We start from the raw sequence: 56778 nt of genomic DNA, 5'->3' as shown, positions 1-56778 counted from the left end.
CACTGGATGGAATTCATTTACTACTTCGGGGATGTGTTCACACCGATGTCGTTCTTGCTGCTTTTGGGCGGCACGATCGGAGGGCTGATCCTGGGCGCGACACCAGGCTTGTCACCAACGATGGCGGTTGCCCTTTTGATTCCGTTCACCTTCCAGCTTGAGGCCGCACAGGGGCTGATCTTGCTGGGAGCCGCCTATACCTCGACCGTTGCTGGTGGCGCGGTGAGTGCAATTTTACTGAAAATCCCAGGCGCTCCAGCCAATATTGCCACCACTCTGGACGGCCACACCATGGCCAAGCAGGGACAAGGGGCGCGGGCGCTGCAACTGTCGTTTCTGGCCTCGGCGGTTGGCGGCATCTTCGGTGTGCTCCTATTGATCTTTCTGACACCGGTTTTGGCCAAATGGGCGCTGGCGTTTGGCCCCTCACACCTGTTCTGGCTGGCCATTTTAGGGGTGACTGTGATCGGCACGCTAGATTCTGCATCCGTGGTCAAAGGTTTGCTATCGGGTTGTATCGGATTGTGGCTGGCGACAGTCGGTTTCGACGACATTATGGGCGCGCAACGCTTTATCTTTCACCCTGCACTGGGCGGCGGCATCAACATTATCGCGGCACTGATCGGTCTGTTCGCGATCCCTCAGGTGCTGACGATGTTTGCAAAGGGACGCCACGACACGGGTGCTGAAGTCATCGAAGTACAGCGCCATTCGATCATGGCCGCATTGCGAGAATTGTTCAGCCGTACCCGAGCACTAAGCATCGGCACACTGACAGGTTCCATCATTGGCCTGATCCCAGGCGTTGGCGGGCAAATTGCCGGGCTGGTTGCCTATGATCAGAGTAAGAAGTTTTCAGCCGAGAAGGACAAGTTCGGCACGGGTCATTCCGAGGGCGTAATTGCCGCGGAGTCCGCCAACAATGCGATGGTGGGCCCATCTCTGGTACCGTTGTTGACCTTGTCGATCCCGGGTAGCCCAACCGCAGCCGTTTTGCTGGGCGGGCTGCTGATTCACGGAATTTTCCCGGGCTCGGATCTGTTCGACAACCACCCGGACGTGGCGTGGACGTTCATAAACTCCATGCTGATCGGCCAGGTCCTGATGTGCGTCTTCGGCCTATACATTGCCGGTCTGGCCGCGCGTGTCGCGCAGGTGCCGCAATCGGTCATGGCGGCCATTGTTCTGGCCCTTTCGGTCTTCGGCGCCTACTCGGTTCAGAGTTCGATGGGGGATGTTTACGTCATGGCGTGCCTTGGCATCGGGATGTTCTTTCTGGAACGATTTGGATTCTCGGCTGCTCCGTTGGTTCTGGGATTGATCCTTGGTCCGATTGCCGAAGCCAACTTCATTCAGGGCGGAATGATCGCGGACGCGACCGTCGGCAAAGCCTCTTACTTCTTGACGGGCGGATTGAATCTTCTGCTGATCGCCGTTGTACTGGCCTCAATTGCCTACTCGGTTTGGATGGAACTTCGCCACCGGCGCTATACCACCAAAGAGGAGGCACAGGCATGAACCGCACACAACACATAATCGGGTCGGGTTTGGTTTTTGCTGTAGGACTTTGGGTAACCTGGGTCAGCTTTACTCAGCAACCGGTCGAGGCATTTCTATTTCCGCGTCTTATCGCTTCGGTCTTTGTGGTTTTGGCAGGGTGGACCTTCGGCAAAGCGCTGATGGGATTGTCCAAGGTAGGCAACGGCGTGACCCGCATGATGTTCATCAACATGCTGCCGGGCCTGTTCGTCACCCTTATCTATGTCTTCTGGGCGTCCAAATCGCTGGGGTTCTACACAGCAACGGCAATCGCGTTTTTCATTCTGCTGTCGATTTACGATCCAGACCCACATTCCGAAGCCAAAACCTGGGTCAAGCGCGGTGTCATCACAGCGATCTTTGTGGCGGTGATGTACGGGCTCTTTGCCATGCTTCTGCAAGTCTACACACCAAGAGAATTTCTGTTCTGACCGCAAGGGATGCGGATGAACCAAAATAGGGAGGAAACGCAAATGAAACGGTTGATTACAGGGGCGGCACTGGCCCTCACGAGCCTGGCGGGCGCGGCGGTTGCCGAGGAGTATCCCGAACGCCCAATCATGATGATGGTCAGTTACGGCGCTGGTGGCGCAACCGACTTTCAGGCGCGGATTGTCACCATGACATCCGGGAATGAAGACGCGCTGGGAATGCCAATCGCCATCATAAACAAACCGGGCGCCGGAGGGCGTGTGGGTTGGAACTGGTTCGCAACCCAGGCCGACGCCGATGGCTACACGCTTGCTGCCTACAATGTTCCACATTTCATCGCCCAATCTATTAAGGGTGGGGTCGAGTATTCGGTCGACAGCTTTGAGCCCATCGCCAACTGGGGCGCCGACCCGGCTGTCTTCGTGGTTGGTGCGGACAGCCCGTTCAACTCGATGGAAGGTGTTGTCGCATATGCCAAGGAAAACCCCGGCAAGCTGACCGTGTCCGGGGCTGGGCTTTTTGTTGGTCACCACATTGCGGCTCTTCAAATCGACAAGGCTGCAGGAACAACGATGGCCTATATCCCGACCAAAGGTGGTGGCGCGGCGGCCATGAAAGCGGTAATTGCTGGCGAAGTCATGGGTGGTATAAACAACCTGTCGGATGCGTTCCGCGCAAAAGAGGCGGGCAACGTCAAAATCCTGGGTGTCGCAGATCTTGAGCGAAACGCGTTCCTGCCCGACGTGCCGACCATGATGGAACAGGGGCTCGATGTCGACAACTCGTCGGTCAATTTCCGGGGCGTGATGGTACCCAAGGGAACGCCGCCCGAGGTGATCGAGAAACTTGCGGAAACGGTTCCCGAGATGTTCGCCAACGATCGTGTGGTGAAAAAGATGGAAGCCGGCGGATCGCCCATGCACATCATGACACGCGATGAAGTGATCAAGATGTGGGAGAAACGTCAGCAAACACTGAACGAATTGTTGGCTGGGCTCTGAACCAGTCAACTCCCTACGGGGCGGAGTGGGTCCGCCCCGATCAAACAATCGAGGACCGAGATGAACGCTCAGGAAGGGGTTTCCCCCGAGATCGACGAAGTTGATCGCATAGTAGCGCATGCGCGCAAGGCCCAAGCGACCTTTGAAGAAAGCGGCAGTCAGGCGCTGTACGACAAGGCGGCGCTGGCGGCGGGATGGGCAATCATGGAGCCAACACGCAATCGGGCACTGGCGGAAATCGCTGTTGCGACCACCGGTCTGGGTAATGTTCCGGACAAGATTACAAAGAACCACCGCAAGACTCTGGGCTTGTTGCGCGATATCGCTGACGTGAAAACCCACGGCATCATTAGCGACAATCCAGCAACCGGCATGACCGAGATTGCACGTCCAATCGGTGTAATCGGTGCTGTGGTTCCATCGACCAACCCCGCTGCGACGCCGGCGAACAATATCATCAATGCGCTCAAAGGAGGCAACTCCATCGTGGTGGCACCATCCCCCAAAGGAGTCGCTTCCTGCGAGATGCTGATCGCTTTTATCCATTCAGAGTTTGACAAGCTCGGCCTCGATTGCGATCTGGTCCAGATGATCCCTGCGCCCGGATCCAAGGCCAAGACACAAAGGTTGATGGAAGCCGTAGATCGCGTGATCTGTACCGGCAGCCAGAACAACGTCCAACGCGCGCAATCCTGTGGAACGCCAGCAGTGGCGGTTGGTGCGGGCAATGTGACGGTGATTGTGGACGAAACCGCAGATTTGGCCGCAGCTGCTTCCAAGATCACGGCATCGAAATGCTTCGACAACGCGACGTCCTGCTCGTCTGAAAATGCGCTGGTTGTTGTAGATGCGGTCTATGACGCCTTTGTCGCCGCGATCGCCGTTGAAGGCGGTGCCTTGGTGCCATCTTCCGAGGCTGGAAACATCATCGCACGGCTGTGGCCCGATGGGCATCTCAACCGATCTGTAATCGCGCAGGACGCTGGCAAGATGCTTGAAGCACTGGATATGGCGGATAAGGTCCCCGAGGGGACCAAGTTCCTAGCCGTGGAAACTGACGGAATTGGCCCGGATCATCCTTTGTCGGGGGAAAAGCTCAGCCGGGTTCTGGCGCTTTATCGAGCGGCAAATTTTGAAGAAGCCAAGGTAATCGCGGCTCGTATTCTGGAACACCAGGGCGCGGGGCATTCTGTCGGAATCCATACCAGCGACGACGCGCGCGCGGTTGGGTTGGGTCGTGACCTGCCCACCTGCCGGGTCATTGTAAACCAGGCGCATACCTTTGCCACTGGTGGCAGCTTCACCAACTGCATGCCCTTTTCGCTGTCAATGGGCTGCGGCAGTTGGGGAGGCAATTCCATCGACACCAATCTGCATTGGCGGCATTTCGTACAAACGACAAAGATCATCCGTGAAACGCCGCCGCGCGAGCCCGAATTGGAAGCGATATTTGGCGGCTATTGGTCGGAGGCGGGGCAATGATCGAACCACCCAAGGGAACCGTCCGGGACTGGCTTGACCGTCGGGCAAGCCGCGGGGGAACCGGGTTCGTTTTCCCGGACGGGGCGCGGGACCTGAATTGGGGTGAATTGCGTGACTCAGCTCGCCGCATCGCAAGCATGTTGACCGAACGGGGTGTGGCGAAGGGAGAAAGCGTCGCCATCCTCTACCCCAATTGCCGGGAAGCGCTTGAGGTCCTTTTTGGCGTTCTCTATGGCGGGTTTCGGGCCACGATGATCAATCTTGTCGCGGGTGACAGCGCCGTTGCCTACGCGCTGGAACACAGCGGCGCATGCTATGGATTTGTACATTCCGATCAAACGGACCTGTTCAGGCGAACGGCCAATCCTGCGAAAATCAAACAGTTGAAGGTGGCAGATGCCGTTGAGTCCGGCAGCAACCTGCATAGCCTCTCGCCTCATAGCCACGCGTTGTTGATGTATACATCCGGAACAACCGGTCGCCCCAAGGGGGTGGTCCACACACATTCCAGCCTGTTGGCAGGGGGTTGGACGACCAAAATTGCCCATGAATTGTCCGAGGCTGATCGCGGGTTTTGCGTCTTGCCGATCTATCATATTAACGGGCTCTGCGTGACGGTGATGGGAACACTGGTCTCAGGCGGATCGTTGGCCGTGTGCGAACGATTTTCTTCCAGCAAGTTCTGGGACAATCTTGGAAAGGCCGAGGCAACGTGGTTCTCGGTCGTTCCGACCATTATCTCGCACCTGCTGCACTCTGAGACTAGTCCGGATGCGCAAACCCGGCAACGCGTGCGTTTCGGGCGCTCTGCGTCGTCAGCCTTGGCGCCGGACGTGCAGCGTGGCTTTGAGGATCGTTTCGAAATCCCAATCGTGGAAACCATGGGCTTGACGGAAACTGCCGCTCAGATTCTGTCAAACCCGCTGCCCCCCGGCGTTCGGAAGATTGGTTCACCCGGCATTGCATATGGAAATGAGGTTGCAATTCTGGACGCGGAACTTCGGCCTGTACCTACCGGAACAGAAGGTGAGTTGGTCATACGCGGTCCGAATGTGATGCTGGAGTACCTCAATGACCCGGATGCTACTGCGGGCACATTTACTTCGGATGGCTGGTTGCTGACCGGAGATCTCGCCCGCATGGATCAGGACGGGTATGTTTATGTGACCGGTCGATTGAAAGAACTGATCATTAAGGGAGGGGAGAATATAGCCCCTCGTGAGATTGACGAGGCGCTTTATTCACACCCCGACGTTGTTGAAGCTGCGGCCTTTGCCCGCCCTTGCAAAAGCTACGGTGAAACCGTCGAGGCAGCGGTCAAAATTCGAGAAGGTTCTGAATTGACGCCGCAAGCTTTGTCAAAGATCTGTGAGTCCCAGCTAGGCCGTTTCAAGTCTCCTGACAAAGTTCATATTCTGATTGATCTTCCAAAGGGCCCTTCGGGAAAGATCCAGAGAAACAGGATCCTACAAATCGTTAGCGAGGAGGCGAGCGACTTGAAAATGTAGATGGCAATGCCGGTCCGACTCTACCTGAAAAATAAATGCCAAAACAACAGCGGGAATAGCCACAAAAGCAATTCACGTCGCCAGCTTCAGCAGTGCCGAAAGCCTTTCAATCGTCATGATAAGCGTGTTTACATCAACGGTTCCAGGCACCCGTTGTGGCAGATGCCTGAACGCCTCTCCTCTTTCGGAGCGATCTTACTCAACCGCCACCGTCACCGAGATTACCTTGCAGGTAAAACGCAAAGCTGCTTCGGCGCCGTTCGCTTTGGCCACCGGTGTGGAAAGGTCGAAGCCAACGTCTGCTGTTTCGTCCGCCGAAAAGATGATGGCCTGCATCTGGTCGGTCCTGCCCTGTGCCACCTGCATCTCGTCAACAAAGAGGGTGCCGTCCCACCTTTGTCAGGGCTTCCACCGTCATAATCTAAATCGAGGACGATTTCATGAGTACCTTCGGTCACAGATTCGGACGCCGAAACGGTAAGTATCTCGATCCCCAACCAGTTGTAGGCATAGGCTGGAACGCCATTTTCAACATAAAACGACCAGCCGCCAAAGCGGCCCGCTTGTGCGATAATAGCCGGGTGGTCTCCGTTAGAAGGTTCTTCGATATGTTCTGCAATGCGTTAGGAGAGGTTCTGGATATTCGGGGTCATGCCGGTCATGCCACTGCAATCGCCGAAGCTGCGTGTCGACGGAAAGGCCCATGCGATCACCCGAACTACTCGGCGCGCTCGACTCTGTGCAACAGAGCCTGACAAAGCTCAGTGATCTGACCCGTGGTATTCTGAACCGTGTGATACATGTAATGGACCACAGGCTTGCTGAAATGACGTCACTGATTCGCGTATTTTTTGGTTTGTCCGAGGCCAGAATGCTGTCGCCATTCGGGCACGAAGGATTGTTCGGATTTCGCGTGGCTTCACGAAAATGTCACGAAGACCGAGCTGATCCTCAGAAAATTGCCAGCGATAGGTCGTCGGAGATATTTCTGCTTGTGGTTGCCTAAAATTTCATCAAGGCTTTATCCCAGAGCCAAAAGATGTCACGGTTCAACGCAGTGAAAGACAACTTTCGCAACTTCTTTACCGACAGAAACCAAGAAAGCTGCGACGCAGTGTTCCTTGCGAATTGGCAAAACCAAAATCGAAATGGACGAAGTCCCAGCGGGCGTCGGTCTAATCCGGCTGCTGCGTGCGACCCCGATCAAGTGGGGCCGCGCGGCGACGAACATATGGGAGAGAAATCATGAACAGATACATTCGGAACTCAGTGGCGGGGCTTTTGTCGTCGACCATGATCACAGGTGCCGCGTTTGCCGCTGGCACGCATCCTGAAACCGGCGAAGCGCTGGCGGACGATCAAACCTTTACCTACCGCATTCTGGACGAGCACAGCTCGGTCGATCCGCAGGTTGTCGAAGACGTTTCCGGTGCTGAAATTGTACGCGACCTGTTTGAAGGGCTGATGAACCAGGATGAGGATGGCAATCTGGTTCCGGGCGTTGCCACAGGTTACACCGTCGATGACAGCAAGAAAGTCTATACCTTCACACTGCGCGGCGATGCTAAATGGTCGAATGGCGACCCGGTAACCGCCGGAGATTTCGTTTTCGCATGGAAACGCGCGGTTGATCCGGCGCTGTCCTCTCCTTACGCGTGGTTCATGGAGCTGATGTCGATCGAAAACGCATCAGCGATCATCGCAGGCGAAAAGCCGGTTGATGATCTGGGTGTCAAAGCCATCGATGACACGACCCTGGAAGTCACGCTGAGCGCGCCGCTGCCGTATTTCCCGCAGATGACAACGCATTCGACGACCTTCCCGGCACCTCAGAAGGTGATCGCGGAATTTGGCGATGAATGGACCAAGCCCGGAAACATCGTGTCGAATGGCGCGTATGTTTTGACCGAGCACCTGCCGCAGGAACGTTCGGTACGTGAGCGCAACGAGATGTACTGGGACAATGACAACACCATCATCGACAAGGTTGTGGCACTGGTCATCAATGACGAAAACGTAGCCCTGACCCGCTATCTGGCCGGTGAACTGGACCGGACCGAAGTTCCCGCCGGTCAATTCCCGCGTCTGCAGGAAGAGCATCCGGGCGAGGCTATCAGCTTCCCGCGCCTGTGCAACTACTACTACACGTTTAACGTGTCGGACAGCGGCCCTGAAGAATTCAAGGATCCCAAAGTTCGTCAGGCCCTGTCGCTAGCCGTTGACCGGGACATCATTACCAAGAATATCAAGGCCGGTGGCGAGCCGCCCGCGTATACATTCGTGCCAGAAGCAACCGCAGGTTTTACTGTCCCGGTCGTTGAAATGGCATCGATGAGCCAGGCTGAGCGCGATGAACTGGCCAAGGAACTGCTGGCCGAGGCCGGCTTCGGCGCGGATAACCCTCTGACCTTCTCGATGGTCTACAACACTTCGGAAGCCCACAAGAAAGTTGCCGTCGCGCTGAGCCAGATGTGGAAGCAAAAACTGGGCGCCAATGTTGAACTGGCCAACATGGAATGGAAAGTCTTCCTGGAAGAGCGGGGCAACCAGAACTTTGATCTGGCCCGCGGCGCGTGGTGTGGTGACTATAACGAAGCCTCGACCTTCCTTGACCTGTTGCAGTCGGATTCGGGCTACAACGACGGCAAGTATAACAATGCCCGTGTGGACGAGTTGCTGGCCGAAGCCAAAACTTCGGACGATCCGGCTCCGCTGTACACCGAGGTCGAGCGTATTATCGCTCAGGAAACCCCCGTTATCCCGATCTATCACTATGCTGGTGTCTACATGATGGATAGCGATGTCGGAAACTGGCCAGTCAAAAACGTAGAGCAAAACTGGTACTCCAAGAACCTCTACAAAATCGCCGAGTAATCATCTTCTGACCATGACCTGCCCCGAAGTTTTCTTCGGGGCAGCGCCATCTATTGGGGGCATTGAATGCTTGCCTATGTCATTCGGCGGGTCCTGACCGCCATACCGACGATCCTGCTGCTGATCGTCGCCTGTTTCTTCTTGATGCACTATGCGCCCGGTGGGCCCTTTACCTCGGAACGGACGTTGCCGCCGCAGGTTTTGGCCAATATCGAGGCGCGGTATGGTCTGGACCAGCCGTTGTGGAAGCAACTCTGGGACTATCTGTACAATATCGTTGTGCATTTCGATTTTGGACCGTCCTTCAAGTTCAAGGACCGCGATGTGAACGACATCATCGCGCAGGGCTTTCCGATCTCGCTGACCTATGGGTCGCTGTCCTTTCTGGTCGCTACGGTGGTGGGCATCGGACTGGGGATTGCCGCCGCAATCCGGCACAACAGCTGGATCGACTACTTTGCGGTTGGGCTGGGGATTGCAGCGCAGGCGCTGCCCAACTTCATCATGGGTCCGATCCTGATCCTGACCTTCACCCTGTGGCTGGGATGGTTGCCCGGCGGTGGGTGGAATGGTGGTCAATGGCCCTATCTGATCATGCCGGTTATCGCCCTTGCGACATCTTACATGGGATCGATTGCACGGATCACCCGGTCTTCAATGCTGGAGGTTCTGAATTCGAACTTCATCAGAACCGCCCGTGCCAAGGGCCTGCCGACAAGAACCGTGATCTGGCGCCATGCGATGAAGCCGACCTTGCTGCCGGTCGTATCTTATCTGGGGCCGGTGTTTGTGTATGTGCTGACCGGATCCGTCTTTGTTGACATCTACTTCTCGACCGGTGGTCTGGGGCAGGCTTATGTCGGCTCGGCCTTGTCACGCGACTATGCTGTGCTGCTTGGGGTTACGATCCTCTATGGCGTTCTGACCGTTCTGGTAAACCTGCTGACCGATCTGGCCTATGCCTGGTTCGATCCGAAGATCCGCTATTGAGGGGCTGGATATGCTAGGAAAATCACAAAAAGCTGCGCATCTGGCCGAAGAAATCACCGATTATACAGCCGTTCAGGGGCGTTCGCTCTGGCAGGACGCGCGCATGCGCTTTGTACGAAACAAAGCAGCAATGGCCAGTGTGTTCATTTTGCTGCTTATCGTGTTGTTCACAATCCTTGGCCCGTATTTTGCGGTCTGGAGCAATGAAGAGATCGACTGGAATGTCATGGGCGATGTCCGGGGCATGGGAATGCCGTCGATGGAAACGGGTCACTATTTCGGTGTCGATGATCTGGGGCGCGATCTGTACAGCCGCGTCATTCAGGCTACCACGACGTCCCTGCTTGTGGGGTTGATCGGGGCGGCGACCGCTCTGATCGTTGGTACGTGTTATGGCATTACTGCCGGTTACTTTGGGGGTCGGACGGATGGCGCCATGATGCGTTTTGTCGACATCCTTCTGGCTATCCCGACAACTCTGATCATCATTCTTCTGCTGGTTGTTGCCGGGCGGTCCTTCTTCACGCTTTTCATCGCATTGGGTGCGGTTGGTTGGCTGACCATGTCACGTATCGTGCGCGGGCAGACGCTTGCCCTGAAGAACCGTGAATTCATCGAGGCCGCCCGAGCGGCGGGCGTCAGTGAATTTACGATCATGTATCGCCATATCCTGCCCAATCTGTTGGGTGTCGTGATCGTCTATGCCTCGCTTCTGGTGCCCGAGATGATCCTGACCGAAAGCTTCATCTCATTCCTGGGTCTGGGGATTTCCGAACCCTACACGTCACTGGGAAGACTGATAGCAGAAGGGGCGGGAACCATGGGCTATGGAACGCTGTGGCAATTGATGTTCCCGCTGACATTCTATGTCGCCATCATCATCACGATGTTCTTCATCGGCGATGGTCTGCGTGACGCTTTGGACCCGAAGGACCGCTGATATGAGTCTGTTTTCCGTAAAGAACCTGAGCGTCCGGTTTGACACCCCCGATGGTGTCGTTGAGGCGGTCAAGGATATCAGTTTTGATATTAATCCGGGCGAATGCCTTGGTATCGTCGGTGAAAGTGGATCTGGCAAAAGCCAGACCTTCATGGCGGCAATGGGTTTGCTGCCCCCTGCCGGACATGCCAGCGGGTCAGCCAAGCTGAACGGTCAGGAGATTTTGAACCTGCCGGTGAACAAGCTGAACCAGATCCGCGGCGACGATGTGGGCATGATCTTTCAGGATCCTCTGACTGCATTAACGCCACATCTGAAGATTGGGCAACAGATGCGTGAAGTGCTGCAGGTCCACGAGGGCCTGAAGGGGTCAGCCGCGCGCGCGCGCTGTCTGGAGTGGTTGGACAGGGTGCGAATTCCCGAAGCGGGCCGCCGTCTGGACCAGTTCCCGCACGAATTATCCGGTGGAATGCGACAGCGTGTGATGATTGCGATGTCGATGCTGTGCAGTCCCAAACTGCTTATTGCGGACGAGCCGACGACGGCGCTGGATGTTACTGTTCAGGCAGACATCCTTGATCTGATGGTTCATCTGCAAAAGGATGAAGGCACCGCAATTGCACTGATCACGCATGACATGGGCGTCGTTGCGCGCATGTGCGACCGGGTTCAGGTCATGCGGATGGGCGAATTCGTCGAAGACGGTGAAACGCGCGGGCTGTTCCGAAATCCGCAACATGAATACACGCGGGCCCTGCTGGAGGCGATGCCCCGGATTGATGCCGGCGACGCGCCGCGCGCTTTGGAAAAGGCCGAAGAACCCCTTCTCAAGGTCGATGACGTCAAAGTTCATTTCCCCATTCATGTCTCTGGCGGGTTGTTCGGGCGCAAGGTTCCGCTGAAGGCTGTCGATGGTGTCAGCTTTGATATTCGCAAGGGCGAAACTCTGGGTGTCGTGGGCGAATCCGGTTGCGGAAAATCGACACTGGCGCGCGCGGTTTTGCAACTGATCGAACCCAGCGCGGGGGGCGTCAGCTGGTTGGGCCATCCGATCGTCGGCTTGAAGCGATCCGAGCTGAACAAGTACCGCAAGGACCTGCAGATCGTGTTCCAAGACCCGTTGGCCAGTCTTGATCCACGCATGACGATTTCAGCGTCGATTGCTGAGCCGCTGAAAACCTACCGCCCCGATCTGACCGACCGGGAACGCAAGCAGATGGTCGCCGCGATGATGGAACGGGTTGGTCTGCAGGCCAACATGATCAACCGTTACCCGCATGAGCTGTCCGGAGGGCAGAACCAGCGCGTCGGCATTGCGCGGGCGATGATCAACAAGCCCAGGCTGATTATCTGCGACGAGGCGGTTTCAGCGCTCGACGTTTCCATTCAGGCCCAGATTGTCGAGCTGCTAAAGGAACTTCAGCAGGAATTTGGCCTGTCGATGATTTTCATCAGCCATGACTTGTCCGTGGTGCGCGCGGTATCGAACCGGATCATGGTCCTGTATCTCGGGCGAATTGTGGAAATGGGTGATGGTGAGGTGATCTGTTCGGAACCGATCCATCCCTATACCAAATCACTGATCTCGGCCGTGCCGATACCAGACCCGGATGTAGAGCGGACGCGGCAGCGCCTCAAACTGCCGGGTGAACTGCCATCGCCGCTGGACCCCAAAGCCGCGTTGCGTTTTTTGCCCAGCCGACTGGTTAACGGTCACAGTGATTATGTTCCAAAGCTGCAGGAAGTCGCACCAGACCATTTTGTAGCGGAACACGACACACTGGATTCCATCATGGCCAATGGCTGAGAGAAGGGTCTGCTGCAGGTTTTCGGTGCTTGAAGCATGCGCCGAAAACCTGCGCAGGGACTGTACGAAGAAACCGTAGCGTGTGGTGGGGCTTAACGCTCGGGAATGAAAGACAATCCTGACACAAGCTGTCGCAGGCCAAGAGCTGCTCCGGCAAAGATCGCCGCAAAGGTTATAGGCGCGCTATAGGCCAGCAGAGAAAAAGCGGAGATGCCTTGCCCGACGCTGCATCCAACCGCAATTATTGCTCCGGGTCCCATTATTGCCGCTCCCAGCATCTGCCGCTTAAGCTCACGTGGATCTTCGCAGGCTTCCCAGCGGAAATGACCTTTTGACCATGATCCGAGGAAAGCCCCAATCAGAACCCCTGAAACCGAACCGACCGCAAACGAGAGCGTGTTGCCTGAGGCGGTCATGAGATAGAACACGGTATCACCCAAAGGCGCGGCAAACGTGTGAGTTTGCAAGGTCTCACCGTCAAACCCGTGTGTGGCTACCCAATTGGTGCCAAGCCAGCCTGAAACGACTGCCAATCCGACCGCCGCACCCCAAAAAACCTGCGCAGGTGATTTACGAAAACGGTCATTTGTCAGGGCAAATACTACTATGGCAGAGCCGACAAGCGTTCCTGTAACCCATGCCGGTGTCGACGTCAGCCGTTCGGCAAGGAAGCTGACGCTTTGAGGATTACCGAGATCCATGGCTTCGGGGAAAAGCCAGATCCTGACGTAGGCCAGAGGGCCGGACATGACCACATATGCGGAAAGGCCCACGATCAGGACAATGACGAATGACCGAAGGTCGCCGCCGCCAAGGCGTGCAAGCGCGCCATAGCCGCAGTTTCCGCTGATGGCCATGCCATATCCGAACATCAATCCGCCAATGACCGATCCGATCGGATTCCATGTCTGCGCAATATAGGTCGTGCTGAGCGGATCAATCCACCCTAACGCCATGCCCAAATGGCTGCCGACAATCGCAACACCTATCGCAACGGCCCACATACGCAGGCGCCGGTCGTCATTTGCATAAAGATAATCTTCAATCGCACCCAAGGTGCAGAACCGCCCAATGCGCGCGGCAAGACCAAGTACAATGCCGCCAACCAGACCGATCAGCGCAACTGTATTGGCGTCTCCCAGAAGTTCGAACATGGCCAGTCTCCTCCCAAAGCTGGCGGTGTTTCTCGCGGGCTTCTATTTGTCCCGACAGAAAAGATTGTAGACGACTTCCAGAATCTGAGTCGACCGGTCGTCCGCCAATCTGTAGTAGATCGTTTTGCCTTCGCGTCGTGTCTTGACCAGCCCTTCAAAGCGCAAGCGGGACAATTGCTGGGAAACGGCAGCCTGTCTGGCCGACAACATTTCCTCCATCTGCGTGACGGATTTTTCCCCTGATGACAAATAGCACAGAATCATCAGCCGCCCCTCATGGCTGATCGCCTTGAGGAAATTGGACGCCGTCTGGGCGTTATCCATCATCCTATCCAAGTCCTCGTTGCACATGTCCTTGGTGAACACGGGCAGTTTCGACGGTTTGTCCAACACGATCATCTCGCTTTCGTGGCTTCACGTATTCAAAACAGTATATGTAAATCCCGAGGATTTAACCAGAGCTCTCGATCTTAACTCCGGCGTCACGTAGTAAAACACCCAATAGCCCCCAGAAAAAGTCTTCGCCAGGATAACCCTCGATCCGGCCGATTTCGTGACCGTCCTCCAGCAATACAAAGGTCGGCGTATAAAAAAGCGGCCGGTCCAGAGTAATCCCTTCGGGCGTGGTTGCGTGGATGTCCGTTCGTTGCAGTGGGGCAGCTTTTCCTTCGGTTGTCAGCGGGTAGATCTCGGAAATTTCGGCGTCCCAGCGGGCGCACCACATACACCCGTCTTCTTCGGCCATCAGCAACACCATTTCGGCCCGCAACGTAGCAGGCCAGATCAGCAATGTGATGACGAGCAATGTATGTATTACGTGACGCATCAAAAGCTCCGATTGACCTGGGTGGTACACCTTTATTATTTTGAATGTGTGAATAGTAACCTGTCTGGACGGATTTGACCATGCTCGACATCACGTTTGCAGGGGCTCTGATCGCGGGGCTTTTGTCGTTCCTGTCCCCCTGCATTCTGCCCATTGTCCCGTTCTACCTCAGCTATCTTGCAGGCGTCGGGATGGAGCAGATTTCGGCCGGTTCGACGATCACCCCGGATGTTCGCCGTCGGGCGACCCTGTCAGCGATTGCTTTTGCTGCAGGGATCATCACGGTCTTCATGGCGCTTGGGGCCACGGCGTCGATCTTTGGTCAGCTGGTTCGCGCGTATTTCGACATTCTGCGATGGATCGCTGCGCTCATCATCATCGCGATGGGCCTGCATTTTCTGGGTCTTTTCCGCATCGGGTTCCTGTATCGACAGTTTCGTGCAGATATCGGCGAGACGACAAATGTAAGCGTGATCGGGGCATATGTTCTGGGGCTGGCTTTTGCCTTTGGCTGGACGCCTTGCGTCGGGCCGGTTCTGGCGGCGATCCTGTTCACGGCGGCCGGAACCGAGACCGCCTGGCGTGGCGCCGTGCTTTTGTTCGTCTATGGGGTTGGCATGACAGCGCCGTTTGTTCTGGCAGCCTTTCTGGTTCGGCCCTTCATGCAATGGATGGCACGTTTCCGGAAACATCTGGGAATGATTGAAAAGGCGATGGGTGTCTTACTGATTCTTTTTGGCATCCTGATCGCGACCAATTCCATAAATCTAATCGCACAATGGATGCTGGATCACATGCCTTGGCTGGCGGCCATTGGCTAATTCGGGAGAACACCATGAAACGGATAGTATTGTTCTTGATTGCAGGGCTGTTTGCTGGGGCGGTTTCCGCGGCTGAACTGGGGGATGACGGTCTGCATAAAACGCCGTGGATGCGGGACACGTTCAAAGACCTTCGTGAAGACCTTGAAGAGGCGACGGGGGAAGGCAAGCGGCTGGTTCTGTTCATCGAACAACAGGGCTGCATCTACTGCAAAAAGATGCATGAAGAGGTTTTCCCCCAACCCGACCTGTCTGCGTATATCGAGGAAAACTTCTTTGTCGTTCAGCTGGACCTACACGGAAGTACGATGGCCATCGATTTTGACGGAGAAGAAGCCGAGCAAAGATCACTGATGCGCAAATGGGGGATTCTGTTCACCCCTACTTTGGTTTTCCTGCCGGAGGACGTATCAGAGGATGCCACAGCAATCGAGGCGGCCGTTGCGGTCATGCCCGGGGCGTTCTCCAAGGGAACGACCCTCGATCTTTTTACCTGGGTCAATGAAGAACGGTACGAGCTTGATAATGGGGAAGATTTTCAACGGTATCATGCGCGCCGCATTCAAGAACGAAACAATGTTTCGCAAGATTGACGCGGTGCAGTATAAATAAAAAAATTCATTAAGATGAATTTAATGTTGCGATGAACCCTGCCCGTCGACTACGGTACACAGAGGCTTTGGGTCGCAAAGCGCCATCGGCGCGGTAGCAAATGGGAGGGATCATGAAGCTGAGACACTTGACTTTGGCTTGTATCATAACAGGCAGTGCCGCCATCGCGGCAGAAACAGGACCAAAAGAGGTACAGTTCGACGATTATGGCGCGGTGGAGGCTTCATTGACCGGCGTCGCTGGCGATGCGGCAAACGGTGCGGTCATCGTGGGCGAGAAATCCAAGGGCAACTGTGTGGCCTGTCATCAGGTCACGGCTTTGGCGGATATTCCGTTCCATGGCGAAGTCGGTCCGCTGCTGGATGGGGCCGGGGACCGGTGGTCCGAGGCGGAGCTTCGAGGACTGGTCGCAAATGCCAAGATGACGTTTGACGGAACGGTCATGCCGGCTTTCTACAAGGATGACGGCTATATCCGCCCGGGCGACGCCTATACGGGCAAAGCCCCGTCAGGGCCTTTGACGTCAATCCTGACTGCACAGGAAATCGAGGACGTCGTCGCGTTCCTCGCAACCCTAAAAGAACAATAATCACGCTTTCAGGCGTGAATTCGTGAGGATCCAAAGGAGATTGAAAATGGAATTTTCTCGTCGCGAGACTCTGGCTCTTGGTCTGGGCGCTGCGGTCCTGACCCTGATGCCGTTCCGCGCAAATGCGGCTGCAGAAGACGCGATAGCCGCGTTTACGGGCGGTGCAGACATGGCTGACGGCGGTGTGACACTGACGGCGCCGGAAATTGCCGAGAACGGAAATACCGTTCCGATCGAAGTCAGCGCGCCGGGTGCGGCTGCAATCCTGATCGTAGCGGCCGGAAACCCCGAGCCCGGCGTTGCCACGTTCAACTTTGGCCCGCTGGCTGCTGCACAGGCGGCTTCGACCCGCATTCGTCTTGCAGGAACGCAAGATGTCATTGCTGTGGCCAAAATGGCTGATGGTAGCTTTGCCAAGGCTTCGGCAACCGTAAAAGTGACAATTGGCGGCTGCGGCGGCTGATCGCCACGCGCCCTGAAGAACAGGAGAACAACCAATGGCATCCGGTGTAAAACCCCGCGTCAAGGTTCCAAAAACAGCCGCTGCTGGCGAAGCAATCACGATCAAAACACTGATCAGCCACAATATGGAAAGTGGCCAGCGTAAGGATAAGGAAGGCAACGTCATTCCGCGCTCGATCATCAATCGGTTCACCTGCGAGTTTAACGGAGAGCTGGTGATAGACGTGACGATGGAGCCGGCGATTTCGACAAACCCGTACTTTCAGTTCGATGCAACCGTGCCTGAAGCCGGGGAATTCGTTTTCACGTGGTATGACGATGACGGGTCCGTTTACGACACAAAAAAACCGATCGAGATCGCCTGACGGCTCGACCGTAACGGCAGATCAGCGCCGGTGCTTAAAACCTGCGCTGATCACCCAAGGGAGGAACGCAATGAATAAAAAAGCACTCACGGCGATCGCGGCAGTTCTGGCTTTCCCGGTTTCAGTGGCAGCTGGACCTGACGAAGACAAGCTGGTGATCAACGAAGAGCTGGAAATGGTTTCGGTGACCGAGGCCCCGGCCCATGTCGAGAACTTCGATACGATCTACTCGGGGTGGCATTTCAGAACCGATGAAACGCAGGCGTTGCAGATCGACGATTTCGACAACCCGGCTATGATTTTTGTCGACCAGGCGGCTGATCTTTATGAGGCTGTCGATGGCGCGGCTGGCAAAAGTTGCTCTTCGTGCCACGATGATGTGGAAAGCTTCAAAGGGCTGCAGGCGTCCATGCCGAAGGTCGATGCGGATACCGGCAAGCTGGTTGTGATGGAAGATCTGATCAACAAGTGCCGTACGGAACGCATGGAAGCAGATGCGTGGAAATGGTCTGGTGCCGATATGCAGGGCATGGTCGCGCTGATTGCCTTTCAGTCACGAGGGCTGCCCATGAATGTCGCCATTGATGGCGATGCTGCCCCATATTGGGAGCAGGGCAAGGAAATGTACTACACCCGATATGGTCAGCTGGAGCTGAGCTGCGCCAACTGTCATGAAGACAACTGGGGCAACATGATCCGAGCCGACCATCTGAGCCAGGGGATGGTTAACGGTTTCCCGACTTATCGTCTGAAACAGGCCAAGCTGATCTCGCGCCACAACCGTTTCCGCGGCTGTATTCGTGATACACGCGCTGAAACCTTTGCCGAAGGTTCCGACGAATTCCGGGCACTGGAGCTTTATGTAGCATCGCGCGGCAACGGGCTTTCGGTCGAAACGCCGGCCGTGCGTCAGTAACAACGAACCCGCGCCGGGATTTCCGGGCGCGGGATTTTCATTTCTGCCACATTCACACATTTATATGTGAAATAGGAAAGCCAACAGATGATATCGCGACGTGATTTTCTACAGGTCTCCATGGCGGCCTCAGCGCTGTACGGGGCATCCGGTTTCGGGAACTGGGCAAGGCTGGCGGCCCAGCAAAGCCTGACCCAGGACCAGTTGCTGGAATTTGAGACCTTTGGAAATATCAGCCTGATTCATATCACGGATATCCACGCGCAGCTCAAACCGATTTACTTCCGCGAGCCCGAGGTCAACCTGGGCATCGGAGACGCGCGCGGGCAAATGCCGCATGTGACGGGGGCCGCATTTCGCAAGGCTTACGGGATCGAAGATGGCAGCCCGTCCGCCTATGCACTGACCTACAATGACTTTGCTTCATTGGCGAAGACCTATGGCCGCGTCGGAGGGCTTGACCGGGTTTCGACCGTTATCAACGCCATCCGTGCCGACCGGCCAGATGCGCTGTTGCTGGATGGGGGCGATACCTGGCATGGCTCGTATACCTGCTATCAGACGGCGGGTCAGGACATGGTCAACGTGATGAATGCACTCAAGCCCGATGCGATGACATTCCATTGGGAGTTCACGTTGGGCAGCGAGCGGGTCAACGAGATCGTTGAAGGTTTGCCTTTTGATGCGCTGGGTCAGAATATTTTTGACGCGGAATGGGATGAACCTGCGGAGCTTTTCAAGCCCTACAAGTTCTTCGAACGCGGCGGGGCCAAGGTTGCCGTTATCGGGCAGGCTTTCCCGTATATGCCAATTGCCAACCCCAGTTGGATGTTCCCGGAATACTCGTTCGGGATCCGGGATGAGAACATGCAGGCCATGGTGGACGAGGTGCGCGACGCAGGTGCCGATGTTGTCGTCGTCCTCAGCCATAACGGCTTTGACGTGGACAAAAAGATGGCGAGCCGCGTTCAGGGGATTGATGTAATCCTGAGCGGTCACACCCATGACGCTTTGCCTGAACCGGTTCTAGTCGAAAAGACGCATATCATCGCGTCTGGCTCGAACGGCAAATTCGTCAGCCGCGTTGACCTGGATGTGCGGGATGGCCAGATGATGGGGCTGAAGCACAAGCTGATCCCGATCTTTTCAGACGTCATCGCGCCTGATCCGGCAATCACGGCCCTGATCAACGAACAGCGCACACCATATGATGCGGCACTAGGCGAAGTGATCGGCAAGACGGACTCGCTGCTGTATCGGCGCGGAAACTTCAATGGCACGTGGGACGATCTGATCTGCGATGCACTGATCAGCGAGCGCGAGGCGGATATTGCCATGTCGCCGGGTGTGCGCTGGGGTCCTTCGATCCTGCCCGGTCAGGAGATCACGCGTGAGGATATCTGGAATGTCACTTCGATGTCCTATCCGAATGCGTATCGTACGGAAATGACGGGTGAATTCATTCACGTGATCCTCGAGGATGTTGGCGACAACCTGTTCAACCCCGATCCCTATTACCAGCAGGGTGGCGACATGGTGCGTGTCGGCGGCCTTGGATACCGTATCGATGTCACCAAACCGCAAGGGCAGCGGATCAGCGACATGACCCTGCTCAAGACAGGTGAGGCGATTGATCCGGCGAAATCCTATGTTGTGGCCGGTTGGGCCAGCGTCAACGAGGGCACCGAAGGCCCGCCCATCTGGGATGTCGTAGAAAACCACATTCGCAGTCAGGGCACCGTAACCGTCGAGCCGAATACCTCGGTCGAGGTGATCGGAGCCTGACAGCGCGAACCGAATGTCAAACATTGAATACAAGATTTGCTGATCGAAAGACGGAGGCAAACAAAATGAGCGAGAACCCAAGGGCAAAAGCCCCATCGCGTCGCCAGTTTCTAAGCGGTGCCGCCGCGGTTGGCGTAGGTGCGGTCGGCGCCTCAGCGGCGCGCGCCGCAGGCCCTGACCCGCTGATCACTCAGGTTCAGGAATGGGCACAGGCAACGGGCGAAGGCGTGGATGCAACCCCCTACGGCATGCCAATCCAATTCGAGAGTGATGTCGTGCGGCGCAACGTCGAGTGGTTGACCGCAGACACGATCAGTTCGATCAATTTCACGCCGATCCACGCGCTGGACGGCACGATCACCCCGCAGGGATGCGCGTTCGAGCGGCACCATTCGGGTGCCATCGAGCTGAGCAAGGCGGACTACCGTCTGATGATCAACGGTCTGGTCGAAACTCCGCTGATCTTCACATATGAAGATCTGGAACGTTTCCCGCGCGAAAACCGCATCTATTTTTGCGAATGCGCTGCCAATACCGGTATGGAATGGGCCGGTGCGCAGCTCAACGGCGCGCAGTTCACGCACGGAATGATCCACAACATGGAATATTCCGGTGTTCCGCTGCGCACCCTGCTGGAAGAGGCGGGGGTAAAGACTGAAGGCAAATGGGTTTACGTCGAAGGCGCGGATGCATCCTCGAATGGTCGCTCGATCCCACTGGAAAAGGCGATGGACGACGTACTTGTTGCGTTCAAAGCCAATGGCGAGGCTTTGCGCAAAGAACACGGATATCCCGTTCGTCTTGTCGTTCCCGGCTGGGAAGGCAACATGTGGGTCAAGTGGCTGCGCCGGGTCGAGGTCACCGAGATGGCTATCGAAAGCCGCGAAGAGACATCCAAGTATACGGATACTCTCGAAGACGGAACATCACGCAAGTGGACATGGGTCATGGACGCCAAATCGGTCGTCACATCGCCCAGCCCGCAAGCGCCGATCACGCATGGGCCGGGGCCGTTGGTGATCACCGGGTTGGCCTGGTCCGGGCGGGGCTCGATTACCGGCGTCGACGTGTCGGTGGATGGTGGCAAGAACTGGGTTCCGGCACGTCTGGCGGCCCCCGGGACAGACAAGGCGCTGACCCGGTTTTATCTGGACTATAACTGGGACGGTTCAGAGATGCTGTTACAGGCCCGCGCGAAGGATTCGACCGGTTACGTCCAACCCAGCAAAGCTCAACTGCGGGACGTGCGGGGCGAGAACTCGATCTACCACAACAATTGTATCCAGACCTGGTGGATCAAGGAAAACGGAGAGGCGGAAAATGTCGAAGTATCGTAAGCTATTGGTCGCCTCGGCCCTTGGGTTGAGCGTGGCGGTTCCAGCCCATGCAGACAAGCTAGGACTTGGGCGCCCTGCGTTGCCCGAAGAAATCGCGGCGTGGGACCACGACATTGCACCTGACGGAACCGGATTGCCCGAAGGTTCTGGCGACGTGTTCACCGGCGAAGAGGTCTTTGCCGAACGGTGCGCGATCTGTCATGGCGATTTTGCTGAAGGTGTGGACAACTGGCCGAAACTGGCGGGCGGCGAGGGCACGCTTGCAGATAAAGACCCGCTGAAAACAGTGGGCTCTTACTGGCCGCACCTTTCGACGGTATGGGATTATGTGAACCGTTCGATGCCGTTTGGAGATGCACAATCGCTGGAGCCTGACGACGTTTACGCGATTGTCGCCTATATCCTGTATTCCAATGACATCGTTGATGATGAGTTCACGCTGTCGCACGAAAATTTCCTTGAAGTGGAAATGCCGAATGCCGGGGGTTTCATCGTGGATGACCGCGAAACAGCCGAGGCGCATTTCTGGACGGATGAGCCATGCATGACGGATTGCAAAGAAGGCGTGGAAATCACCAAGCGCGCCGCCGTTCTGGATGTAACGCCTGACGAAGCCGGGGCTGACAGTCCGGACCAGGCGGCTGTTTCCGAAGAAGCATCCGTCGAAGTCGATGAACCTGCTGAGGACATAGCGGCACTTGATCCTGAGATGATCGAAAATGGCGAAAAAGTTTTCAAGAAGTGCAAGTCCTGCCATCAGGTCGGGGACGGGGCCAAGCATCGCACCGGTCCGGCACTGAACGGTGTCGCCGGTGCCAATGCGGCTGGTGCCGAAGGCTTTAAGTACTCTCAGGCGATGAAAGCTGCTGCCGAGGATGGGTTGGTTTGGACAGATGAAGAAATGGCCGCGTTTCTGGCTAAGCCTAAAGCCTATATGAAGGGGACACGTATGTCCTTTGCCGGCCTCAAGAAACAGGATGATATCGACGCGGTCATCGTTTACCTGAAATCTTTCGGCAGCTGATCATGCGGTGGCGGGGGGCAACAGGTGTCATATTTGCTGCGAGTATTCTGGCAACAGCTGCTGCCGCGACTGAGGACCTTGGCGATGCAGCAGCTGGCAAACTTGTGTTTGCCCAATGCGAAGGATGTCATCAGGTCGGCGCGGGCGCTGAAAACAGGATCGGTCCGCACCTGAATGGTATTTTTGGCCGCCGGGCTGCCGGGCTTGAGGAGTTCACCTATTCCAAAAGCCTGATCCGTGCGGGGACTTCGGGGCTGGAATGGCACGCCGACACATTGTCGGCTTACATTGAAAACCCCCGCGCATTCGCATCCGGCACCAGAATGAGCTTTCGCGGGCTCGAGAACCCGGAAGACCGGGCCAATGTAATTGCCTATTTGCGTGTGTTTTCCGACAACCCGCAAGACATCCCCGAAGCCGACCCAACGGCAAAGGGAACGGACCATTCCGTCAACCCCGAAATCCTCGCGATTCAGGGCGATCCCGAATATGGCGAATACCTGAGCAGCGAATGCACGACGTGCCACCAGATAGAGGGTGGCGATGATGGGATTCCTTCGATCGTTTACTGGCCCGACCAGGATTTTGTTGTCGCCATGCACGCCTACAAGGATAAGCAGCGGCCTCATCCCGTCATGCAAATGATCGCGGGCCGCCTGAGCAGTGATGAGATCGCGGCATTGGCCGCTTACTTCAACAATCCACAGTGACAATGCCTAAGGGGAGGAAACGCGATGACACTCGACAGACGGACATTTCTGGGAACCGCAGGGGTACTTGCTGCCGGGCTGTCGGCCCCGATGGTGCTGGCGCAGGGCAAGCCCCGTGTCGTGGTGATCGGGGGCGGGGCAGGCGGCGCAACCGCGGCGCGCTATATCGCCAAAGACAGCAAGGGTGAGATTGATGTCATTCTGATCGAGCCGTCCAAAACATATTACACCTGTTTTTTCTCGAACCTGTATCTGGGCGGGTTTCAAGAGCTTTCGGACATTGCGCACAGCTATGGCACGCTTGCCGCAAAATACGGTATCAACGTGGTTCACGATTGGGCCGTGGGTGTCGACCGCGACGCCAAAACTGTCTCATTGGCGGGTGGCGGATCTATTCCTTATGACAAATTGATCCTGAGCCCGGGTATCGACTTTGTCGATGGCGCGGTCGAGGGGTGGGATGTAACTGCACAGAACAAGATGCCGCATGCGTATAAGGCGGGCTCTCAAACCGAGCTGTTGAAGGCGCAGGTTATGGCGATGCCCGAGGGTGGAACCTTTGCGATGGTCGCACCTCCGAACCCGTACCGTTGCCCGCCCGGACCTTATGAGCGGGTTTCGATGGTTGCGCATGTGCTGAAGGCGAACAATCCGACAGCGAAAATCATCATTGCTGATCCGAAGGCCAAATTCTCCAAGATGTCTTTGTTCCAGGAAGGTTGGGCCGACCATTACGAAGGCATGATCGACTGGATCGGAGAGGATTTTGGCGGCGGCAATGTATCGGTCAATCCGGATGCCATGACGGTGACCATCGACGGTGAAGAAACCAAGGTCGACGTCTGCAACGTGATCCCGGCCATGAAAGCCGGGCGCATTGCGGAAATGGCCGGTGTAACCGATGGCACCTGGGCACCGGTGAACGCGGTGGACATGTCATCGAAAGCTGACCCTGACATCTATGTTCTTGGTGATGCCAGCCAGCAAGGCGACATGCCGAAATCCGGTTTTTCGGCCAACAGCCAGGCGAAAGTCTGTGCCAATGCGGTTCGTGGCGCATTGACCGGATCAAAGATCTTCCCGGCCAAGTTTTCGAACACGTGCTGGTCTCTCATTGATACGGATGACGGGGTCAAGGTCGGTGCGACTTATGAGGCGACGTCTGAAAAAATTGCCAAGGTGGACGGCTTTATTAGCCAGACCGGCGAGGATTCCGACCTGAGAAAAGCAACCTACCAAGAGTCGCTGGGTTGGTATGCTGGTATCACATCGGACATGTTCGGCTAAGAAACGCCAAGGCTTTGACCGGTGTCAAAGTCTTGGCGGTGAAATCTGAAGAAATGTGGTTCAGGAGGAGGAACATCATCATGAAACACTTTATCGCATCAGCCGCACTTTCAGTTGTATTGGCAAACCCGGTTATTGCTGAGGAGGTCATTGCCGTTCCCTTTGACGGGAGCTTTGATGATGCAACCTTTGCCGTTGAATCAGCAATTGTTGGGCAGGGGCTGGTTATCGATTATGTGAGCCATGTTGGTGACATGCTGAATCGGACGGGGGCGGATGTCGGAAGCGACAAGCAAATCTTCACAGCCGCTGAAATATTTATCTTCTGTTCCGCAAAGCTCTCGCGCGAGATGATGGAGGCCGACCCGATGAATATCGGCTATTGCCCCTACGGGATCTTTGTGGCCGAGGACGAAGGCGGTGTCAAAGTGGGCTACCGAAGCTATCCTGACGGACCGATGGAGAAAGTCGAAGCCCTGTTGGCCGGTATTGTAGAAGAAGCCGTTGGAAACTGACATGGACTACCAACAGTATTTTCGTGACCAGCTGAGGCAATTGCAGGACGAAGGAAATTACCGGGTCTTCGCCGAGCTTGAGCGTCATTGCGGAGCATTTCCAACTGCACACAACCACGCAGAAAACGGACCTGAGAAAGTTATGGTCTGGTGCTCGAACGATTATCTGGGAATGGGTCAGCATCCAAAGGTCCTGGCGGCCATGCACCGGGCGATTGATGGCTGTGGCGCAGGGGCTGGCGGGACCCGGAATATTTCGGGGACCACCCATGAACATGTTCTGCTCGAGCAGGAGCTTGCAGATCTGCATGGCAAGGAAGCAGCGCTGCTTTTTACGTCCGGGTATGTTTCAAATTGGGCTGCATTGGGAACTCTGGCCTCGCGAATTCCCGGTATCACGGTTCTGTCCGACGAATTGAACCACGCATCGATGATCGAGGGTATCCGCCACAGTCGTTGCGCAAAGCGGGTCTGGAAGCATAACGATTTGAAGGACCTTGAACGACATCTCATGGACCTGCCGTCCAACGCGCCAAAACTGATCGCGTTTGAAAGTGTTTATTCGATGGATGGCGATATAGCACCAATCGCCGAAATCTGCGATCTGGCGGATCGGTACGGCGCGATGACCTATCTGGACGAGGTTCATGCAGTAGGGCTGTATGGGCCGCGTGGTGGTGGCATCGCCGAACGCGAAGGGGTGATGGATCGCCTGACGGTCATCGAAGGCACGTTGGGCAAAGCGTTCGGCGTGGTTGGTGGATACATCGCGGCGTCAAAGGAACTTGTCGACTTTGTCCGTTCTTTTGCCAGCGGATTTATCTTTACCACCGCATTGCCCCCGGCCGTCGCCGCTGGTGCCGCAGCATCCGTACGGCACCTCAAACAAAGCAATGAGGAGAGGTTTCTGCATCAGCAACGCGTATTCGAGGTTCGAGGCCGGCTGGACGCTTTGGGCATTCCGCACACGCCCAACCCAAGCCACATAATCCCGGTCATGGTCGGCGATCCGGTTAAGTGCCGCTTTATCTCGGATGTCTTGATGCGCGACTACGGGATTTATATCCAGCCGATAAACTATCCCACTGTCCCAAAAGGCACCGAACGTCTTCGGATTACGCCTTCACCTGTACATTCGTCAGAAGATGTAACCCTGTTGGTCGAGGCATTGGGTGCGTTGTGGACACAGTGCCAGCTTGCGCGCAAACCGATGGCCGCACAGTGAGAACTTGACGGAAGGCAAAGACGGACACGTAAAGAGGTGAGAGTTTTTGTCTATGGAACGCCTCATCGATCTGCTGGGAGATTCGGGCACATTGGCTGTCGCCGGTTTGCTTGTTGGCATCCTGTTCGGAGTTACCGCTCAGAAATCTCATTTCTGCTTGCGGGCATCCACTGTTGAAGTCGCCGAGGGCGAACTTGGGCCCCGTCTGGCCGTCTGGCTGATCGCATTCACGTCGGCGTTGATGCTGGTACAGGGGTTCGTCTCGATTGAATGGCTGGATTTGTCCGGGGCGCGTTCAATTGCGTCAACAGGCAGCCTGAGTGGGGCGGTGATCGGCGGTCTGATGTTTGGCGCCGGAATGATTTTGGCGCGCGGATGCGCGTCGCGCCTGTTGGTGCTGGCCTCATGCGGCAATCTGCGGGCAATGGTGACAGGGTTGGTTCTGACGTTGGTCGCGCAAGCGGCTTACACGGGTGTGCTCAGCCCCGCGCGCGAGGCGCTGTCCGGTATTTGGACGATCACAGGTGGCAATGCGCGCGACCTTTCGGCACTACTTGGGTTTTCACCCATAGCGTACACAGTCTTTGCCGCAGGGACCTTTGTTCTGGCCGTCGTGTTTGCAGTGCGCCAGCAGGTGACAGTGACAAAGATTGTCACGGCCGCCGGAGTTGGTGTCGCCGTGGCGCTTGGCTGGTTGATGACATTTGCGATTGCACAAGCCTCCTTCGAAGTCGTGCCGGTGTCTTCGGTCACGTTCACCGGCCCGGCAACGGATACATTGATGGCGCTGGTGGCCGAGCGGAACATTGCGCTGTCCTTTGGCATTGGTCTGGTTCCGGGCGTTGCAATTGGCGCCGCTGTTTCTGCAGTTCTTTCCGGCGAATGGAAAATCGAACAGTTCGGCCCGGATACTCCGATGGAGCGTTACCTTGTCGGGGCTGTCTTGATGGGATTTGGTGCGATGTTGGCAGGTGGCTGCGCCGTTGGTGCCGGATTGTCCGGGGGATCGGCCTTGTCGCTGACTGCGTGGCTTGCCGTCTTCTCGATGTGGGTTGGGGCCGTCGCCACCCATCGGATGATGATGCGAATGCCCGTTCTTCGGCGGTCCTGACTTATTCGAATTCCATCTGTTCGTAGACCCGACCCGCGTTTTTCGTGGCCAATTCTTCGAACGTGTCCAAATGGGCATAAGGGCTTTGGTCGACGTAATAGGCCTCGGCCAGATCCCCGCCTGCATCCATATGTTCCTGGATCATTGCGCGCAGGTAGACAAGATAGTCGCGTGTATACCGGCGCACCTGATCCATGTTCGTAGGATGACCGTGCCCGGGGATCACATATGTGGCTTCCAGTGCCTCGAACTCATTGTCCCAGGTCTCAAGCCAATCTGCGGTGTAGGTGTCCTGAAAGATCGGCAGCATACGTTCGTGAAATGCCATGTCACCGGCGATGACAAGGCTTTGATTGGGCAACCAGATCGAAATGTCGCCGGGGCTGTGCGCAGGTCCAAGATGTTTGGCCTCCATGCGAAAATCGCCGAGTTCGACAACGTATTCATCGTCAAACGTTTCTGTCGGACCGGCCAAAAACGTTCCTTTTGCCTTGTCCTTGTTATATGCCTGCATCCCTTCAAGGATTTGTGGCCCATATTCTTCGAATTCAGCCGCAGCATCTGAATGAGCGACGATGGGCACCCCAAGTTCCGACCAGTAGGCATTCCCCAGCATAGCGTGCCCCTGACCGTTTTCGTTGAAGACAAGCTTCACGGGCTGATCCGTGAGCGCTTGAATCTCCTTATGAAGCGCTTCGGCAAGCACATAGGCCGCGCCACCGTTGATGACGACAACACCCTCTCCGGTCACGATGAAGCTGAGGTTATTGTTGTGGCCCGAATTCTCATAAGTCGGGGGTGCGGTTGCACCGATGGCGGAAAAGACGCCGGGAATAAATTCGACAGGTTTCGAGTAAAGAACGCTCTGCGGGTACTGGTCTGCGATATCCTCGCTGGCCCACGTTTGCGTGGCCAGGGTACAGGCAATCAACAAAGCGCGCATCATGCAGGCTCTCCAATAAATCGATAGGTTGAACCGGCCTTTTCAACACGGCCAATTCCGCCATTTGGCAAATGGAACCCAATAATCTTCATTTGGGCATGAGAAATCTGATCCAGCAGCGATTTCCGGGCACTTGCCGCGGCGTCGGGGTCCTGATCCGTACCGCTGCGCCAGTCCGGACGCTCGAACGCGACGTGCGGATTGCCGAGCGCATCGCCGACGACCATCACCGCGTCACTGCCTCTGCGAATTTCGAACGCCATATGTCCGGGCGTGTGCCCGAAACTAGCGCGTGCTGCGATACCGGGAAGGATTTCCTGCCCATCATCAAAGAACGCAACCATGTCTTCGATGGCTTCCATGCGCCGCTTTGCGCCCACCGCGAATGCCGTGCGGTCGGCTCCTATCGTGTCAACGGTTGCGGGGTTCCACCAATAGTCCCATTCCTTGCGGCCAAGATGATATCTGGCATTGGGAAAGAGGTGATCTCCGAAGTCGTCCAGCACACCCCAGATGTGATCCGGATGAGCATGGGTGAAGATCACTTGCGTGACCTCATCCGGAGATAACCCTACGGCGTCCAGAGTTTCCGGAAGTTTGCCAGCGGTTTGCATGAAATCCGGCCCGGCCCCAACGTCGAACAGTACGGTATTCTGGTCATCGCGGTAGAGCACAATGTTGCACTCGGGCTCGTATCTGGTCAGATCTGTTTGATGGCGGTTCAGAAGTTCTGTCAGCTCTGCCTCGGGCATTGCCCCAAAGACCATTTCGGGCGGCAATGACAGGTAGCCATCCGACAAAGTTGAAATCCTTGCCGATTGACCAAGTGTCATTTCCGCAATCGCAAAGCTGGGTCGCAGGCAGAGTGCCGCCAGACATGCGCCTTGGGACAGGAAGGTCCGCCGGGAGAAATTTGGGTCTCTGCTCATACATAATCATTAAGATGAATGTTTATATTTGTAAATGATGAATGGCGCAGTCGGCACATTCTATCTGGGGCTTTTCACCACCTGCGTTAGAACGTTCGCAGCAACGAGTCGCATATCTGGCCCATCCCAAAGAACCTTTGTCACGTCTTGGCGAAACAATTCCGGAAAGAACTACCTAGAGCGGCGGTGAAAACCTGAACATCGCGGCGCAGGACGTCCTGTTGCAGGTATAGGGCAACCGCCACGACTTGCCGGAGATTTCAACGCAAAGCGACCTACTAAGACGCTAAAATTGTGACGTCACCCAGCCAGTGCATGCGGCAGGTGTTCAACCAGAGCCCGTTGCACGACCGCAAATCTTGGCGTGTGTGCGATTTCCTCTAGCGTCGCGACCCAAAGTGGAACCTCGATTCCGGGATCAATGTCGTTCAACCTGTGAAGCCGGGGATCAGCGTCGCCAATAAAAGCAGGTAAGAAAGCTCGCCCCACACCGGATGCAACCATCTGCTGAAGCACCAGAAAACTGTCTGCTCCGTTTGTCATGTCATCGGCGCGAACATGTTCAGCCAACCATTTGGCCGGGAGTGAACGGCTGAGAGCCCCATCAAGCCGAATCCATTTTTGGTCACGGGTACCGTCACTATAAACCCCAAAGTGCAACGTTCCTGCGCGCTCTCCGGTCAACCCTTCACCAAGTTGAACCGAAGGGCGGACAACTATATCCGCAGTTAACCTGGTCAGATCATGGTGACTGTTACCGCTGAGGATCGTCAGTTCGAGGCTCGGATAGAGGGCGGAAATTGAGTTTAGTACCTGCGGCAGGACAAACTGGCAAAGGCTGTCCGTGGACGCGATACGCACATGACCCGCTGGCGAACGATTTGCGCCCACAACGGCGCGTTCTACCGAAAGCACGGCGTCTTCAACGCTTTCCATGGCGGACAGAATTGTTCTGGCTTCGGGAAGTACTGAATACCCTGACGGGTCTTTCCGAAAAACAACACAGCCATATCGGTGTTCGAAGGCGGCAACTCTGCGCAGGACGGTTGCATGTGCAACGCCCAGGGCTGTCGCCGCCGCATTCAACGAGCCGTGTTTGCTGACGGCGAGGGCATACCGAATATCGTCCCAATTGTCGTTGTTCATAAATGAACAGGTGAGGCCGAATAACAAACAATTACAAGAAAAATCGTTCAAGCTATCATATGGCACATTAAACAGGGAGCCACACCATGATTAAGAAGTCTTCGATCTTTGCGGCAGGTCTTTTGTCCTTGGCCGTAGTTGGAACTGCAATTGCTCAAGATAGCGAAAACCCGGCTGTAAAAGCGCGGACTTCGATTATGCAGCTTTACGCTTTCAACCTTGGCACGCTGGGCGCCATGGCCAAGGGAGAGGCAGAATATGATGCCGAAGCGGCTACGCGAGCCGCAAATAATATTGTCGTTGTGTCGCAGATCGACCAGTCCGCGATGTGGCCAGCCGGATCGGATAATGTGTCAGACCCGTCAACCCGCGCCTTGCCCGCTATTTGGGAAAACTTCGCAGATGTCGGGGCCAAAGGGCAGGCACTGGCCGATGCCGCTGTTGCGATGCAGGCTGCGGCAGGTCAGGACGTTGAAGCTCTGAAAGGGGCGATGGGCCAACTTGGCGGAGCCTGCTCGGCCTGTCACAAAGCATACAGAGCACCGGAAAATTAAAGGAGTATTGATCAGTGCGGCGCATTCTACTTTTCGCCGTTCTAGTCATGCTTTTGGTCGGGTTGGCCGGTTTGCTGCTGACCCGACCGCAAAGGGTTGATCCAGCCCGGTTGGCCGGTCTGACCCCCGACGTGACCAGAGGGGCGTCTGTCTTCTATTCAGCAGGATGCGCCTCGTGCCACTCGGCCCCGGATGCCAGCGAGGAAGGAAAGCTTGTTCTAGCAGGCGGGCGCCGGTTTGAAACGGATTTCGGTACGTTTGTAGCTCCAAACATCTCCAGTGATCCAGACACCGGAATTGGATCATGGTCCGTGCTGGATCTGGCCAATGCCCTGAAACACGGAACAGGACCAAAGGGACAACATTATTACCCGGCCTTTCCCTATACCTCTTATGCCAAGATGACGGTCGAGGACGTCGCGGCGCTTCATGCGTTTTTGAACACCCTGCCTGCATCTGATGCGGCAAGTATCCCGCATGACGTTGGTTTCCCTTTCAATATCCGGCGCGGGCTGGGGTTGTGGAAATTTGTGTTTTCAGGCTCGGGCTGGGTGGTTGAAGGTGATTTGACCGACCAGCAAATCCGGGGGCGGTATCTGGTGGAAGCTTTGGGGCACTGCACGGAATGCCATACACCGCGAAACGGACTGGGAGGGTTGAAGCGGGATCTCTGGCTGACCGGAGCGCCAAATCCGAATGGCAAGGGGCGCATCCCCGGTTTGACCACCGCCCAGCTTGACTGGTCCGAGGCTGACATCGCTGAATATCTGAAATCCGGTTTCACACCGGATTATGACAGCGCTGGTGGCGAAATGGTCGAAGTCATCGAGAACACCTCGAAACTAAGCGATGAAGACCGATTGGCCATTGCTGCTTACCTGAAATCCGTTCCCGTTCAGTGAATTGACTAATGGTTGCAGAAACTCAGGATTTTGTCAGCGCAGGTCTTATGACGCTGGTTCAAACCAGCACGTCTACGTTGCTCAGATCTCTGGCAATGCGGATCAGCGGGCATTGTTTTCCTATGGTTAAGCGCCCCGCGTCGGATAATCCCATTACTTCGGCGGGTATACGCGTCGCGGATGCCAATGCGACTTCCAGCGGCACTTCGGCTTGCGTGGTCAGAACACGCAGCGCTGTGGTCAAATCTAGATCAGCCCCTGCCAAAGTACCATCGGCCAGTGTCAAACGCCCGTCTTTGCGGGAAATGCGGCGGCCTTCCAGTTCGAACATGCGCTGGTCCGTGCCAGCCGGCGCCATCGCATCGCTGACCAGAAATATCCGGCCTGGGCCCCGCTTGGCGGCCCAGGCTGTGCGCATGGCTTCAGGGTGAACGTGAATACCGTCGGCGATTAGCCCGGCGTTTAATCGACCCGCGGCCAGAACCGCCCCGACAAGCCCGGGAGATCGATTGCCCAGTTGACTCATGGCGTTGAACAGATGCGTGACGCAGGACGCACCGGCCTCGGCATAAGACAGGCAGGTATCATAATCCGCATCACTGTGGCCCAGCGAAACAACGGCACCTGCTGAGACCAGCGCTTTCACCTGCGCAATTGACACGTTTTCTGGCGCAACCGTCAGCATCAATGCGGGTAGCGCTTGTGCTGCCGCGACAAGCGTTGTCAGGTCCTCGTCATCCATGGGGCGGATCAGGGCTGCATCATGGGCACCTTTCCGAGCCACCGAAAGATGTGGTCCCTCAAGATGCAGGCCAGCGATCCCCGCAATACCCGCAGCTACCGCCGCCTTGGCCGCTTCGATGGCGGCGCGGGTCTTGGCTGCGGTATCCGTGATCAGGGTGGGAAGGATCGAGGTTGCCCCAAGCGTCCGGTGCGCCTTGGCGATGCGTGCCAGTGTATCGACAGACGGGGCGGCGTTGAACATCACTCCGCCACCGCCATTCACTTGCAGGTCAACATAGCCGGGGGCCAGAATATCGCCTTGCAGATCGACAAGCTTGCCAGCGCTTGTCTTCACGTCAACGCCAATATCGGTGATGCGGCCAGCCTCCAGCCGCAGCGCGGCACCGTCATGCAAACTGGTGCCGTCATAAACAAGCCCGCCGTGGTAGATGGTCGCCTGGCCGCTCATACCGTTTCCGTCACTTTCCGCAGGTGACGTGGCGCATCCGGGTTGATCCCGCGCTGTACTGCGACCTGCTCGACCATTGAATAAAAGGACACGATAGCTGCCACCGGGTCCGTCAGCCAATGATCCGTGCGGACATGAGGCAGCACCTCGGCCTTTGTGACCATTGGGCTGGTGGCAAATACCTGTGCCCCTTTGGCCGCGAGCGTGTCGGCAACCTCGGCCAACAGCGGCTCTGCGGGATCATTGGCGGCAAAGGCAATAACCGGAAATCCGCCTTCCACGATCGAGACAGGGCCATGCAGCACCTCGGCCGAGGAATAACTTTCGGCATGGATCTGGCAGGTTTCCTTGAATTTCAGCGCGGCCTCGTTCGAGATCGCTACGCTTGGTCCGCGACCAAGCGTATAAAGCGAGCTTTGGGTGACGGCAGCCGCCGCTTTGCCCCAGTCACACCGTGTGGCGGCATCAAGGTGCTTTGGCAGGCCACGCAGCGCAGCCAGAAGATCTTTGTCGCCTTTCAGTTCCGCCAGTAGCCAAAGCCCGGCAACCAGCGAGGTCACGAATGTCTTTGTCGCCGCTACACTAAGCTCGGGGCCTGCGTGCAGCGGCAAAGCCGCCTCAGCCGCCAGTGCAAGGGGGGAAGATGGGTCATTTGTGATTGCTACGGTGCTGGCCCCGGCCTTTCGGGCATTTTTCGTAAGCTGCACGATATCCGGGCTTTTTCCTGATTGTGAAACAGAAAGGCAAAGCGCCCCGGCCACATGCAGGTCAGCGCCATACACTGACGCGACCGATGGGCCGACGGATGCCATAGGCAAGCCAAGAAGCAATTCGCTTGCGTATTTCAGAAAAGTACAGGCGTGGTCGGAAGAGCCGCGCGCCGCCGAAATCATGAACTTCAGCCCGCCGTTCCGGGCGACGTCCGCGGCTGTGCTCAGGGCATCTCCGCCATTGCTGAGCAATCGCTCGACGGCAACAGGGATCTCTTCGATTTCCTGACGCATCAGGGTCGTTTTCGGGGTCATCGGGGCAGCCTTTCCATCAGAATCGCAGATCATGGAGTAAGTCGCAGCTCAGCCACAAAGTCATAGGCATCGCCGCGATAGTTGGATTTTGTGAACTCGGCGACGCGCCCGCCTTCCAGATGGGAAATCCGCTGGATGCTTAACCCCGCCGCGCCTTCGGCGACACCAAGCAGAGCTGCATCTTCAGCCTCAAGATTAACGGCGGAAATCTTCTGGATGGCGCGAACAGGTCGGCAGCCGTTTTCTTCCAGAAGATCATAGAGTGAGTCGCGCACGGCAAGCGGGTTTGGCAGAATGTCCAATGGCAACGAGGCACGTTCGACTGCCATGGGGCGCCCGCCAGCCTCTCGCAGGCGGCAAATGCGGGCCACCTGTCCGTCAGCGGGCAGCCCGAGCACCGCCGTTTCCTCGGGTGATGGTAGAAAAACGCCCCGTTCCAACCACTTGGAGGTTGATTCCATACCGCGCAGGCGCATGTCCTCACTGAAAGACGTTAGATGCGAAAGCGATTGTTCCAATTTCGGCGCGGCGTTCCGTACGAAAGACCCGGAACCCTGCCGCTGTACGATTGCGCCCTGTTTCACCAGTTCCTGAATGGCCTTGCGCACGGTGACCCTGGACAGGCCGGTGATCTCGGCGATCTCGCGCTCGGGCGGTAATGAGGAATTCGGGGGAAGGACTCCAGCGTCGATGCCTTCTTCCAGCCGCTGGCGCAGCCGGACATAGCGCGGCCCGCCGCCGTTCTCGAGCCAGTCGTCAGAAGCCAGAAAAGATGCCGCGTTCATGCCGAATGCTCCACTTGGAAAGCCCGGGCCAACGCGATGGCCCCGTCGATAGGCGCACCATTGGGCTCTGTTACTGCGCCACGCGCACGATCCGGCAGATACGCCTCATAGTGAGGGCCAATACCCCCGGTCAGGCATAATGGCATGGCCGGGGTCCAGCCCATTGCTTCCAGTGCTTGCAAAAGATGCGCAGCACCTTCGTGCATAAGCGAAACCGCCCGTTCGTCCCCTGACCTCGCTGCCGCTGTCACCTGTCGCGCGATCTGGCCGAATTCATGTGGTCGTGCCGCGGCCGCGAAAGCGACAATACCGCTTGTACTGCCAAATGCGTTCAGCAAGCCCTCAGTCAGGTTGGATTTTGGCACCAGCCCGTCCCATGCATCCAGCGTAACGGAAAGCGCTCTGCGCCCAATCCACTGAGCAGAGGCCTCATCCCCCAGAACAGAGCCCCAGCCACCGGCAAAGCGTCGGCCGGCTTGCGATTGCAGGGCCAGAAACGAACCCGTTCCGCAATGGGCGATTGCACCGTCGGTTGCTTGATGCGCACCCGCCAGCGCAGGGTGGCGATCATCCTCGACCAGTATACTGTCCAACGGCAAATCCGCCGCCACCCGCTGGGCGATCTGATCACCTGTAACTCCCGCAAGTCCAAAATACGCCGGTATCGGCTTCAGGGTCTCGGGCTGAACACTGAGCTTGGTCGCAAGCATCTTCAGGCCGTCTTTCAGCCGTACAATCGCGCCGTCATAATCGCTGGCGACGTTGGCGGGGCCAACCTCGACCACCAGTCGCTGCTGGCCATCGTCATAGGCGATCCGACAGTTCGTTCCGCCGCCGTCTGCTGCGATGATAGGGTTGTTTTTCGAACTAAGCATGATGATACCTATATAATGCCTATGTTGAACTGTAAATGCCAAAGTAAATCCAATAAGGGCGGAAAGATCGAAAATACGTTGAATTATAAGGCCAATAGCGGCTGAAAAAAAATTAGTGGACAAATGGTATTGTATAGGTATGCTTTCTGGCAACGAGGAGAAACACGTGCTGCCACACATCACCGAACAACTCCACCCGGACGCATACGATTTGGGTAACCGACCGCTGGAAGAGGCGGCGCTGGCCCTGTCCAGGGGTCAGCAGGAAGCGGCCGGTGCCCCGCAGGGTGCCCTGCGTGCGATTTGCGACGGTGCCGACGCCATGGCCCGCAGTCTGGCATCAGGTGGTTCATTGTATTACGCGGCGGCGGGGTCTTCGGGGCTGATGGCTGCGGCTGATGCAATGGAACTGGGCGGTACTTTCGGCATCGACGAAAACCAAGTCCATATCCTGATGGCCGGAGGGTTGCCGCAATCCGCGCATATGCCCGGTGGAACCGAGGATGACACCGACGGGCTGGTCGAAGGGCTGGCCGGGCTTATGCGCAGCGACACGGTCATTGCTGTCTCTGCCAGTGGCACCACCCCCTATACACTTGAGGCCGCGCGACTTGCGCGTGCTGCGGGTGCCAGCACGATCGGGATAGCCAACAACCCGGGCAGCCCGCTGTTGGCGCAATGCGATCACGCGATTCTGCTTGCCACCCCGCCTGAACTGATTTCAGGCTCAACCCGAATGGGCGCCGGTACAGCCCAGAAAATCGCGCTGAACATGCTGTCCAGCCTTATGGCAATCAAGTTGGGTCATGTTCACGAGGGCATGATGGTCAACCTGCGAGCAGACAACGCAAAGCTGCGGGCGCGTGCGACCGGCATCGTCGCCCGGATCGCCGGAGTTGATGCAGGCACCGCCCAAAACGCCTTGGCTGAAGCGCAAGGAGACACCAAATCCGCCATTCTCATCGCCGCTCGCGGCGTTTCACTGGCGGCAGCCAATGTGCGCCTGAAAGAAACGGGCGGAGTTCTGAGCGCGGCACTGACACCTGATAAATAACTGCAAACCAAATGGGAGAGTACAATGAAACGTAATAGCCTGAAACTGGCCTTGCTTGGTGGGACGCTGTTAGCCTCTGCCGCCTATGCCGAGGACGTCACGCTGACTATCGAAAGCTGGCGTAACGATGACCTGACACTGTGGCAGGACCAGATCATCCCGGCCTTTGAAGCAAAGCATCCTGGCATCAAAGTCCAGTTCACGCCGTCTGCCCCGGCAGAATACAACGCGGTTTTGAACTCGAAACTTGATGCGGGGTCTGCCGGTGACCTGATTACCTGCCGCCCCTTCGATGCTTCGCTGGCGCTTTATGAGGCCGGTCACCTGACCGATCTGTCCTCGGTCGAGGCGATGAACAACTTCTCGGACGTTGCAAAGTCTGCCTGGCAGACGGATGACGGTTCGGCCAGCTTCTGCGTGCCGATGGCATCGGTTATTCACGGCTTCATCTACAACAAGGACGCTTTTGCCGAGTTGGGCCTCGAAGTGCCGACCACAGAAGACGAGTTCTTTGCCGCTTTGGACAAGATCAAGGAAGACGGCACTTACATCCCAATGGCGATGGGTACCAACGACCAATGGGAAGCTGCCACGATGGGTTACAATAACATCGGGCCGAACTACTGGAAGGGTGAAGAAGGTCGTCAGGCGTTGATCGCAGGTGAACAGAAGCTGACCGATGAAGCCTGGACAGCCCCTTATGCAACGCTGGCCCGCTGGGGTGCGTATCTGGGTGACGGGTACGAAGCACAGACCTATCCCGACAGCCAGAACATCTTCACTTTGGGCCGCGCAGCCATCTATCCTGCGGGATCATGGGAGATTTCCGGCTTCAACGCACAAGCCGATTTCGAAATGGGCGCTTTCAAGCCGCCGGTTCAGAACGCAGGTGACACCTGCTATATCTCGGACCACACGGATATTGGCATCGGCATGAACGCGGCCACAAAGAATCCTGAGGCCGCTGAAACATTCCTGACCTGGGTCGCAAGCCCCGAGTTTGCTGAAATCTTCGGCAACGCTCTTCCCGGCTTCTTCCCGCTGTCGAGCACTCCGGTCGAGTTGCAGGACCCGCTGGCCAAGGAAATTGTCGGCTGGCGTGAAGAATGTGAATCGACCATCCGCTCGACCTATCAAATCCTGTCGCGCGGCACACCAAACCTCGAGAACGAGACCTGGGGCGCATCCGTTGCCGCGATCAAAGGTGCCAAGTCGCCTGAAGAGCTGGGTGCAAAACTACAGGCGGGCCTCGCCTCGTGGTATGCACCACATCAGTAAGCTGAACCATACCCGGGCAGCATGAGTTGCCCGGGTACGCCTGGCATTCCATTGAAAGCGCTCCCCATGACCCGCCCCCGCATCCGCTGGCATATCGTCGTGTTTCTGGCACCAGCCGTGCTTGTCTACACAGCGGTGATGATCTTTCCCCTGTTCAACACGCTCCGTCTGGCCCTTTACTCTGAGGTCGACCAGAGCCGCGTTTTTGTTGGACTGCAGAACTTTCAAACGCTGTTTTTCGATCCGATCTGGTCGGAACAGTTCTGGAATGCGCTGGGCAACAATTTCTGGTTCTTTCTGATTCACATGCTGGTGCAGAACCCCATCGGCATCGCGCTGGCAGCGCTGCTCAGCCATCCGCGCCTGCGATTTGCGGTGCTCTATCGGTCGGCGATCTTCATTCCGACAATCCTGAGCTTTGTGATCGTCGGATTTGCATGGAAACTGATCCTGTCGCCCATCTGGGGCATCGCTCCTTCGATGCTGGATGCGGTTGGGTTGAAATCCCTCTTTGCCCCGTGGTTGGGAAAGGAGGAATACGCTTTGACCACTCTGGCGCTGATTTCGGTCTGGCAGTTTGTCGGTATCCCAATGATGCTGATTTACGCGGCCTTGCTATCGATCCCTGAGGAAATCCTGGAAGCCGGGGAAGTGGATGGCATCACCGGTACAAGTGCCTTTTGGAAAATCAAGCTGCCGCTGATCCTGCCCTCGATCGGGATCATCTCAATTCTGACATTTGTCGGCAATTTCAACGCCTTCGATCTGATCTATGCTGCACAGGGCGCTCTGGCGGGGCCTGACTTCTCGACCGATATTCTTGGCACCTTCATGTATCGCACATTCTTTGGCTTCCAGCTGCAATTGGGTGATCCGCATATGGGTTCGGCCATCGCTGGTGCGATGTTTGCAATCATCCTGCTGGGTGTCTGTGTCTACCTTTTCGGCATCCAGACCCGGATGCGCCGGTACCAGCTGTAAGGAGCAGATGACATGAACAAGGCCCGCTCCAACCCGCTAAACACCTTCGCGATGCATGGTGCACTGATCTTCTATACGCTGATCGCACTGTTTCCGGTTTTCGTGATCCTGATCAACAGCTTCAAGACCCGCAAGGCGATCTTTCGCGAACCGCTGGCGCTGCCCGATGCCGACAGTTTTTCGATGATCGGGTATCAGACAGTGATGAAACAGGGGGATTTCTTCCTTTATTTCCAAAACTCTCTGATTGTGACCGTTGCATCCCTGACTTTGGTCCTGCTGTTTGGCGCAATGGCGGCTTATGCGCTGAGTGAGTACCGGTTCAAGGGCAACATGCTTATGGGTCTGTACCTGGCGCTTGGAATCATGATCCCGATCCGCATCGGCACTGTGGCCATCCTGGAAATGATGGTGGCGACCGGGCTGGTGAACACCCTGTGGGCGCTGATCCTTGTCTATACGGCGCAGGGCCTGCCCTTGGCGGTGTTCATCCTCAGTGAGTTCATGAAACAGGTGAGTGACGACCTCAAGAATGCGGGCCGCATTGACGGCCTTAGTGAATACACAATCTTCTTTCGGCTTGTGTTGCCGCTGGTGCGTCCGGCAATGGCAACGGTTGCCGTATTCAACATGATCCCGATCTGGAACGATCTGTGGTTTCCGCTGATCTTGGCCCCCGCGGAAGAGACCAAGACACTGACGCTGGGAAGCCAGGTCTTCATCGGTCAGTTTGTGACAGACTGGAACGCGGTCCTGTCAGCCCTTTCAATGGCGATCCTGCCGGTGCTGATCCTCTATGTGATCTTCTCGCGACAGCTCATTCGCGGCATCACGTCAGGAGCGGTGAAATGACCCGCGTCCTGATCGCAGGCCTTGGGAACATGGGGCTGAGCCATGCGTTGGCACATCTCCATCACCCGGACGCGCAGATTGTCGGGTTGGTGAACCGATCCGGCCGCGTAGATCACCCTGATCTGACGCGCTATCCGGTGTATTCAAGTTTTGAGGCCGCTCTGACCGAAACCAAACCCGATCTGGTTGTGATTGCGACCTACTCGGACAGTCACGCGGATTACGCCTGCGCCGCGATGGAGGCGGGTGCGCATGTGTTTGTCGAAAAACCGCTCGCCACCAACGTTGCCGATGCGCAGCGTGTGGTCGAAACAGCAACGCGGCTAAACCGTAAGCTGGTGGTGGGCTATATCCTGCGCCACCACCCATCCTGGATGCGTCTGATCGCCGAGGCTCGCACTCTGGGTGGCCCCTATGTGTTCCGTCTGAACCTGAATCAACAATCCTCGGGCTCTGAGTGGGAGACGCACAAGGCCCTGATGCAGACCACGTCGCCCATCGTGGATTGCGGTGTGCACTATGTCGATGTGATGTGCCAGATCACCGACGCAAACCCCCTTCGCGTTCATGGCATGGGTCTGCGCCTGTCGGATGAAATCGCGCCTGACATGTACAATTACGGCCAGTTTCAGGTCGTGTTCGACGACGGTTCGGTCGGGTGGTACGAGGCTGGTTGGGGTCCGATGATGTCCGAAACCGCGTTTTTCGTGAAGGACATCGTGTCGCCCAACGGGTCTGTTTCGATTACCGACGGAAACAAGGGCGCGTCAGCGGACATCGATGGTCACACCAAGGTTGGTGGCCTTCTGGTTCACACGCCGCAGGGCGACAGGATTATCGACATGCCTGATGAGCCCGGCCATCAGGAACTGTGCGATGCTGAACAAGCCTATATGCTGCGCGCCATCGCCGAGGATATCGACCTGACCCGCCATATGTCCGACGCCGTACAATCCCTTGCCATCTGCCTGGCCGCTGATCAGAGCATCCGCACTGGCCAACCCGTTTCTCTTGAGGAGACCCGCCAATGACCGCCCTTTCACTGAAAAACATTCACAAATCCTTTGGCAATGTAGAGGTCCTGAAGGACATCAATCTTGAGGTTGAGGACGGCGAGTTTGTGGTTTTTGTCGGTCCCTCCGGATGCGGTAAGTCCACTCTTCTGCGCGTTATTGCAGGGCTTGAAGACGCGACATCGGGTGAGATCAGAATTGCTGGCGAGCAGGTCAATCTGACCCCGCCCTCGAAACGTGGCATCGCCATGGTGTTCCAGAGTTACGCGCTTTATCCGCACCTGAATGTACGCGGCAACCTGACCCTTGCCCTGAAACAGGAACGCCAGCCGAAAGCCGTGATCGACGAGCGGGTCGCGGAGGCGAGCCGGATGCTGGGGTTGGAGCCCTATCTTGACCGCTACCCATCCGAACTGTCGGGGGGGCAGCGCCAGCGTGTTGCCATCGGTCGCGCCATCGTGCGCCAACCCAAGCTGTTCCTGTTCGACGAACCGCTCTCCAATCTTGATGCTGCTTTGCGCATGAACACCCGGATCGAGATCGCAAATCTGCACAGGCAACTCTCGGCCTCGATGATTTATGTCACGCACGATCAGACAGAAGCGATGACACTGGCCGACAAGATTGTGGTGCTGCGCGACGGACGGGTGGAACAGGTCGGCAGCCCGATGGAGCTGTACAACAACCCGGCAAACCGCTTTGTCGCGGGCTTTCTTGGTTCACCGTCCATGAATTTTCTGCCTGCGGACAACCTGACCCCGGGCGATGCGCGCGAACTGGGGTTGCGCCCGGAGGACATCCGCCTGGAAAGCGGCGGACCGATCGCCGGCACCGTTTCGCATGTTGAGCAGTTGGGCGGTGATACCAATGTCATTCTGCAAACCAGCAATGTGCCAATCACGGTCCGATTGTTTGGCCAGCACGCAATTGCCCCAGGTGACGATGTACAATTCGGATTTGATCCCAACCGTGCATATTACTTCGGGAATGACGGGCAGAGATTACAGTAACGATAATTTTCAGCCCGTCTTGCATCAGTTTGTTCCGGTGTGAGCGTGACCCAAAGAGGGCAAGCGCCGGAAAACGTGACTGGTTAACCAAGATTGTGGCGTGTGAACATAAATTGCCCGGATGGTAGGTTCGACCGGAAGTCAGCGGCACGACCGGGCAGCGCCCTGTAGAACTGACGCAAGCCGGGCTCGATGTCTTCAGCCAGATTTTCGCACTGTAGGCACAAGGTCTTGACCAAGCTGTTTGGATGTCGATTTGTGATCGCCAAAATCAGCTCCGCATGTGCAGCCCTGAGATCCTGGAATGCCGCTGTTTGCAACAGGGCCTGATCGCCCACCAAAACAAAGACGGGTTCCGGGTTGGCTTTGCCTTTCAGATCAACATGCCCGGCCTCTAACATGGCCAGCTCCCCATTCGTGATTTCATGGACACCGTTGGAAACGACGATGTCATAGTCGACTGTTCGACAGCATTGTTCGATCCGTGCTGAGACATTCACGACGTCACCGATAACCGTGTAGTTGAACCGTTTCTGCGAGCCGATATTGCCGACGCAGGCCTGCCCGGTGGCAAGCCCCGTTGCCAGCGCGATAGGGGGGCGGTTTCGCATGATGTCGGATTCATTGAACTCTGCCAAAGCTCGCCGCATTTTCAGCGCGGCTAATGAAGCCCGGCACGGGTGGTCAGCGACAGGCAGAGGCGCATTCCAGAACGCCATAACGGCGTCGCCGATAAACTTGTCGATGGTTCCCCGTTCAGCCAGTATCTGATCGCCGATACTGGAAAAAAGCGCATTCAGCAGTGAGACCAGCTCGGTGGCAGATGCGGATTCAGACAGAGGTGTGAAACCCCGGATGTCGGAAAACATCACCGTGATATCCTGCGTCTCTCCTCCCAAATGCAGCTGATGCCCGGTGGCTTCCATCTCATCAAGGATTTCCGGGGCGACGTAATGAGAGAAGACTTTCCGGATTTTGCGCTTTTCCCGTTCGGTAGACAGGAAAAGATATCCTGCCAGCAGCCCGAAATTTGCTATGCCACCGACAAGCGGAAATGTGGCGTCGAACAGTACCGACTGGTTTTGAAAAACCAGCCAACTGATTGTCAGAACGGCAGCGGCGGCGACACCGCCTGCAATGAAAGATGCAACCGCACCAAAACTGGACATGACGGCAATCACGACAAGCCCGAGAAAGGCGAAGGCAAGCATTTCCTGCGCTGCGGTCACGTCCGAACGGCTTAGCATTTCGTTGGTCAGGACCTGTTCCAGCACCTGAGCATGAATTGAAACGCCGGGAACGCTCTCTCCAAGCGCTGTCTGATGCATATCGAATAAACCGGCGGCCGACGTTCCGATCAGGATGATCCGCCCCTCAACTTCCGCCCGAACATCCGCATCATCCGAGCTTTTGAGGATATCGCTGGCCGAGATGTACAGTTCGGGCGCATCCTGCCGGTATCTCAGCCAAATCTCGCCGTTTTCTGTCGTTGGTATACGGTATCCCCCGACCTCAACCGCCAACATGATGCCTGTTTCGTCTTGCGCACCTTCGGCTACGATATTGGTTTCACCCAAGGCAACTCTCAGGGCTTCAATTGACAGACCCGGCAACAGCCCGTCCGGCCCGCGCCAAAGAACCGGCACACGGCGCATGATACCGGTTCCGCCGATGGGCGAGACGTTGACCCCACCAATACCCGCAGCGGTCCGGTCCAAAGGGGGCGCGATTGGCGTCCAATGAGGAACTGAAATTAGACCCGCGGCGGGATTTTCCCCGAACTCAATGATACCTGCTTTTGCAGTGATGGGGTTTCCTTCCGCCGACAATCGTGCGGCAGTCCCAAGAACGACTGGCCAATAGGCGATTTCCATCCCAAGCAAGACATCGTTATCGAGCTTCTGAGCGTGGCGTTCCACTGTGAGGACCCCTGCCAAAGATGGATCGTTCAGAAGACGCGAGGGCGAAAACCGGTCAGGTTCAGCGAACAACATATCAAACGCGATGGCCGCAGCACCGTATTCACCCAGATTTTGAACCATCTGCGCCACCAGTGTTCGGGGCCAGGGCCATTGCCCCCAATTGGCCAGAGAGGCTTCGTCGATATCTACAACCCGGATGGGGAGGTCAGGATTGAACTCTCGCGGAGACGACCTTTGCAGAACGTCGAAATAGATCAGACGGGTCATTCGCACAGGATAAGGATCCATGACTCGGATGAAACAACCCACCAGGATCAGACACAATCCGACAAGGCGGAACGCCCATTTCCCTGTCCTGGTTTTGCGCTTTTCGTCGCTCATGTCGTTCCCCGGACAAGTGAGTCCATTTCCGCTTTTTCGACATCGCTACCGGAACAGCTCACTATTTGATTCTTGCTGCTCTGGATCTTCCTGACCTGGTTCCTCTCGATCAGGTTCTTCGGGTTCCGGTTCAGGCTCTTCCGGATCAGGCTCTTCCGGTTCCGGTTCCGGTTCCGGTTCTTCTGGCTCCGGTTCCGGTTCTGGTTCTGGTTCTTCCAGCTCCGGTTCTGGTTCTACTTCTGGCTCTGGGTTTGACGGAGGTGCTGGCGGCGCTGCGACGCTGACTGGGCGCGGCTGGGGCGCAGTTCTGCGAAAATCGGCCCTGTCGACTTTGGCCTGCTGCACGGGCGCGCCTTCGCCAGAACATCCCTCAACCCGTACCTGCAAAGGAGGCAGAAGGCCTTCCTGCGACTGAATAAATGGGAATCCCTCTTTCAGTGCTTGATCGTACTGTGCCTGATCAGCGGGCCGCCCGACTGTTCCGCCTCCACCGGTGGCATACATGCTGCACACGCGGCCTGTGGACCTGCAAGACCCTTGTGCACTGCACATTTGAACAGTTCCGTGCAGGACAAGCATTGCGCTTTGGGTTTGTGATACGACCCACATATCGAAGGTTGTGCCACGAACTGCCATTGTCGCTGTCGGGGTCTTGATCGAATAGGCTCTTTTTCTGCTTTTGCCTGAAATGAATCGAAAGCTGCCGCCCAAGGCCTGCACGGCAAAGCTTTTGGCCTTTCGGTTGCCGCGCAGCATGGTCACATCCAAAACCATATGCGCATTGGGGCCTACGGCAATTTTGGTTTCATCCACAAATACGATCTGCACCAAACCGCTGTGGTCTGTAGAAATCGTATCGCCCGACACCACATCCATTCCTGAAATGACAGGCTGTGCGTTTCCGGCGCGAATGATCTGAGCGCCTTGCTTGGCGCTGATAACTGTCCCGATGTTGGCAAGGGCTTGCGCTGGCATGAGCGCAACAACAAATACAACCAACACAATCTTTAACCAAGTCAAACCAGAGCCCCTTCCCCCCACGGGTCTAAGTAAGCGCGAAGCGCGCCAAGCTCGATTTTTGCCCCCAAGAAATGTGTTATTCTTATTCAAATAGTCAAAAATGCTAACAATAAATATGCATTATGGCATGTATTTGTAGCAAGAGATTTTTTGATCGTGAATTTCTGCGTTAAGGCCGACGTGAGCCTCCCCACTTAACAGGCCAAAGTGTAGCCTCCATCAAATGAGAGCATTGGGCACCCGGCTCATCGCTTGCCCCGCGATGAGCCATGACGTTTTGGGTGTGTTTAGCCGAAAATTCAGAGGAACTGTTCTGGCAACAATGCGTCCGGCATGTTCTGGTAACACACGGGTCTTAAAAACCGCCGGATTGACAATGTGCCGACAGAGGTAGCACCGAAATTGGTCGAAGCGGGGTAGGGGCCGCCATGCACCATACTGTCGCAGACCTCGACGCCCGTGGGAAAGCCATTGGCCAGCACACGCCCGGCCTTGCGCTCGAGGATCGGCATCAGGGAACGCGCGGTGTCCATGTCCGCATCATCCATATGCAGGGTGCAGGTCAGCTGACCTTGCAGACTGTGCGCGACGGCCCGCATTTCTTCAGGCGTTTCGGCAGTTACGATAACCCCCAACGGGCCAAAAACCTCTTCACCAAGGGTTTCGTTTGCCAGCCAGTTCACAGCATTGGTGCGATACAGGTAAGGGGACGCGGTGCGTTGATCACACATCGAGCTCAGAACCTCCTGCACATCTGCTATATTGGCGATCCTTGCCTGACCGGCTCGATAAGCGTCGGCGATGCCGTCGGTCAGCATGGTTTGCGCGGGTGTCTCTGACAGGGCGGTTCGCGCGGTCTCAGCGAAGCGGTCCGCTGCTGCACCCGCCAGCATTACGGCGACCCCGGGGTTGGTACAGAACTGGCCTGCGCCCATGGTCAGCGACCCAGCCCAGTTCTGAGCAATGTTGTCGCCCCGGTTCGTCAGCGCAGCATCGAGAATGAACATCGGGTTGACCGAGCCAAGTTCACCGAAAAACGGGATTGGTTCAGGACGCGCGGCACACAGATCGAACAGTGCCCGACCACCAGCCAATGAGCCAGTGAACCCGACAGCCCTGATCAGCGGGTGTTGCACCAAAGCGGAACCTACTGTCCGGTCACCCCCCTGAATCAGACTGAAAACACCGGGATGAATTTTGCAGCGTTCGATGGCAGAATGTATGGCCTCGGCTATGATCTCACCGGTGCCCGGATGGGCGCTGTGCCCTTTTACGACAACGGGGCACCCAGCAGCCAAGGCGGCCGCGGTGTCACCGCCTGCGGTTGAAAAGGCCAAAGGGAAATTCGAAGCACCGAATACGGCGACAGGGCCAATAGGGCGCTGGATCATTTTCAGATCCGGGCGCGGCAGCGGCGAGCGGTCTGGCAACGGGCTGTCGTGGCGCCGATCCAGATACTCACCACTCAGAATATGAGTGGCAAACAAGCGAAGTTGGCCCGATGTGCGACCCCGCTCTCCTTGCAGACGGGCCTCGGGCAGGCCGGTTTCCTGCGAACCGATTTCAGTAATCGCCTCGGCGCGGGCTTCGATCTCATCCGCGATGGTATTCAGAAATGCCGCGCGGTCTTCCCGGGTCGAAAAACCATAGCTCCAGAACGCTTCTTCGGCAGCTTCCGCAGCCGCATCAACATCCTGAAGGCGCCCCACCGAAAAACTGTGTGACGGTCCAAAAGCGGGCTGTGACTGAAAAAACGTGTCACCTGAAAGCCAGTTTCCAGCGATGAGGTGCTTACCATGGGGGGAGCAGGTCATGAAGGTTCCATATTTACGATTCTGAAGCTATGGATAATGTATCCAATTAAGAGAGACAATCAAGCGCCCTGTTAGGTCTCCTCCATGGCGCGTTTTGCTACGATCATCTCCAGCAGCTGTTCCTTTGTTCGCCGGATGTGCCGCATCAGCATGTTACAGGCTTCGTCAACGTTCCCTGCTTGCGCCAGTTTCAACAGCTCTCGATGCTCTTTTTTCGCGGGTTCCCGCTGCTTCATCACGCTCAAATGCATTCGGACATAGCGGTCTGATTGCAGATTGACGCGGTCCAGCAATTCATTCGTCAGTTTCCTCTGCGACGCCGCGTAAAGGGCGGAGTGGTATTGGTAGTTCAGGATCCCCCACTTGCTGACGTCATTCTCGTCATAAGACGCTTCCATCTGCGTCAATATCTCGTTGCATCGTGCAAAGTCGGCAGATGTCATCTGCGGAATGGCTCTGCGGAAAAGATCGACTTCAATAAGCATTCGAAGGTCGAATATTTCTCCAATCTCGTTCAATGAGTGCTTGGTAACTGATCCGCCCCGATTATTGGCCCATTGAATCAGGCCTTCAGCGTTCAGACGCTTTAGGGCTTCGCGGATGGGCATCCGAGATACGTCGTATTCTTCGGCCAGAGCTTCCTGACGAATAGCTTCACCTTCGGCAAGTTCACCGTTCAGAATACGTTCACGAAGATCGTTCGCGATGACATCTGGTAGGCTTTGCTTGGTTATCGCGCGCTTTCCTGCCATATCTTTCCTGCCACTTGTTTGGGTACAGCTACCGGTTACTGGCGTTATTCCAAGCTGAGCCGCGACTCGGCCACCCAGAAAGCTGATTTAGGACACTCCGCTTGATAATGCATCCAATATCCATGGTGATTCAACCCTGCTGAGACAACACGGTAAGACCAAGAGCGAATGGAAACTTCTGTAACTGCCTGTCCCTGAGAGTGGGCACGGCCAATGCACTGTTTAGTCAGACGCCCCAAGTGTCCGACAAGCGATACCCGCCAGGCCAGGGGTCATCCGGGTCAAGCATGTGTTGGTGAATGCCGGTGATCCAGCCGCGCCCACTGATTTCGGGGACAATCGCGGCACGGCCCGCCACTTCGGTGGTATCGACAATCCGACCGGTGAACCGTGATCCGATGATCGAGACCGCCTCGAACGTCTGACCCAACGACATCAACCCTTTTGCTGCCATCAGCGCCATGCGCGCGGAAACCGCTGTACCTGTAGGCGACCGATCAACCTTGCCGGGTTGGATCGCCACGGCAGATTTGCCGGTCAATCCGGTTTCGGTCTCGCTGATCGGGCCGCAGAAAGCACAGAATGAGATATGGTCCCAATCCGGGTTTTCAGGATGCGAAAACCCAAGCTGTTCATTGGCTGCATTGGTGATCTTCACCCCCAATCGGGCAATGTCACGGGCCTCATGTTCGACAATCTCGAATCCCAACGCCTGTGCATCGACCACGACAAAACTGTCACCCCCATAGGCGGTATCAACCATGATCGTATCCAATCCGGGTACCTCAAGTGGGACGGACAGTTTGTCGGCAAAGCTGGGCAGGTTCTGCACGAAAATGCGTTGCGCTTTGCCACCGCTGCATTCCGCCCGCACATGAACCAGCCCGCCCGGGGCCTCAAGCACCATATGAGTTTCTGGTTCTTGCATCGGAATGACCCCGCCATCCAGCAATACGGTTGAAACACAGATCGAGTTCGAACCCGACATCGGCGGTGTGTCTTCGGGTTCCATAATGATAAAGGCCGCGTCGGCCTTGGGGTGTTTCGGGGGCACCAGAAGATTGACATGACGGAAAACACCGCCCCGAGGTTCGTTCAGAACGAAGTTGCGCAGCGTCTGGTCGCCCGCGACAAAGCTGCGCTGTTCCCACAAGGTGTCGCCTGGTGGCGGGGCAACGCCCCCAACGATAACATCCCCGACTTCACCTTCTGCGTGGGCTGAAATGACATGAACGGTTTTGCTGCTCCGCATCGGATCTCTCAATATTGTGCGACAGGCTCGCCCAGAGCGTCGAAAATCGGTGTAACACCCAGACCCGGACGGGCGGGTGCGGTCATCCGGCCGTTGACACGCTTTGGCGCACCCTCGGCAATGTCCACGGTGCCGTAAGAGTTGAAATCCGTGGCAGAGAATGTGAACTCGGACGGCGTTGAACGGGCCAGATGTGCAATGGCTGCGGTGGTGATGTCACCACCCCAGGTGTCTTCGATCGTCATGGGGATGCCGTGCGCCACGCACAGGTCCCGCATAAGATGGGCTTTGGTCAACCCTCCGACTTTCGAGATCTTCAGGTTGATCACATCCATCGCGTCTTCGGCAATGCCGCGGACCAGCGTGTTGGGAGTGTCGATCACCTCGTCCATCACGAAAGGCAACGCGGTGCGGCGGCGGATCGACACGCATTCCTCATAGGTCAGGCAAGGCTGTTCCACATAGACATCCAGACCCGAAATCGCGCCCACCACGCGTGCGGCCTCCTGCCGGGTCCAGCCGGTATTGGCGTCTGCTACAAGCAGGTCCGTCTTTTTCAGAACGGCGCGGGTGGCGTGGATACGGTCGATGTCGTCATTGGCCTCGCCACCCACCTTGAGCTGAAACTTGGTGTAGCCTTCGGCAGCATAGCCTTCGATCTTTTTGGCCATGATCTCGGGAGCTTCCTGACTGATCGCGCGATAAAGCACCACATCATCCTGCGCAGCGCCCCCCAGCAATGTGTAAAGCGGCTGGTCCGTGGCCTTGCCCAGCAGATCCCAGCAGGCAATATCCACCGGAGCCTTAGCATAGGGATGACCCCGCAAGGCCGCATCCATCGTACGGTTGATCTGACCGATATTCAGTGGGTCCTGCCCGATCAAATGCGGGGCCAGCTCTGCCAGCCCGGCCCGGACGCCGAGCGCAAAAGACGGCAGATAGGCCGAGCCAAGCGGGCAGCATTCGGCATAGCCCTTCAACCCTTCATCTGTGATGATTTCCAGAACGGTGCTGTCAAACACTTCGACAAAATTGCCGTTGGACCAGCTATAGCGGCCTTCTTTCAGCGGCAGATCCACCTGATATACGTTCAGCCCGGTGATTTTCATAAGGTGTTCTCCAGATTAGAAGCGTGTGGATGAGAAAGGTGACATATCGAGCACCGGCTTGGCGTCAGTGACCAGATCGGCCACCAGTTCGGCCGTGCCTGCGGATTGGGTCAGCCCCAGATGACCATGGCCAAAGGCATAAAGTACGTGTGGTGCGCGCGAAGATCGGTCAATCACTGGCAGGCTGTCAGGCAGTGATGGGCGAAAGCCCATCCATTGCGTGCCGCCTTCCAGGTTCAGGTCTGGCATGAAGCGCCCGGCCTTGGCCAGCAACGTGTCAGCGCGCCGGTAATTCGGGGCCAGCTTCAATCCACCCAGTTCGACTGCACCGCCGATGCGCACGCCGCCGTTGATCCGGGTTACCACAAACCCATGCCCCCCAAAGGTCAGATGAGTGCGCAGGTCAAAAGCGCCTTCGGGCAGGGTCGTGTTATAACCCCGCTCGGTCTCAAGCGGGATATGATCCCCCAGGGTCTTGGCCAGCTGGTGTGACCAGGCTCCGGCGGCAACAATCACCTGACCTGCCGAAATGTCGCCGTTGTCCGTGTCAAGGCGCACGCCGTCATCGGTTGGTTTCAGTGCCGTGATCCCTGCGATCTTTACCTGCCCACCGCGCGCGATGAACTGTGCCGCCAGATGCTCGGTCCAGCGGGCAGGGTCGACGGTATTCATCCATGTCGAGGTAAAACCCGCATGGGTAAATCGCCGGTTCAGCCCGGGCTGAATTTCGGCAATAGCATCCGGGCTGTCCAGAAGATCAAACGGGATGCCATGGTCCTTGCGCAGGTTCCAGGTGGGCAGGCTGGCACGGAATTCGCCCTCACTCTCGAACAACTGCAACTGGCCTTCGCGCTGCATCAGCGCCTCGCCGTCTACATGCTCGATCTGACGCTCCAGCGCCGCACGGCTGTGGTTCATCAGCGCGGCTTGTGCGGATAGTGAGGCTGCATAACGATCGCGCCAACTGGCCCGCCAGAACCGGAGCATCCACGGTGCAATACTCAGCGCATAAGCGGGCGGGATCGACAAAGGCCCCAACGGATCAAGCAGCCATTTTGGCGCTTTGCGCATGATCCCAGGCGTTGCAAGCGGCACGATATCTGTAAAGGCAAAGGCCCCGGCATTGCCCTTTGACGCCTCGGCTGCAACGCCTTCACGGTCCAGCACAAGCACCTGCCTTCCCCGCTTTTGCAACTCTAGCGCAGCGCTGATGCCAATGATGCCAGCACCGATCACAACTATGTCCGTCTTGGTGTCATGCTGCATGGTTACAGGTTCTCAAATAGTGGTACGGGGTCGGGGACCGGACAGCGTCTGTCCCCGGCCTTGACTTCAAAGCGCGATGCCATCACGGAACGGATCATTCGGCGCGAAAACCAACCTGCCTTCCGACATGATATGCGCCTGCCCGGTCAGGGTGGGAATGACACCCCCGTTCGGGCCGGGTTGGTAGCTCAGCACGTAGGGGCTGCCGATCACGCTTTCCTGCACAATCTCTTCCCCTGCTTCCAGCACCCCGTTTGCCGCCAGACAGGCGAGGCGCGCCGAACTGCCGGTACCGCAGGGCGACCGGTCATATTGATTGTCCGGGCACAGTACAAAGTTGCGGCTGTGAACATCCTTGTTGGGGGATTGATCCTGAAGGATCACATGGTCGACCAGTTCTCCGTTTTCGCCATGCACGCCCTGTGCGATGCAGGCTTCGCGTATGGTGATGGTCAGATCGGTCATCGCCCGAATGTTTCCCGGGTTCACCGGGATTGGGCTGGGATCAACAATGAAGAACCAATTTCCGCCAAAGGCAAGATCGCCGGTTATCGACCCATAGCCGCCAACCTCAATCTGCACTGCTGCCCGCACGCGACGGCTCTCGACATTTGTGACGCGTACGGTATTGGCGTCCAGTAAATCCACCGAGACGACACCGACCGGAGTTTCAACCCGATGCGTGCCCGGCCGGATTCTGCCCATATGTGCCAGAGTGACGCCCAGACCGATGGTGCCATGCCCGCACATGCCAAGAACTGCATCCGCATCAAAATAGATCACGCCGGTCTCACACCCTGGATCTTCGGGCGCGACCAGAAGCGCCCCCACCATTCCGGGCTGCCCACGCGGCTCCAGCAAGATGGATTTGTAGAACACCTCATGCTCGCTGGCCAAGCGTCGTGCACGCTCGGCCAGCGGGCCGGACCCCAGATCGGGGCCGCCGTCGAGGATCACCCGCGTAGGCATTCCTCCTGTGTGACTGTCAATCACATGCATTCAGCAATGACTCCGCCCTGGCCGAACCAATCAGTAAACCAAGTGCGGAACAGGTCGTATTGCTGTTCGCAATAGTTGCGCTGGGCATCTGTCAACTCGTCGGTTTCGTTGAAGTGCAAACGGTATTCCTCTTCGCCGTTCAGGACCAGCAGGTGTTTGTAATACAGCACCAGATCGGTGCCCTCGTCAAAGCTGGCCAGCACACCAAAGGCCTCTTCCAGTTCCCGCGCGCGCAGGCGCGCTTCGGCATGACCGGCCGCCGCTTTCTGGCACAGGGCAGCCAGCAGCAGTGCTTCTTTCGGCAGGGCAGTGCCAATCCCTGTGATCGAACCGGTGGCGCCGCAATTGACGAAGCCATGGTAGACCTCGGTGTCCACACCAACCATCAGTGTAACCTGATCATCCTTCGAGGTAATGTGTTCCGCCGCATAGCGCAGATCGCTTTTGCCACCGAATTCCTTGAACCCAACCAGGTTGGGATGATCTGCGCGCAATTCCAGGAACAGATCGGCGCGCGTCGCGAAGCCGTAAACCGGGCTGTTATAGATGATTGCCGGAATATCAGGTGCGGCCGACAGGATCGCTTTGAAATGATTACGCTGCGCCGCGATGGACGATCCACGCGACAATACACGCGGGATCACCATAAGCCCTGCCGCTCCAACCTTTTGCGCATGCGCGGCAAGCGCCACGGCGGATTTCGAATTTATCGCACCTGTGCCGACGACAACGGGCAGTCCGGCCGCGATCAGACGTTCGACACCTTCCATCCGTTCGGCATCCGACAAGAGAGGCCAGTCGCCCATCGAGCCGCAATAGACCACGGCAGACATACCCGCTGCGATCATTTCCTTGCCCTTTTTCACCAGCGCGTCAAAATCCGGTGTCCGGTCCGGTTTGCAGGGGGTCATCAGGGCTGGCATGGTGCCGGTGAAGATATTCTGGGACATGAAGGTAACCTTCCTAATTGTTTTGGGGCGGGGGCTTTTATCGCACATTCGCCAGGAATTTGCGGGTGTGTTCAGATTGGGCTTCGTTAAAAATCTGGGCGGGCGGGCCGATCTCTTCCATCACGCCCTGATGAAAAAAAGCAACCCGGTCTGATACATCACGAGCGAAACCCATCTCATGCGTGACGCAAATCATCGTCATCCCTTCTTCGGCCAAAAGCCGCATCGTGTCGAGAACTTCGCCCACCAGTTCAGGATCCAGCGCCGAGGTTGCTTCGTCAAACAGCATGTATTCCGGCTCCATCGCCAGCGCGCGGGCAATGGCAAGACGCTGCTGCTGACCACCCGATAAGGCCGAGGGGAAGACGTTCAGCTTTTCGCCCAACCCTACATGGGTCAACTGCTTTGCGGCAATGTCACGCGCCTCGTCTCTCGACTTGCCTTTGACAATCTTCGGGGCCAACGCAACGTTTTCCAGTGCTGTCAGATGCGGAAAGCTGTTCCATTGCTGGAACACCATCCCCAGCTTTGTGCGCAGCTTGTTGATGTCGGTGCCTTTTGCATGAACATCAATGCCATCAACCCTGACCGATCCCTGCTGGATCGGTTCCAGCGCGTTGATGCAATAGAGAAGGGTCGATTTGCCGGAGCCTGACGCACCGATCACCGACAGAACTTCTCCTTTCTGCACATCCAGATCGATACCTTTCAGCACATGCAGCAATCCGAAATATTTGTGCAGGTCGCGAATTTCGATCATTGGGCCCACCTTTTTTCTAGCGACGCGGAATACCGCGAAATCGGATAGCTGAGCGCGAAATAGAACGCGCCAGCGATTGTCAGGATCAGGAATGGTTCCTGCGTGCGGGTGATCAGGATCTGGCTGGCTTTCAGCAGTTCAACATAGCCCAGAACCGAGACCAGCGCGCTGTCTTTCATCACACCCAGCGCGACCCCGACCCATGCAGGGAACACCGCGCGCCCTCCGATCGGGAAGACGACATATCGCAGATCCTGCCAATAGGTCATGCCCAGGCTGCGCGCGGCGCGGCGCATCGGATCACCAACGGCTTCAATCCCGCCGCGCGCCACATTCGCAACCAGTGCTGCCGTGTAGATGGACAGGATCACCACGCCCGAGGCAAACGGGTCCAGATTGAGCCCGACAATAGGTGCAAAGTTGTAAAACAGCACCAGCTGGATGATCAGAGGGACCGACCGGAAAATATCCAGAACCGGAGCCAACGTCAGGGTCGCTGCCAGTTTGCCCTCGTACAGAAGCCAACCGCACACCACGCCAAAAACCGTTCCAATGGAAATCGAAAGCACTGAAATCCAGAGCGTTCGCAGCGCGGCTTCGCCCAGAAACCACAGATCGTTGATGTTGAAGCCGCTGAAAAAGCTGACAGTGGGTTGCATCTGTGCCTCCTTCAGTAGCGGAAAAGCCGGGACGCCAGCAGGCGCGAGGCAAGCAGGATGATTTTGACGATCACGTAATAAATGACCGCGGTGACGGCGAAATATTCAAAGATTCGGAAAGTGCGCGAGGCAAAGAACTGGGTCTCGCCCGACAATTCCCGGAAGCCGACCAGCATACCCAGTGACGACATTAGAACAGCCCAGACCATCTGGTTCGTGATCGGATGATAGACAATGCGAAACACCTGCGGAATCACGACGCGTGTGTAAGCCTGCCACGCGGTCATGCCCAGCGATCGGGACGCGCGTAGCTGTGTCTCGGGGACGGCCTGAAAGCCGCCACGGAAGTTTTCAGCCAGATAACCGGCGCAATTGAATGTCAGCCCGGCCAGCACGATGAAGTACGGCGATAGATGCAGGCCAAAGGCACCAAGCCCGAAGCCGAAAAAGAACAGCTGGAACAGCGCCGGAGTATTGCGCGCCAGTTCGACCCAGGCTGAGGCGAACCAGTAAAGCGGACCTTTCAGGTGCAGCCGCGTCAGCGCCAGACAAAGTCCGATGATAATGCCAAGGACCATTGCCAGCACGGCAACCTGTATCGTCAGCAGCGATGCCTCAAGCAGGTCCGGCAGGCTTTTCATCACCGGCCGCCAATGGAAGTTATAGTCGAACACGGGTGTTCCTCACGCAATCTACCGGTCCTTTCGCCCGGCCATAGCCGGACGAAAGCATGGAGTAGGAAAGGGTCAGTACATTACGCCGGGAATGCGCAGCTCAGGCGCTTCGCCGCCGACATATTTACCCCAATGCTCCTGATAGCGGCCCGATCGCACCTGGTGGGTCACGAACAGGTTCAGGAAGTTCAGCCAGGTGACATCTTCGCGCTTGCCTACAACCGAAGTGTAGTCGGTGGTCCATGGCATGCGAGGGCCGGCAACAACAGTGTCATATTGCTGGGTAATCGGCAGCACGGCAGTGTTTGTGGTAATGCCGATATCGGCCTTGCCCTGAGCCACCGCCAGGAAAACCTCATTCTCGGACTGGTAGCCCTGGTAATTGCCTTCTTCGCCCCATTCGGCGGCGATCTTCAGCCATTCCTGCTCGGGCACGGTGCCGATCGCGGCGGCCACGCGCTTGCCACGGATATCCTCGAAGGTCTCAATGCCGCTTTCGGCATTCACGACACCCTGCGCATAATAGATGGCGTAAGGAATGGTAAAGCCCACCGTCCGCGCCCGTTCAAGGCTGTCCGAGGTTGCTCCGAACACAACGTCTGCGCGTCCGGTGACGATCACTGGCAGGCGTTCGGCCCAGGTCAACGGCAGGATTTCGGCCTCAACTTCAAGTGCGGCGGCCAGATCATTGCAGTATTCGACGTCAAAGCCTGCCGGTTCGTTATTCGCGTCGCGATACCCAATTGGCGGAAAATCCAACACAACTCCGCAGCGCAATGTCCCGCGATCTACGACATCGTCCAGCGTGTCCGCCATCGCAGGAGCTGTGGTGATAGTGGTGAGGGCCGCCAGTGCGGCGAGTTTCTTGAGCATGTGATCCTCCCTGAATCAATCGATACGCGCAGCTATAGAGGATATTGTATCCAACATCCAGTATTTTGTTGAGCAGGAAAAGCCAGCTTTCAAAAGGTGTCGTGGCTCTTGGATGTGATTGAAATGACTGACTTGGCCCGCGTGGAAGGCCCTCGTTCGTTGGCGGCCAAATGGATTTGACACCATGTGCTACTGGAGTTGGAGGTTTTTGGCTGAACGTGGCCCGTCGTCAAACGTGAAGGTGCATTGTGCTCAGAGGCTGGGGAGATTTCAGCTTGAGACGGAATACCTTTTGTGATGGGAGTGTGCGGTCGCCCAGGCAACTCCAGCCTGTGTCTTTCAAAGAAAAGCGGCAATGCTGACCCGCGCAGCCAAATGCGCGTTCGGTCAGACTTTGACGGCTTGTAGTTCTTCGAGCAGGTCGAGGAGTTGGTTGAGTTTTTCTCGTCCCATTTGTTTTTCGATGCTTTGGTAGATCTGCAGAGAGGTTCCGAGG

At 56.7% G+C, this 56778-nt stretch carries 56 protein-coding genes; 32 read left to right on the top strand and 24 right to left on the bottom strand.

All coding sequences use genetic code 11. The features are described from left to right. Positions 1–6 precede the first annotated feature (6 nt). Genes ACR0DY_RS11910 through ACR0DY_RS11890 form a run of 5 tightly spaced genes read left to right on the top strand, consistent with a single transcriptional unit; the run spans position 7 to position 5962 of the window. A complete protein-coding gene (locus ACR0DY_RS11910; protein ID WP_480546023.1) occupies positions 7–1518 on the top strand; it encodes a tripartite tricarboxylate transporter permease in 1512 nt (503 codons plus the stop codon). Further along, positions 1515–1970, top strand: a complete 456-nt coding sequence (locus tag ACR0DY_RS11905; protein ID WP_480483463.1) for a tripartite tricarboxylate transporter TctB family protein — start codon at positions 1515–1517, stop codon at positions 1968–1970. The genes ACR0DY_RS11910 and ACR0DY_RS11905 overlap by 4 nt, the downstream gene beginning before the upstream one ends. 42 nt (positions 1971–2012) lie before the next feature. Continuing rightward, a complete protein-coding gene (locus tag ACR0DY_RS11900) occupies positions 2013–2972 on the top strand; it encodes a Bug family tripartite tricarboxylate transporter substrate binding protein (protein ID WP_480483461.1) in 960 nt (319 codons plus the stop codon). Between the two features lie 60 nt (positions 2973–3032). Next, positions 3033–4454, top strand: a complete 1422-nt coding sequence (gene sauS / locus ACR0DY_RS11895; RefSeq protein WP_480483459.1) for an acylating sulfoacetaldehyde dehydrogenase — start codon at positions 3033–3035, stop codon at positions 4452–4454. Beyond that, on the top strand, positions 4451–5962 hold the full coding sequence (locus ACR0DY_RS11890) for a class I adenylate-forming enzyme family protein (protein WP_480483457.1): 1512 nt from the start codon (positions 4451–4453) through the stop codon (positions 5960–5962). The genes sauS and ACR0DY_RS11890 overlap by 4 nt, the downstream gene beginning before the upstream one ends. A gap of 195 nt (positions 5963–6157) precedes the next feature. Here ACR0DY_RS11890 and ACR0DY_RS11885 read toward each other — a convergent pair whose 3' ends face one another. Then, positions 6158–6298 (bottom strand): hypothetical protein, encoded by a 141-nt coding sequence (locus ACR0DY_RS11885; protein WP_480483455.1) that lies wholly within the window; start codon positions 6296–6298, stop codon positions 6158–6160. 367 nt (positions 6299–6665) lie between these two features. Here ACR0DY_RS11885 and ACR0DY_RS11880 point away from each other — a divergent pair, with 367 nt between their 5' ends. The 5 genes from ACR0DY_RS11880 to ACR0DY_RS11860 all read left to right on the top strand — a co-directional run bounded on the left by ACR0DY_RS11880 (position 6666) and on the right by ACR0DY_RS11860 (position 12573). After that, complete coding sequence (locus ACR0DY_RS11880) at positions 6666–6968, top strand: hypothetical protein (RefSeq protein WP_480483453.1); 303 nt, start codon at positions 6666–6668, stop codon at positions 6966–6968. Between the two features lie 239 nt (positions 6969–7207). Further along, a complete protein-coding gene (locus ACR0DY_RS11875; RefSeq protein ID WP_480483451.1) occupies positions 7208–8836 on the top strand; it encodes a peptide ABC transporter substrate-binding protein in 1629 nt (542 codons plus the stop codon). Positions 8837–8902: 66 nt separating this feature from the next. Continuing rightward, a complete protein-coding gene (gene oppB, locus ACR0DY_RS11870; protein WP_209507493.1) occupies positions 8903–9826 on the top strand; it encodes an oligopeptide ABC transporter permease OppB in 924 nt (307 codons plus the stop codon). Between the two features lie 10 nt (positions 9827–9836). Further along, a complete protein-coding gene (locus ACR0DY_RS11865) occupies positions 9837–10766 on the top strand; it encodes an ABC transporter permease subunit (RefSeq protein WP_480478073.1) in 930 nt (309 codons plus the stop codon). 1 nt (position 10767) lies between these two features. Beyond that, entirely contained in the window at positions 10768–12573 is a 1806-nt protein-coding gene (locus ACR0DY_RS11860; protein WP_480898352.1) for an ABC transporter ATP-binding protein, read from the top strand. 92 nt (positions 12574–12665) lie between these two features. Here ACR0DY_RS11860 and ACR0DY_RS11855 read toward each other — a convergent pair whose 3' ends face one another. Genes ACR0DY_RS11855 through ACR0DY_RS11845 form a run of 3 tightly spaced genes read right to left on the bottom strand, consistent with a single transcriptional unit; the run spans position 12666 to position 14553 of the window. Then, positions 12666–13727, bottom strand: coding sequence for a YeeE/YedE family protein (locus tag ACR0DY_RS11855; RefSeq protein ID WP_480898350.1), 1062 nt, complete (start codon positions 13725–13727; stop codon positions 12666–12668). Between the two features lie 42 nt (positions 13728–13769). Then, positions 13770–14126 (bottom strand): metalloregulator ArsR/SmtB family transcription factor, encoded by a 357-nt coding sequence (locus ACR0DY_RS11850; protein ID WP_480483447.1) that lies wholly within the window; start codon positions 14124–14126, stop codon positions 13770–13772. Positions 14127–14178: 52 nt separating this feature from the next. Continuing rightward, entirely contained in the window at positions 14179–14553 is a 375-nt protein-coding gene (locus tag ACR0DY_RS11845) for a hypothetical protein (protein ID WP_480488022.1), read from the bottom strand. An 80-nt stretch (positions 14554–14633) separates the two neighbouring features. On the opposite strand from ACR0DY_RS11845, the gene ACR0DY_RS11840 reads away from it, so the two are divergent. The 14 genes from ACR0DY_RS11840 (at position 14634) to ACR0DY_RS11775 (ending at position 27312) form a co-directional block, all read left to right on the top strand. Then, entirely contained in the window at positions 14634–15374 is a 741-nt protein-coding gene (locus ACR0DY_RS11840; RefSeq protein ID WP_267366182.1) for a cytochrome c biogenesis CcdA family protein, read from the top strand. 14 nt (positions 15375–15388) lie between these two features. After that, positions 15389–15967, top strand: a complete 579-nt coding sequence (locus ACR0DY_RS11835; protein WP_480488024.1) for a thioredoxin family protein — start codon at positions 15389–15391, stop codon at positions 15965–15967. A gap of 131 nt (positions 15968–16098) precedes the next feature. Next, positions 16099–16575, top strand: coding sequence for a sulfur oxidation c-type cytochrome SoxX (gene soxX / locus ACR0DY_RS11830; protein WP_267366181.1), 477 nt, complete (start codon positions 16099–16101; stop codon positions 16573–16575). A 46-nt stretch (positions 16576–16621) separates the two neighbouring features. Then, positions 16622–17038 (top strand): thiosulfate oxidation carrier protein SoxY, encoded by a 417-nt coding sequence (soxY, locus tag ACR0DY_RS11825; RefSeq protein WP_209507502.1) that lies wholly within the window; start codon positions 16622–16624, stop codon positions 17036–17038. Positions 17039–17072: 34 nt separating this feature from the next. Further along, positions 17073–17402 carry a thiosulfate oxidation carrier complex protein SoxZ gene (gene soxZ, locus ACR0DY_RS11820; protein WP_209507503.1) on the top strand — a complete coding sequence of 110 codons (330 nt, stop codon included), beginning with the start codon at positions 17073–17075 and terminating at the stop codon, positions 17400–17402. Between the two features lie 70 nt (positions 17403–17472). Beyond that, positions 17473–18318 carry a sulfur oxidation c-type cytochrome SoxA gene (gene soxA, locus ACR0DY_RS11815; RefSeq protein ID WP_480546025.1) on the top strand — a complete coding sequence of 282 codons (846 nt, stop codon included), beginning with the start codon at positions 17473–17475 and terminating at the stop codon, positions 18316–18318. Between the two features lie 87 nt (positions 18319–18405). Continuing rightward, positions 18406–20103, top strand: coding sequence for a thiosulfohydrolase SoxB (gene soxB, locus ACR0DY_RS11810; protein ID WP_480898345.1), 1698 nt, complete (start codon positions 18406–18408; stop codon positions 20101–20103). A 65-nt stretch (positions 20104–20168) separates the two neighbouring features. Further along, the gene (soxC, locus tag ACR0DY_RS11805; RefSeq protein WP_480483437.1) at positions 20169–21440 is read left to right on the top strand and encodes a sulfite dehydrogenase; all 1272 of its coding nucleotides are present in this window, start codon (positions 20169–20171) and stop codon (positions 21438–21440) included. Beyond that, positions 21424–22464, top strand: coding sequence for a c-type cytochrome (locus ACR0DY_RS11800; RefSeq protein ID WP_480898342.1), 1041 nt, complete (start codon positions 21424–21426; stop codon positions 22462–22464). The genes soxC and ACR0DY_RS11800 overlap by 17 nt, the downstream gene beginning before the upstream one ends. A 2-nt stretch (positions 22465–22466) precedes the next feature. Beyond that, positions 22467–23174, top strand: a complete 708-nt coding sequence (locus ACR0DY_RS11795) for a c-type cytochrome (protein WP_480898340.1) — start codon at positions 22467–22469, stop codon at positions 23172–23174. Positions 23175–23198: 24 nt separating this feature from the next. Next, entirely contained in the window at positions 23199–24461 is a 1263-nt protein-coding gene (locus tag ACR0DY_RS11790; RefSeq protein ID WP_480483431.1) for an FCSD flavin-binding domain-containing protein, read from the top strand. An 80-nt stretch (positions 24462–24541) separates the two neighbouring features. Further along, entirely contained in the window at positions 24542–24976 is a 435-nt protein-coding gene (locus ACR0DY_RS11785; protein WP_480488033.1) for a DUF302 domain-containing protein, read from the top strand. A gap of 1 nt (position 24977) precedes the next feature. Further along, entirely contained in the window at positions 24978–26201 is a 1224-nt protein-coding gene (gene hemA / locus ACR0DY_RS11780; protein ID WP_480898336.1) for a 5-aminolevulinate synthase, read from the top strand. A gap of 52 nt (positions 26202–26253) precedes the next feature. Next, on the top strand, positions 26254–27312 hold the full coding sequence (locus tag ACR0DY_RS11775; protein WP_480483425.1) for a YeeE/YedE family protein: 1059 nt from the start codon (positions 26254–26256) through the stop codon (positions 27310–27312). Position 27313: 1 nt separating this feature from the next. Here ACR0DY_RS11775 and ACR0DY_RS11770 read toward each other — a convergent pair whose 3' ends face one another. The 3 genes from ACR0DY_RS11770 to ACR0DY_RS11760 all read right to left on the bottom strand — a co-directional run bounded on the left by ACR0DY_RS11770 (position 27314) and on the right by ACR0DY_RS11760 (position 30330). After that, complete coding sequence (locus tag ACR0DY_RS11770) at positions 27314–28258, bottom strand: MBL fold metallo-hydrolase (RefSeq protein WP_480483423.1); 945 nt, start codon at positions 28256–28258, stop codon at positions 27314–27316. Beyond that, on the bottom strand, positions 28255–29184 hold the full coding sequence (locus tag ACR0DY_RS11765) for an MBL fold metallo-hydrolase (RefSeq protein ID WP_480898335.1): 930 nt from the start codon (positions 29182–29184) through the stop codon (positions 28255–28257). Before ACR0DY_RS11765 ends, ACR0DY_RS11770 begins: the two co-directional genes overlap by 4 nt. Before the next feature lie 300 nt (positions 29185–29484). Then, the gene (locus ACR0DY_RS11760) at positions 29485–30330 is read right to left on the bottom strand and encodes a LysR family transcriptional regulator (RefSeq protein WP_480520607.1); all 846 of its coding nucleotides are present in this window, start codon (positions 30328–30330) and stop codon (positions 29485–29487) included. A gap of 86 nt (positions 30331–30416) precedes the next feature. On the opposite strand from ACR0DY_RS11760, the gene ACR0DY_RS11755 reads away from it, so the two are divergent. Next, on the top strand, positions 30417–30884 hold the full coding sequence (locus ACR0DY_RS11755; protein ID WP_480478107.1) for a c-type cytochrome: 468 nt from the start codon (positions 30417–30419) through the stop codon (positions 30882–30884). A gap of 14 nt (positions 30885–30898) precedes the next feature. Beyond that, a complete protein-coding gene (locus ACR0DY_RS11750) occupies positions 30899–31786 on the top strand; it encodes a c-type cytochrome (protein WP_480546031.1) in 888 nt (295 codons plus the stop codon). 58 nt (positions 31787–31844) lie between these two features. On the opposite strand, the gene nagA is transcribed toward ACR0DY_RS11750, so the two are convergent. Genes nagA through ACR0DY_RS11730 form a run of 4 tightly spaced genes read right to left on the bottom strand, consistent with a single transcriptional unit; the run spans position 31845 to position 35663 of the window. Next, positions 31845–32978: an N-acetylglucosamine-6-phosphate deacetylase gene (nagA, locus tag ACR0DY_RS11745; RefSeq protein WP_480483413.1), complete on the bottom strand. Its 1134-nt coding sequence runs from the start codon at positions 32976–32978 to the stop codon at positions 31845–31847. After that, the gene (locus ACR0DY_RS11740) at positions 32975–34003 is read right to left on the bottom strand and encodes an SIS domain-containing protein (RefSeq protein WP_480483411.1); all 1029 of its coding nucleotides are present in this window, start codon (positions 34001–34003) and stop codon (positions 32975–32977) included. Before ACR0DY_RS11740 ends, nagA begins: the two co-directional genes overlap by 4 nt. Before the next feature lie 29 nt (positions 34004–34032). After that, the gene (locus ACR0DY_RS11735; protein WP_209507520.1) at positions 34033–34788 is read right to left on the bottom strand and encodes a GntR family transcriptional regulator; all 756 of its coding nucleotides are present in this window, start codon (positions 34786–34788) and stop codon (positions 34033–34035) included. Further along, the gene (locus ACR0DY_RS11730; RefSeq protein ID WP_480483409.1) at positions 34785–35663 is read right to left on the bottom strand and encodes a glucosamine kinase nucleotide-binding domain-containing protein; all 879 of its coding nucleotides are present in this window, start codon (positions 35661–35663) and stop codon (positions 34785–34787) included. Before ACR0DY_RS11730 ends, ACR0DY_RS11735 begins: the two co-directional genes overlap by 4 nt. Positions 35664–35829: 166 nt before the next feature. Here ACR0DY_RS11730 and ACR0DY_RS11725 point away from each other — a divergent pair, with 166 nt between their 5' ends. The 6 genes from ACR0DY_RS11725 to ACR0DY_RS11700 all read left to right on the top strand — a co-directional run bounded on the left by ACR0DY_RS11725 (position 35830) and on the right by ACR0DY_RS11700 (position 41851). Beyond that, a complete protein-coding gene (locus ACR0DY_RS11725; protein WP_480483407.1) occupies positions 35830–36717 on the top strand; it encodes an N-acetylmuramic acid 6-phosphate etherase in 888 nt (295 codons plus the stop codon). A 24-nt stretch (positions 36718–36741) separates the two neighbouring features. Further along, entirely contained in the window at positions 36742–37995 is a 1254-nt protein-coding gene (locus tag ACR0DY_RS11720; protein WP_480483405.1) for an ABC transporter substrate-binding protein, read from the top strand. Positions 37996–38061: 66 nt separating this feature from the next. Continuing rightward, positions 38062–38976, top strand: coding sequence for a carbohydrate ABC transporter permease (locus tag ACR0DY_RS11715; RefSeq protein ID WP_267366203.1), 915 nt, complete (start codon positions 38062–38064; stop codon positions 38974–38976). Positions 38977–38988: 12 nt separating this feature from the next. Continuing rightward, positions 38989–39828 (top strand): carbohydrate ABC transporter permease, encoded by an 840-nt coding sequence (locus ACR0DY_RS11710; RefSeq protein WP_267366204.1) that lies wholly within the window; start codon positions 38989–38991, stop codon positions 39826–39828. Beyond that, the gene (locus ACR0DY_RS11705) at positions 39825–40859 is read left to right on the top strand and encodes a Gfo/Idh/MocA family protein (RefSeq protein WP_480483403.1); all 1035 of its coding nucleotides are present in this window, start codon (positions 39825–39827) and stop codon (positions 40857–40859) included. The genes ACR0DY_RS11710 and ACR0DY_RS11705 overlap by 4 nt, the downstream gene beginning before the upstream one ends. Beyond that, positions 40856–41851, top strand: a complete 996-nt coding sequence (locus tag ACR0DY_RS11700; protein ID WP_480483400.1) for an ABC transporter ATP-binding protein — start codon at positions 40856–40858, stop codon at positions 41849–41851. The genes ACR0DY_RS11705 and ACR0DY_RS11700 overlap by 4 nt, the downstream gene beginning before the upstream one ends. 83 nt (positions 41852–41934) lie before the next feature. On the opposite strand, the gene ACR0DY_RS11695 is transcribed toward ACR0DY_RS11700, so the two are convergent. The 13 genes from ACR0DY_RS11695 to ACR0DY_RS11635 form a co-directional block, all read right to left on the bottom strand. Beyond that, positions 41935–44154: a CHASE2 domain-containing protein gene (locus ACR0DY_RS11695; protein WP_480898332.1), complete on the bottom strand. Its 2220-nt coding sequence runs from the start codon at positions 44152–44154 to the stop codon at positions 41935–41937. 45 nt (positions 44155–44199) lie between these two features. After that, positions 44200–45174 (bottom strand): FecR family protein, encoded by a 975-nt coding sequence (locus ACR0DY_RS11690; protein WP_480898330.1) that lies wholly within the window; start codon positions 45172–45174, stop codon positions 44200–44202. 299 nt (positions 45175–45473) lie between these two features. Continuing rightward, positions 45474–46988 carry an aldehyde dehydrogenase (NADP(+)) gene (locus ACR0DY_RS11685; RefSeq protein ID WP_480483394.1) on the bottom strand — a complete coding sequence of 505 codons (1515 nt, stop codon included), beginning with the start codon at positions 46986–46988 and terminating at the stop codon, positions 45474–45476. Positions 46989–47059: 71 nt separating this feature from the next. Next, entirely contained in the window at positions 47060–47740 is a 681-nt protein-coding gene (locus ACR0DY_RS11680; protein WP_480483392.1) for a GntR family transcriptional regulator, read from the bottom strand. A gap of 226 nt (positions 47741–47966) precedes the next feature. Continuing rightward, positions 47967–48992 carry a trans-3-hydroxy-L-proline dehydratase gene (locus tag ACR0DY_RS11675; RefSeq protein ID WP_480483390.1) on the bottom strand — a complete coding sequence of 342 codons (1026 nt, stop codon included), beginning with the start codon at positions 48990–48992 and terminating at the stop codon, positions 47967–47969. Positions 48993–49000: 8 nt separating this feature from the next. Continuing rightward, a complete protein-coding gene (locus ACR0DY_RS11670; RefSeq protein ID WP_480898328.1) occupies positions 49001–50101 on the bottom strand; it encodes a cis-3-hydroxy-L-proline dehydratase in 1101 nt (366 codons plus the stop codon). A gap of 15 nt (positions 50102–50116) precedes the next feature. Continuing rightward, a complete protein-coding gene (locus tag ACR0DY_RS11665; protein WP_480483386.1) occupies positions 50117–51367 on the bottom strand; it encodes an NAD(P)/FAD-dependent oxidoreductase in 1251 nt (416 codons plus the stop codon). Between the two features lie 66 nt (positions 51368–51433). After that, on the bottom strand, positions 51434–52366 hold the full coding sequence (locus tag ACR0DY_RS11660; RefSeq protein ID WP_480483384.1) for a 4-hydroxyproline epimerase: 933 nt from the start codon (positions 52364–52366) through the stop codon (positions 51434–51436). Then, positions 52357–53316, bottom strand: coding sequence for a dihydrodipicolinate synthase family protein (locus ACR0DY_RS11655; RefSeq protein WP_480483381.1), 960 nt, complete (start codon positions 53314–53316; stop codon positions 52357–52359). Before ACR0DY_RS11655 ends, ACR0DY_RS11660 begins: the two co-directional genes overlap by 10 nt. Before the next feature lie 37 nt (positions 53317–53353). After that, positions 53354–54076, bottom strand: coding sequence for an amino acid ABC transporter ATP-binding protein (locus tag ACR0DY_RS11650; RefSeq protein WP_480898325.1), 723 nt, complete (start codon positions 54074–54076; stop codon positions 53354–53356). Then, on the bottom strand, positions 54073–54735 hold the full coding sequence (locus ACR0DY_RS11645) for an amino acid ABC transporter permease (RefSeq protein WP_480483377.1): 663 nt from the start codon (positions 54733–54735) through the stop codon (positions 54073–54075). Before ACR0DY_RS11645 ends, ACR0DY_RS11650 begins: the two co-directional genes overlap by 4 nt. 11 nt (positions 54736–54746) lie before the next feature. Beyond that, complete coding sequence (locus ACR0DY_RS11640; protein WP_209507537.1) at positions 54747–55409, bottom strand: amino acid ABC transporter permease; 663 nt, start codon at positions 55407–55409, stop codon at positions 54747–54749. A 72-nt stretch (positions 55410–55481) separates the two neighbouring features. Continuing rightward, positions 55482–56282, bottom strand: coding sequence for a transporter substrate-binding domain-containing protein (locus ACR0DY_RS11635; protein ID WP_480483375.1), 801 nt, complete (start codon positions 56280–56282; stop codon positions 55482–55484). Positions 56283–56778 lie beyond the last annotated feature (496 nt).

This window comes from Ruegeria sp. O6, from assembly GCF_056535045.1.
This window is presented reverse-complemented; position numbering and strand designations above follow the sequence as displayed.

What these genes read in the sequence shown, in the direction of transcription:
- ACR0DY_RS11735 (WP_209507520.1), bottom strand. Translation starts at nt 34,788, where the DNA reads ATGAACGCGGCATCTTTTCTGGCTTCTGACGACTGGCTCGAGAACGGC.
- soxZ (WP_209507503.1), top strand. Translation starts at nt 17,073, where the DNA reads ATGGCATCCGGTGTAAAACCCCGCGTCAAGGTTCCAAAAACAGCCGCT.
- ACR0DY_RS11800 (WP_480898342.1), top strand. Translation starts at nt 21,424, where the DNA reads ATGTCGAAGTATCGTAAGCTATTGGTCGCCTCGGCCCTTGGGTTGAGC.
- ACR0DY_RS11795 (WP_480898340.1), top strand. Translation starts at nt 22,467, where the DNA reads ATGCGGTGGCGGGGGGCAACAGGTGTCATATTTGCTGCGAGTATTCTG.
- ACR0DY_RS11840 (WP_267366182.1), top strand. Translation starts at nt 14,634, where the DNA reads ATGCTCGACATCACGTTTGCAGGGGCTCTGATCGCGGGGCTTTTGTCG.
- ACR0DY_RS11855 (WP_480898350.1), bottom strand. Translation starts at nt 13,727, where the DNA reads ATGTTCGAACTTCTGGGAGACGCCAATACAGTTGCGCTGATCGGTCTG.
- ACR0DY_RS11705 (WP_480483403.1), top strand. Translation starts at nt 39,825, where the DNA reads ATGACCCGCGTCCTGATCGCAGGCCTTGGGAACATGGGGCTGAGCCAT.
- ACR0DY_RS11695 (WP_480898332.1), bottom strand. Translation starts at nt 44,154, where the DNA reads ATGAGCGACGAAAAGCGCAAAACCAGGACAGGGAAATGGGCGTTCCGC.
- ACR0DY_RS11675 (WP_480483390.1), bottom strand. Translation starts at nt 48,992, where the DNA reads ATGCGGAGCAGCAAAACCGTTCATGTCATTTCAGCCCACGCAGAAGGT.
- ACR0DY_RS11770 (WP_480483423.1), bottom strand. Translation starts at nt 28,258, where the DNA reads ATGATGCGCGCTTTGTTGATTGCCTGTACCCTGGCCACGCAAACGTGG.
- ACR0DY_RS11885 (WP_480483455.1), bottom strand. Translation starts at nt 6,298, where the DNA reads ATGCAGGCCATCATCTTTTCGGCGGACGAAACAGCAGACGTTGGCTTC.
- oppB (WP_209507493.1), top strand. Translation starts at nt 8,903, where the DNA reads ATGCTTGCCTATGTCATTCGGCGGGTCCTGACCGCCATACCGACGATC.
- ACR0DY_RS11765 (WP_480898335.1), bottom strand. Translation starts at nt 29,184, where the DNA reads ATGAGCAGAGACCCAAATTTCTCCCGGCGGACCTTCCTGTCCCAAGGC.
- ACR0DY_RS11710 (WP_267366204.1), top strand. Translation starts at nt 38,989, where the DNA reads ATGAACAAGGCCCGCTCCAACCCGCTAAACACCTTCGCGATGCATGGT.
- ACR0DY_RS11845 (WP_480488022.1), bottom strand. Translation starts at nt 14,553, where the DNA reads ATGCGTCACGTAATACATACATTGCTCGTCATCACATTGCTGATCTGG.
- ACR0DY_RS11730 (WP_480483409.1), bottom strand. Translation starts at nt 35,663, where the DNA reads ATGCTTAGTTCGAAAAACAACCCTATCATCGCAGCAGACGGCGGCGGA.
- sauS (WP_480483459.1), top strand. Translation starts at nt 3,033, where the DNA reads ATGAACGCTCAGGAAGGGGTTTCCCCCGAGATCGACGAAGTTGATCGC.
- ACR0DY_RS11865 (WP_480478073.1), top strand. Translation starts at nt 9,837, where the DNA reads ATGCTAGGAAAATCACAAAAAGCTGCGCATCTGGCCGAAGAAATCACC.
- ACR0DY_RS11860 (WP_480898352.1), top strand. Translation starts at nt 10,768, where the DNA reads ATGAGTCTGTTTTCCGTAAAGAACCTGAGCGTCCGGTTTGACACCCCC.
- ACR0DY_RS11660 (WP_480483384.1), bottom strand. Translation starts at nt 52,366, where the DNA reads ATGCATGTGATTGACAGTCACACAGGAGGAATGCCTACGCGGGTGATC.
- ACR0DY_RS11890 (WP_480483457.1), top strand. Translation starts at nt 4,451, where the DNA reads ATGATCGAACCACCCAAGGGAACCGTCCGGGACTGGCTTGACCGTCGG.
- soxC (WP_480483437.1), top strand. Translation starts at nt 20,169, where the DNA reads ATGAGCGAGAACCCAAGGGCAAAAGCCCCATCGCGTCGCCAGTTTCTA.
- ACR0DY_RS11665 (WP_480483386.1), bottom strand. Translation starts at nt 51,367, where the DNA reads ATGCAGCATGACACCAAGACGGACATAGTTGTGATCGGTGCTGGCATC.
- ACR0DY_RS11790 (WP_480483431.1), top strand. Translation starts at nt 23,199, where the DNA reads ATGACACTCGACAGACGGACATTTCTGGGAACCGCAGGGGTACTTGCT.
- ACR0DY_RS11740 (WP_480483411.1), bottom strand. Translation starts at nt 34,003, where the DNA reads ATGACCCCGAAAACGACCCTGATGCGTCAGGAAATCGAAGAGATCCCT.
- ACR0DY_RS11650 (WP_480898325.1), bottom strand. Translation starts at nt 54,076, where the DNA reads ATGATCGAAATTCGCGACCTGCACAAATATTTCGGATTGCTGCATGTG.
- ACR0DY_RS11720 (WP_480483405.1), top strand. Translation starts at nt 36,742, where the DNA reads ATGAAACGTAATAGCCTGAAACTGGCCTTGCTTGGTGGGACGCTGTTA.
- hemA (WP_480898336.1), top strand. Translation starts at nt 24,978, where the DNA reads ATGGACTACCAACAGTATTTTCGTGACCAGCTGAGGCAATTGCAGGAC.
- ACR0DY_RS11900 (WP_480483461.1), top strand. Translation starts at nt 2,013, where the DNA reads ATGAAACGGTTGATTACAGGGGCGGCACTGGCCCTCACGAGCCTGGCG.
- ACR0DY_RS11905 (WP_480483463.1), top strand. Translation starts at nt 1,515, where the DNA reads ATGAACCGCACACAACACATAATCGGGTCGGGTTTGGTTTTTGCTGTA.
- ACR0DY_RS11785 (WP_480488033.1), top strand. Translation starts at nt 24,542, where the DNA reads ATGAAACACTTTATCGCATCAGCCGCACTTTCAGTTGTATTGGCAAAC.
- ACR0DY_RS11760 (WP_480520607.1), bottom strand. Translation starts at nt 30,330, where the DNA reads ATGAACAACGACAATTGGGACGATATTCGGTATGCCCTCGCCGTCAGC.
- ACR0DY_RS11880 (WP_480483453.1), top strand. Translation starts at nt 6,666, where the DNA reads ATGCGATCACCCGAACTACTCGGCGCGCTCGACTCTGTGCAACAGAGC.
- ACR0DY_RS11670 (WP_480898328.1), bottom strand. Translation starts at nt 50,101, where the DNA reads ATGAAAATCACCGGGCTGAACGTATATCAGGTGGATCTGCCGCTGAAA.
- soxA (WP_480546025.1), top strand. Translation starts at nt 17,473, where the DNA reads ATGAATAAAAAAGCACTCACGGCGATCGCGGCAGTTCTGGCTTTCCCG.
- ACR0DY_RS11755 (WP_480478107.1), top strand. Translation starts at nt 30,417, where the DNA reads ATGATTAAGAAGTCTTCGATCTTTGCGGCAGGTCTTTTGTCCTTGGCC.
- ACR0DY_RS11680 (WP_480483392.1), bottom strand. Translation starts at nt 47,740, where the DNA reads ATGGCAGGAAAGCGCGCGATAACCAAGCAAAGCCTACCAGATGTCATC.
- ACR0DY_RS11835 (WP_480488024.1), top strand. Translation starts at nt 15,389, where the DNA reads ATGAAACGGATAGTATTGTTCTTGATTGCAGGGCTGTTTGCTGGGGCG.
- ACR0DY_RS11700 (WP_480483400.1), top strand. Translation starts at nt 40,856, where the DNA reads ATGACCGCCCTTTCACTGAAAAACATTCACAAATCCTTTGGCAATGTA.
- ACR0DY_RS11645 (WP_480483377.1), bottom strand. Translation starts at nt 54,735, where the DNA reads ATGCAACCCACTGTCAGCTTTTTCAGCGGCTTCAACATCAACGATCTG.
- ACR0DY_RS11875 (WP_480483451.1), top strand. Translation starts at nt 7,208, where the DNA reads ATGAACAGATACATTCGGAACTCAGTGGCGGGGCTTTTGTCGTCGACC.
- nagA (WP_480483413.1), bottom strand. Translation starts at nt 32,978, where the DNA reads ATGAGCGGCCAGGCGACCATCTACCACGGCGGGCTTGTTTATGACGGC.
- ACR0DY_RS11635 (WP_480483375.1), bottom strand. Translation starts at nt 56,282, where the DNA reads ATGCTCAAGAAACTCGCCGCACTGGCGGCCCTCACCACTATCACCACA.
- soxY (WP_209507502.1), top strand. Translation starts at nt 16,622, where the DNA reads ATGGAATTTTCTCGTCGCGAGACTCTGGCTCTTGGTCTGGGCGCTGCG.
- soxB (WP_480898345.1), top strand. Translation starts at nt 18,406, where the DNA reads ATGATATCGCGACGTGATTTTCTACAGGTCTCCATGGCGGCCTCAGCG.
- ACR0DY_RS11775 (WP_480483425.1), top strand. Translation starts at nt 26,254, where the DNA reads ATGGAACGCCTCATCGATCTGCTGGGAGATTCGGGCACATTGGCTGTC.
- ACR0DY_RS11655 (WP_480483381.1), bottom strand. Translation starts at nt 53,316, where the DNA reads ATGTCCCAGAATATCTTCACCGGCACCATGCCAGCCCTGATGACCCCC.
- ACR0DY_RS11910 (WP_480546023.1), top strand. Translation starts at nt 7, where the DNA reads ATGGAATTCATTTACTACTTCGGGGATGTGTTCACACCGATGTCGTTC.
- soxX (WP_267366181.1), top strand. Translation starts at nt 16,099, where the DNA reads ATGAAGCTGAGACACTTGACTTTGGCTTGTATCATAACAGGCAGTGCC.
- ACR0DY_RS11850 (WP_480483447.1), bottom strand. Translation starts at nt 14,126, where the DNA reads ATGATCGTGTTGGACAAACCGTCGAAACTGCCCGTGTTCACCAAGGAC.
- ACR0DY_RS11685 (WP_480483394.1), bottom strand. Translation starts at nt 46,988, where the DNA reads ATGACCTGCTCCCCCCATGGTAAGCACCTCATCGCTGGAAACTGGCTT.
- ACR0DY_RS11715 (WP_267366203.1), top strand. Translation starts at nt 38,062, where the DNA reads ATGACCCGCCCCCGCATCCGCTGGCATATCGTCGTGTTTCTGGCACCA.